At 60.4% G+C, this 57,671-nt stretch carries 39 protein-coding genes (2 of these 39 running past the window's edge); 21 read left to right on the forward strand and 18 right to left on the reverse strand.

What is annotated here, in order from left to right:
* A protein-coding gene (locus Q7C33_RS01365; RefSeq protein ID WP_258649238.1) for a DUF853 domain-containing protein crosses the window boundary here: on the reverse strand, positions 1–82 show its start. 1,406 nt of this gene lie to the left of the window's left edge; 82 of the gene's 1,488 nt are visible here — the first part of the coding sequence; its start codon is at positions 80–82; the stop codon falls past the left edge of the window.
* A gap of 310 nt (positions 83–392) precedes the next feature.
* On the opposite strand from Q7C33_RS01365, the gene Q7C33_RS01370 reads away from it, so the two are divergent.
* Genes Q7C33_RS01370 through Q7C33_RS01380 form a run of 3 tightly spaced genes read left to right on the forward strand, consistent with a single transcriptional unit; the run spans position 393 to position 3,290 of the window.
* Positions 393–1,514: a glycosyltransferase family 4 protein gene (locus Q7C33_RS01370; RefSeq protein ID WP_030140821.1), complete on the forward strand. Its 1,122-nt coding sequence runs from the start codon at positions 393–395 to the stop codon at positions 1,512–1,514.
* 10 nt (positions 1,515–1,524) lie between these two features.
* Positions 1,525–2,298, forward strand: coding sequence for a DUF2334 domain-containing protein (locus tag Q7C33_RS01375; RefSeq protein WP_407682699.1), 774 nt, complete (start codon positions 1,525–1,527; stop codon positions 2,296–2,298).
* Positions 2,295–3,290, forward strand: a complete 996-nt coding sequence (locus Q7C33_RS01380; RefSeq protein WP_407682700.1) for a lysylphosphatidylglycerol synthase transmembrane domain-containing protein — start codon at positions 2,295–2,297, stop codon at positions 3,288–3,290. Before Q7C33_RS01375 ends, Q7C33_RS01380 begins: the two co-directional genes overlap by 4 nt.
* Before the next feature lie 4 nt (positions 3,291–3,294).
* On the opposite strand, the gene Q7C33_RS01385 is transcribed toward Q7C33_RS01380, so the two are convergent.
* Together Q7C33_RS01385 and purU are read right to left on the reverse strand one after the other, a co-directional pair.
* Positions 3,295–3,474: a hypothetical protein gene (locus Q7C33_RS01385; RefSeq protein WP_407682701.1), complete on the reverse strand. Its 180-nt coding sequence runs from the start codon at positions 3,472–3,474 to the stop codon at positions 3,295–3,297.
* A gap of 71 nt (positions 3,475–3,545) precedes the next feature.
* Positions 3,546–4,394, reverse strand: a complete 849-nt coding sequence (gene purU, locus Q7C33_RS01390; protein ID WP_039591673.1) for a formyltetrahydrofolate deformylase — start codon at positions 4,392–4,394, stop codon at positions 3,546–3,548.
* A gap of 305 nt (positions 4,395–4,699) precedes the next feature.
* Here purU and mvaT point away from each other — a divergent pair, with 305 nt between their 5' ends.
* Positions 4,700–5,077 (forward strand): histone-like nucleoid-structuring protein MvaT, encoded by a 378-nt coding sequence (gene mvaT / locus Q7C33_RS01395; RefSeq protein ID WP_030140826.1) that lies wholly within the window; start codon positions 4,700–4,702, stop codon positions 5,075–5,077.
* Positions 5,078–5,197: 120 nt separating this feature from the next.
* Here mvaT and sbcB read toward each other — a convergent pair whose 3' ends face one another.
* Positions 5,198–6,625 (reverse strand): exodeoxyribonuclease I, encoded by a 1,428-nt coding sequence (gene sbcB / locus Q7C33_RS01400; protein WP_407682702.1) that lies wholly within the window; start codon positions 6,623–6,625, stop codon positions 5,198–5,200.
* A gap of 184 nt (positions 6,626–6,809) precedes the next feature.
* Between sbcB and Q7C33_RS01405 the strand changes: the two genes are divergently transcribed.
* From Q7C33_RS01405 to Q7C33_RS01430, 6 genes are all read left to right on the forward strand, one after another.
* Positions 6,810–7,535 (forward strand): RDD family protein, encoded by a 726-nt coding sequence (locus Q7C33_RS01405; protein WP_030140828.1) that lies wholly within the window; start codon positions 6,810–6,812, stop codon positions 7,533–7,535.
* Positions 7,532–8,506, forward strand: a complete 975-nt coding sequence (locus Q7C33_RS01410; RefSeq protein WP_217861367.1) for a stage II sporulation protein M — start codon at positions 7,532–7,534, stop codon at positions 8,504–8,506. Before Q7C33_RS01405 ends, Q7C33_RS01410 begins: the two co-directional genes overlap by 4 nt.
* Positions 8,493–10,028, forward strand: a complete 1,536-nt coding sequence (locus Q7C33_RS01415; RefSeq protein ID WP_407682703.1) for a DUF4129 domain-containing protein — start codon at positions 8,493–8,495, stop codon at positions 10,026–10,028. Before Q7C33_RS01410 ends, Q7C33_RS01415 begins: the two co-directional genes overlap by 14 nt.
* The gene (locus tag Q7C33_RS01420) at positions 10,025–11,188 is read left to right on the forward strand and encodes a DUF4350 domain-containing protein (RefSeq protein ID WP_407682704.1); all 1,164 of its coding nucleotides are present in this window, start codon (positions 10,025–10,027) and stop codon (positions 11,186–11,188) included. Before Q7C33_RS01415 ends, Q7C33_RS01420 begins: the two co-directional genes overlap by 4 nt.
* A complete protein-coding gene (locus Q7C33_RS01425) occupies positions 11,185–12,189 on the forward strand; it encodes an AAA family ATPase (protein WP_198797907.1) in 1,005 nt (334 codons plus the stop codon). The genes Q7C33_RS01420 and Q7C33_RS01425 overlap by 4 nt, the downstream gene beginning before the upstream one ends.
* A gap of 184 nt (positions 12,190–12,373) precedes the next feature.
* On the forward strand, positions 12,374–13,705 hold the full coding sequence (locus Q7C33_RS01430; protein ID WP_407682705.1) for a DUF58 domain-containing protein: 1,332 nt from the start codon (positions 12,374–12,376) through the stop codon (positions 13,703–13,705).
* Between the two features lie 9 nt (positions 13,706–13,714).
* Here Q7C33_RS01430 and Q7C33_RS01435 read toward each other — a convergent pair whose 3' ends face one another.
* The 4 genes from Q7C33_RS01435 to Q7C33_RS01450 all read right to left on the reverse strand — a co-directional run bounded on the left by Q7C33_RS01435 (position 13,715) and on the right by Q7C33_RS01450 (position 29,160).
* Positions 13,715–18,160, reverse strand: a complete 4,446-nt coding sequence (locus Q7C33_RS01435) for an Ig-like domain-containing protein (protein ID WP_407682706.1) — start codon at positions 18,158–18,160, stop codon at positions 13,715–13,717.
* Between the two features lie 5 nt (positions 18,161–18,165).
* A complete protein-coding gene (locus tag Q7C33_RS01440; protein WP_407682707.1) occupies positions 18,166–22,215 on the reverse strand; it encodes a neuraminidase-like domain-containing protein in 4,050 nt (1,349 codons plus the stop codon).
* A 5-nt stretch (positions 22,216–22,220) separates the two neighbouring features.
* Positions 22,221–25,868, reverse strand: a complete 3,648-nt coding sequence (locus Q7C33_RS01445) for a Tc toxin subunit A (RefSeq protein WP_407682708.1) — start codon at positions 25,866–25,868, stop codon at positions 22,221–22,223.
* A gap of 157 nt (positions 25,869–26,025) precedes the next feature.
* Positions 26,026–29,160, reverse strand: a complete 3,135-nt coding sequence (locus tag Q7C33_RS01450) for a hypothetical protein (RefSeq protein WP_407682709.1) — start codon at positions 29,158–29,160, stop codon at positions 26,026–26,028.
* 589 nt (positions 29,161–29,749) lie between these two features.
* Here Q7C33_RS01450 and Q7C33_RS01455 point away from each other — a divergent pair.
* Positions 29,750–30,115 carry a DUF6124 family protein gene (locus Q7C33_RS01455; RefSeq protein ID WP_217861358.1) on the forward strand — a complete coding sequence of 122 codons (366 nt, stop codon included), beginning with the start codon at positions 29,750–29,752 and terminating at the stop codon, positions 30,113–30,115.
* Positions 30,116–30,393: 278 nt separating this feature from the next.
* On the opposite strand, the gene Q7C33_RS01460 is transcribed toward Q7C33_RS01455, so the two are convergent.
* A complete protein-coding gene (locus tag Q7C33_RS01460; RefSeq protein WP_323155568.1) occupies positions 30,394–30,753 on the reverse strand; it encodes a PilZ domain-containing protein in 360 nt (119 codons plus the stop codon).
* 271 nt (positions 30,754–31,024) lie between these two features.
* Positions 31,025–31,399: a tetratricopeptide repeat protein gene (locus Q7C33_RS01465; RefSeq protein WP_030140841.1), complete on the reverse strand. Its 375-nt coding sequence runs from the start codon at positions 31,397–31,399 to the stop codon at positions 31,025–31,027.
* 357 nt (positions 31,400–31,756) lie between these two features.
* Here Q7C33_RS01465 and pyk point away from each other — a divergent pair, with 357 nt between their 5' ends.
* Complete coding sequence (gene pyk, locus Q7C33_RS01470; RefSeq protein WP_030140842.1) at positions 31,757–33,208, forward strand: pyruvate kinase; 1,452 nt, start codon at positions 31,757–31,759, stop codon at positions 33,206–33,208.
* Between the two features lie 174 nt (positions 33,209–33,382).
* Here pyk and Q7C33_RS01475 read toward each other — a convergent pair whose 3' ends face one another.
* Positions 33,383–34,330 (reverse strand): iron-sulfur-binding ferredoxin reductase, encoded by a 948-nt coding sequence (locus tag Q7C33_RS01475; protein ID WP_407682710.1) that lies wholly within the window; start codon positions 34,328–34,330, stop codon positions 33,383–33,385.
* Positions 34,323–35,429, reverse strand: coding sequence for a GGDEF domain-containing protein (locus tag Q7C33_RS01480; RefSeq protein ID WP_407682711.1), 1,107 nt, complete (start codon positions 35,427–35,429; stop codon positions 34,323–34,325). Before Q7C33_RS01480 ends, Q7C33_RS01475 begins: the two co-directional genes overlap by 8 nt.
* A 541-nt stretch (positions 35,430–35,970) precedes the next feature.
* On the opposite strand from Q7C33_RS01480, the gene Q7C33_RS01485 reads away from it, so the two are divergent.
* The 8 genes from Q7C33_RS01485 (at position 35,971) to Q7C33_RS01520 (ending at position 51,513) form a co-directional block, all read left to right on the forward strand.
* On the forward strand, positions 35,971–37,494 hold the full coding sequence (locus Q7C33_RS01485) for a fumarate hydratase (RefSeq protein WP_217861355.1): 1,524 nt from the start codon (positions 35,971–35,973) through the stop codon (positions 37,492–37,494).
* Between the two features lie 301 nt (positions 37,495–37,795).
* Positions 37,796–42,253: a SpvB/TcaC N-terminal domain-containing protein gene (locus Q7C33_RS01490; protein WP_407682712.1), complete on the forward strand. Its 4,458-nt coding sequence runs from the start codon at positions 37,796–37,798 to the stop codon at positions 42,251–42,253.
* A gap of 1 nt (position 42,254) precedes the next feature.
* Positions 42,255–45,065 (forward strand): RHS repeat-associated core domain-containing protein, encoded by a 2,811-nt coding sequence (locus Q7C33_RS01495; protein WP_407682713.1) that lies wholly within the window; start codon positions 42,255–42,257, stop codon positions 45,063–45,065.
* A gap of 76 nt (positions 45,066–45,141) precedes the next feature.
* Positions 45,142–46,908: a sensor histidine kinase gene (locus tag Q7C33_RS01500; protein WP_407682714.1), complete on the forward strand. Its 1,767-nt coding sequence runs from the start codon at positions 45,142–45,144 to the stop codon at positions 46,906–46,908.
* Positions 46,901–48,226 (forward strand): sigma-54-dependent transcriptional regulator, encoded by a 1,326-nt coding sequence (locus Q7C33_RS01505; protein WP_030140848.1) that lies wholly within the window; start codon positions 46,901–46,903, stop codon positions 48,224–48,226. Before Q7C33_RS01500 ends, Q7C33_RS01505 begins: the two co-directional genes overlap by 8 nt.
* A gap of 423 nt (positions 48,227–48,649) precedes the next feature.
* The gene (locus Q7C33_RS01510) at positions 48,650–49,969 is read left to right on the forward strand and encodes an MFS transporter (protein WP_030140849.1); all 1,320 of its coding nucleotides are present in this window, start codon (positions 48,650–48,652) and stop codon (positions 49,967–49,969) included.
* Between the two features lie 301 nt (positions 49,970–50,270).
* Positions 50,271–50,603, forward strand: a complete 333-nt coding sequence (locus Q7C33_RS01515; protein ID WP_217861351.1) for a hypothetical protein — start codon at positions 50,271–50,273, stop codon at positions 50,601–50,603.
* Between the two features lie 289 nt (positions 50,604–50,892).
* Positions 50,893–51,513 (forward strand): flavin reductase family protein, encoded by a 621-nt coding sequence (locus tag Q7C33_RS01520; RefSeq protein ID WP_258649175.1) that lies wholly within the window; start codon positions 50,893–50,895, stop codon positions 51,511–51,513.
* Between the two features lie 176 nt (positions 51,514–51,689).
* Here Q7C33_RS01520 and Q7C33_RS01525 read toward each other — a convergent pair whose 3' ends face one another.
* Positions 51,690–51,923 carry a hypothetical protein gene (locus Q7C33_RS01525; protein WP_407682715.1) on the reverse strand — a complete coding sequence of 78 codons (234 nt, stop codon included), beginning with the start codon at positions 51,921–51,923 and terminating at the stop codon, positions 51,690–51,692.
* A gap of 41 nt (positions 51,924–51,964) precedes the next feature.
* A complete protein-coding gene (locus Q7C33_RS01530; protein ID WP_030138441.1) occupies positions 51,965–52,318 on the reverse strand; it encodes a putative quinol monooxygenase in 354 nt (117 codons plus the stop codon).
* A gap of 329 nt (positions 52,319–52,647) precedes the next feature.
* Between Q7C33_RS01530 and Q7C33_RS01535 the strand changes: the two genes are divergently transcribed.
* On the forward strand, positions 52,648–53,577 hold the full coding sequence (locus tag Q7C33_RS01535) for an AraC family transcriptional regulator (protein ID WP_030138440.1): 930 nt from the start codon (positions 52,648–52,650) through the stop codon (positions 53,575–53,577).
* Positions 53,578–53,753: 176 nt separating this feature from the next.
* On the opposite strand, the gene Q7C33_RS01540 is transcribed toward Q7C33_RS01535, so the two are convergent.
* From Q7C33_RS01540 to Q7C33_RS01555, 4 genes are all read right to left on the reverse strand, one after another.
* Positions 53,754–54,809: an ABC transporter ATP-binding protein gene (locus Q7C33_RS01540; RefSeq protein WP_407682716.1), complete on the reverse strand. Its 1,056-nt coding sequence runs from the start codon at positions 54,807–54,809 to the stop codon at positions 53,754–53,756.
* Positions 54,810–54,824: 15 nt separating this feature from the next.
* Complete coding sequence (locus Q7C33_RS01545; RefSeq protein WP_030138438.1) at positions 54,825–55,673, reverse strand: ABC transporter permease; 849 nt, start codon at positions 55,671–55,673, stop codon at positions 54,825–54,827.
* Positions 55,670–56,578, reverse strand: a complete 909-nt coding sequence (locus Q7C33_RS01550) for an ABC transporter permease (protein WP_030138437.1) — start codon at positions 56,576–56,578, stop codon at positions 55,670–55,672. The genes Q7C33_RS01545 and Q7C33_RS01550 overlap by 4 nt, the downstream gene beginning before the upstream one ends.
* Before the next feature lie 563 nt (positions 56,579–57,141).
* A protein-coding gene (locus Q7C33_RS01555; protein ID WP_030138436.1) for an extracellular solute-binding protein crosses the window boundary here: on the reverse strand, positions 57,142–57,671 show its 3' end. It continues 574 nt past the right edge of the window; the window shows 530 of its 1,104 coding nt (coding positions 575–1,104); the start codon falls outside the window, past its right edge — the gene reads right to left on this strand; the stop codon is at positions 57,142–57,144.

The raw sequence follows: 57,671 nt of genomic DNA on the forward strand, positions 1-57,671 counted from the left end.
GACGGTTCGCCAGGCGCATGGCCTGGGCGACAGGTTGGCCGGCCAGGTCGGCCCCGATAATGAGTTGCGATGAATCAGGCATTTGGTCACCTGTGGGTTTGCGATATGACGCCATTTTGCGCGCTTATATAAAAGCATGCCCAGCGTATTAAGACCCTGGCGCTGGAAATAAAAACCGCATTTGACCGCTCTCATGTGGCGAGGGAGCTTGCTCCCGCTGGACCGGGCTGGCGCTCCAGAGCGAAGCGCTCCCAAGATTTTGGGGCCGCTGCGCAGCCCAGCGGGAGCAAGCTCCCTCGCCACAGGAATCTGCATCACGACTACGCCACCGCAACCCCAACCGAACATCTATTCTTACTAAAGGTCAACACAGGAGAACACAGACCGGAGGGATGTTCATCGTGCATATAGCGGACATAACCATGTTCTACGCCCCCGCCAGTGGAGGCGTGCGCACTTATCTGGATGCCAAGCACCGGCGCCTGGGCAATCGGCCCGGTATCCGCCACAGCCTCTTGATTCCCGGCGCTCACCTGAGTGAGCAGGACGGGATCTACAAGGTTCCGGCCCCTCCGCTCCCCTTTGGCAAGGGCTATCGCTTCCCGCTTCGCCTGGCGCCCTGGCGCAATGTCCTGCGCGATCTGCAGCCGGACCTGATTGAAGTCGGCGACCCTTATCTCACCGCCTGGGCGGCCCTCGATGCCCGTCGCCAGCTTGATGTGCCCGTCATCGGTTTTTATCACTCCGACCTGCCATTGCTGGTGAGCAACCGCATGGGCAACTGGTTCACGCCCAACATCGAAGCCTATGTCAGCAAGCTGTACGGCAACTTCGACCGGGTCTTGGCGCCGAGCCAGGTCATGGCCGACAAGCTGACCGGGCTGGGCGTCAAAAATGTCTACGTGCAGCCCTTGGGCGTGGACCTGCAGACCTTCAATCCCGCCGCTCGCGATCCCGAGCTGCGCGCCGAGCTGGGCATCGCCGAAGATGCCCGCCTGCTGATTTTCGCCGGGCGCGGCTCCAAGGAAAAAAACCTGCCGGTGCTGCTCAAGTGCATGAAGCGCCTGGGCGAGCGCTACCACCTGCTGCTGGTGGGTTCCTCCATGCCAGCCGTGGTGCCGGACAACGTCACCGTGATCGATGAGTTCTGCCCGGCGCCGCAAGTCGCCCGGCTGATGGCAAGCGCCGACGCCCTCTTGCATGCCGGCGACCAGGAGACGTTCGGCCTGGTGATCCTTGAAGCCATGGCCAGCGGCATCCCGGTGGTGGCGGTCGCCGCGGGCGCGTTCAGCGAGCTCGTCCACGAAGACTGTGGCCTGTTGTGCGCGCCGAACAATCCCCAGGCGATGGCGAACGCGGTGCGGCAACTGTTCGCCGAAGGCTGCCAGCAGCGCGGCACCCGGGCGCGCCGGCACGTGGAACGGCATTACGCTTGGGATTCGGTGGTCAACAGCCTGTTGGGCCATTATTACAGCGTGCTTGGCGCAGAGATGCCCATGCTGGCCAATGGGTGAGGCGCAACCGATGACGATGAATCCTTCCCCGAGCGTGTTGCTGGTGCTTCACGACGTCGCGCCGCAGACCTGGCCCGATTACCAGCCGTTCGTCGAGGCCGTCGACGCCCTTGGCCAGGTCCCGATGACCTGGCTGGTGGTGCCGGACTTTCACCACACCAATGCGCTGGACGATCACCCCGGTTTCCGGCGCCTGCTCGACGGCCGGGTCGAGCGCGGTGACGAACTGGTCCTGCACGGTTATTACCATTGCGATGATGGGCCGCCCGCCCTTCACCCCAAGGACTGGTTCATGCGCCGGGTCTACACCCACGAAGGCGAATTCTATGATCTGTCCGAGGAGGCCGCCCTCGCCCGCCTGCATGCGGGCATCGAGCTTTTCCAGCGTTACCAATGGCCACTGGAGGGTTTCGTCGCCCCAGCCTGGTTGATGAGCGAAGGCACTCGCCGGGCTTTGCGCCAGTTGCCCTTGCGTTACACCAGCGATACCCAGCACCTCTATCGCTTGCCGGACTTCACTCCTATCGATGCCCCGGGGCTGGTGTGGAGCGCTCGCAGCCCCTGGCGTCGGGGACTGTCGAAAATCATCTGCGACCAACGGGAACAGCGCTGGCGCCAGGCACCGATGATCCGCCTGGGCCTGCACCCGGTGGACATGCGCCACGACTTCTCCCGGGATTATTGGCTACGCACTTTGGCACGCCTGCTCGAGGACGGCCGCGTGCCCATGACCAAGGCCGGCTGGCTGGCAACCCAGGGCCTGCGGGTCAGTCACGCCGCATGAAGCGCCTGGCCTGGCTGGTCGCCGCCCTGCTCATCGCATTGCTGGTGCCGATGCTGGTGGGCGGCGGGGAGATGTGGGCGCGGGTGCAGCGTTTTCCCTTGTCCCTGCTGCTGGTCATGCTCGGCATGATCGTACTCTGCTGGGCTTTGAATTCAGTGCGCCTGCGCTTGCTGCTGGGGGAACATCGCGAACGCATCGGTGGCCTCAAAAGCATGGGCGTGGTGATGTCCACCGAGTTCGCCATGTGCGCCACGCCCGGCGGCAGCGGTGGACCGTTGACCCTGATGGCCTTGCTGGCGCGCAACGGTGTGCGCCCGGCCCATGGCAGCGCCGTGTTTGCCATGGATCAGTTGAGCGACTTGCTGTTTTTCCTTTGCGCCCTGTTGGGCATCTTGTTCTACGCGCTGTTCCAGAATCTCAGCCAACGCCTGGAATGGATGCTGGCGCTGAGCGCCGTGTCATTGTTCGGTGGCCTGCTCTGCTGCGGGCTCGTGGCGCGCTACCATCGTCGGCTGATTCTGTTGGGCGCGCGGTTGCTGCGCCACCTGCGCGTAGGCTCCAGCACGCGCCGGCGCTGGGGACGCAAGATCCTGCATTTCCTGGCGGCTTTCACCGACACGCTGAAGCTGCCTCGGCAGACGTTGTTCCAGGTGTTCGGCCTGACCTGCCTGCATTGGGCGCTGCGCTACAGCGTGCTCTATCTGGCGTTGAAAGGGCTGGGGGCGGATTTGCAATGGGCCTGGAGTTTCCTGATCCAGATGCTGTCCCTGAGCGCAGGACAGTTCAGCCTGCTACCGGGCGGCGCCGGTGCGGCGGAGTTGACCTCAGCGGCGTTGCTCGCGCCCATGGTGGGTAAATCCACTGCGGCGGCGGCGATTCTGATCTGGCGGGCGGTGACGTATTACTTCTATCTACTGGCCGGAGGGCCGGTGTTCTTCATGATGGTCGGGCGACCGTTGATCAAGAAGCTGATCAGGCTGCGGCAGGCGTGACCGTTCACCGCTTGGGTTCGGAGTCGTCCTGGGGTTGCGGGTGCAAGTCATCCCAGAGCTTTGCGGCATCCGGAAACTCGGTGCCATCTTCAGGGCTCAACGCTTCGGGATCGTACCGGCTCAGGCAGCCCTCGCCCACGGTGGGCGGAGCTTTGGCGGTGGCTTTATCCAAGGGATCGGTCATGATTTAACTTGCTCCTCAAGGCTAATCGTGGCGAGGGAGCTTGCTCCCTCGCCACGGGGTTTGGCGTTGAATCAGAACACGACGGTCTTGTTGCCGTGCACCAACACGCGGTCTTCAAGGTGATAACGCAAGCCGCGCGCCAACACCATCTTCTCCACGTCGCGACCGAATCGCACCATGTCTTCGATGCTGTCGCTGTGGCTGACGCGTACCACGTCCTGCTCGATGATCGGGCCGGCGTCCAGCTCCTCGGTCACGTAGTGGCATGTCGCGCCGATCAGCTTCACGCCGCGCATCGAAGCCTGGTGATACGGCTTCGCACCCACGAACGATGGCAGGAAACTGTGGTGGATGTTGATGACTTTGTGCGCGTATTCGCTGCACAGGGACGGCGGCAGGATTTGCATGTAGCGGGCCAGCACCACCACTTCTGCATCATGCTGCTTGACCAGGCGCGAGACTTCGGCGAACGCCGGTTGCTTGTCCTGCGGATTGACCGGCACGTGGTAGTACGGGATGCCATGCCACTCCACCATGCTGCGCAAGTCGTCATGGTTGGAAATCACGCAGGCGATGTCACAATCGAGCTCATCGCTGTGCCAGCGGTGCAGCAAGTCAGCCAGGCAGTGAGACTCACGACTGGCCATCAGCACCACGCGTTTCTTCTGTGCGGTATCGGTGATGCGCCAGTCCATCGAGAACTCTTCGGCAATGGGGGCGAACGCCTCGCGAAAGGCTTCGATGCCGAAGGGCAGCGAGTCGGCGCGGATCTCGTGGCGCATGAAGAACCAGCCACTCTGATTGTCCGAATGATGGCTTGCTTCAGTGATCCAACCGTTATGGGACGCCAGAAAGTTACTGACTTTAGCAACGATACCGACGCGGTCCGGGCAAGCGATCACCAGCCGAAAAGTGCGCATTAGGGAAACTCCAGAACTTTCGCAAAGGCGGCCATTCTAGCCACTGTGCGGCAAAACTGCAGTACTGATGACACCAGCGCCCTCTCCGCGGTCAGCCGAGGCTGGGAATGGCCTGGCCTGCGGTGGCACCGCTATATGTGTGAACAGATGTGAGCGCACATCACGTTACTTATTGCACCGACCATTTTGTGGCACTGCACTATTTAACTAAATAAACACGGGTTAAATGTTTACTTGATGAAACTGTCTGATTACTATTGCCTCACTGTGTCCTTGTCACCCGCGTCCTACATAAGGTAGTCCCCATGTCCCTGATCAACGAATACCGCGCTACAGAAGAAGCCATCAAAGAACTGCAAGCTCGCCTGAAAAACCTGTCCGAAGACGACAAACTGCAAAAAGAACTGGAATTCGAAGGCAAACTGCGCACTCTGATGGGCGAATACTCCAAGTCCCTGCGCGATATCATTGCCCTGCTGGACCCAGAAGCCAAATCGGCCAAAGCCCCTCGTGGCGCTGCAAAAACTACTGGCACCAAACGCGCTCGCAAAGTTAAGCAGTACAAAAACCCGCACAACGGCGAAGTCATCGAAACCAAAGGTGGCAACCACAAGACTCTGAAAGAGTGGAAAGCCAAGTGGGGCGGTGACGTGGTAGAAGGCTGGGCAACCCTGCTGGGCTAAGCCTCGCCAGCCGGCGCCGCGCTTTACGCGGAGCTGCAAAGCAAAAAACGCCAGCCATTTGCTGGCGTTTTTTTATGCCTTCGTTTAACCCCCCCAGGGCGTGAATCGCAGCGTGGCAATTCAAAGGCTGAAACGCTTACGTAATTGTTGGCTGTAGCCTTGCCACTGGATCAGCACCTCTTGCTGCAATGATGTAGAAAGCCCCATCCACTCTGCCATTGCCTCATCGAAACTGTTCAACGTATTGGGTGCGCCCCACTCCGGAGAAGACAGGCGTTGCTGGCAAAATAATTTCCAGCGCGCCTGTTCTTCTGGATCCAAGGTGTCCGGGAAGTTGCGCGCACGATATCGAAACAATAATTCCGGCAGTCGTTCATCGTCAAAAGGCCAGTGCCCCTGTGCCAATTGAGCCGGATCCGCCATGCGAACTTGCTCACATAAACGACGATCTCGATCCCCCAGAAATCCCGAATATAACTGCTGCTCGGGATCTTCGCTGGCGGTGAAATCTTCCGGCCCATAAATAGCCTGGAGTTTGCCCTGCCAGACGTGTTGTGCGTCAGTTAGCCGCAGCGCCCGCTCCTGAACGCCCTCCATGTCCAACTGCAGCCGTAGTTGGTCCTCGGCGCGCAAGACAGCCAGCGGTGCAACCACCGGGCACTTGTTGATGTGAATGAGTTTGAGGGGCACCGGCAGCTCACCGTCGAGCAGCTCTTCGCGGCGGGTGTACAACCGTTGACGCAGGATCTGCGCATCATGATCCAGCAAGCCCTGGGGATCCAGGTGCAAGTCGCAGACGATCAGGGCGTTGCGGTTCTTCGGATGCCAGGCCAGCGGCAGCACCACGCCGATGTAGTTTCGCGCCGCCGAGAAACGCCCGGAGATGTGCACCATCGGCTGCAACAGGCGTATCTGGTCCAGCACCTTCTGTTTGCTGCGCAACTGGAACAGCCAGTCATAGAGCCGCGGTTGCTTCTCGCGGATCAACCGGGCCAGGGCAATCGTCGCGCGTACATCCGACAACGCATCATGGGCCTGGCCATGGTCGATGCCGTTGGCCGCGGTCAGGCGTTCGAGCTTGAGGGTGACGCGGCCATCCTCTTGTGGCCAGACAATGCCCTCGGGGCGCAAGGCATAGGCGGCGCGCACCAGGTCGATCAAGTCCCAGCGGCTGTTGCCGCCTTGCCATTCCCGGGCATAGGGGTCGAAAAAATTCCGATACAGGCTGTAGCGGGTCATTTCATCGTCGAAGCGCAAGGTGTTGTAACCCGCGCCACAGGTCCCGGGCGCAGCCAACTGCGCGTGGACGCGGGTCATGAAATCGGCTTCGCTCAAGCCTTTTTCCGCCAGTTGCGCCGGCGTGATGCCGGTGATCGCACAGGCGGCCGGATGCGGCAGGATGTCATCGCTCGGCCGGCAGTAGAGGTTCACCGGCGCGTCGATTTCGTTGAGCTCGAAATCGGTACGGATCCCCGCTACTTGCAAGGGGCGGTCGCACCGCGGATTGATGCCGGTGGTCTCGTAGTCGTACCAGAAGATGGAAGTCACGGTAGGTTCCTGAGCTGAAGACTGGCGAAGTCTAGGCGTTCGAACCCGACAGCCGCCACCGTTTCCGCCAGCGATCCTGTTGCAGCGCATGAAATGACACAAACAGTTGTATCGTGCGCCCGCACGAAGACTGCTAGCATCTGGGCCGAGATCGAACGTTCGAACGGCCCATCACAGGTTGCCCATGCTCGAGACACCAGCACTGCAAAGGAACGCGCCGCTGCCGCCACCACTGGACACGCGCTACCAGGTCGAAACGCCCGAAGGCATCGACCTGCCACTGCGCCCGGCGGGGCTGATGCCCCGTGCGCTGGCCTTCGCCATCGACCTGGGCATACGCGGGCTGGTGCTGGGGTTGCTGTTTTTCGTCCTGGCGTTTTTCGGCGAACTGGGCATCGGCCTGGGATCGATCCTGCTGTTCGTTATCAGCTGGTGGTACATGGTGCTGTTCGAACTGTTCAACCAGGGCCGCTCGCCGGGCAAGCAAATGATGGGATTGCGCGTGGTGCAGGACGACGGCAGGCCGATCGGCTGGTCCGCCTCGTTGATCCGCAACCTGCTGCGTTTCGTCGACATGCTGCCCTTTGGCTACGCCTTCGGCGCGATCAGTTGCCTGCAACATCCAACCTTCAAACGCCTCGGCGACCTGGCGGCCGGCACGTTGGTGGTCTATCGCGAGCAACCGGTCAAGCGCCCCGAATTGCCATCGGCCCGAGCGTTGCGTTCGCCTTTTGCCCTGGGCCTGGCCGAACAGCGCGCCGTGCTGGGTTTTGCCGAACGCCAGGGCGAACTTTCCGAAGCACGGGTCACTGAACTGGCAACAATCCTGGCCGTCCCGCTGAAGGTGCACCCCACCGGCGCCGTGGCTGAACTGAATGGCATTGCCCGCGGCCTGCTGGGGCCGACATGAAGCAAAGCCTTTTCGAAAGTCGCCACCATGGGGAATGGGAACACCTGTCCCGCCTGCTCGACCAGTTGGAGCGCAACAGCAACGTTGCCCAGAGCAGCGATTTTCCCCACGTCTATCGACGGCTTTGCCATCATCTGGCGCTGGCCCAGGCGCGAGGCTACAGCAGCTTGCTGGTGGACACCTTGCAACAACTGGCGCTGCGCGGCCACCAACAGCTCTACCGCGACCGCAGTCGGCCAACGGCGAGCTTGTCGGCGTTCATCCTTGCAGGCTTCCCGCGCCTGGTCCGCGAACAATGGCGATTCGTACTCGCGGCCGGCCTGATGTTCCTGGGCAGCCTGGCCGCCATCGGACTGTTGGTCTACCTGTTTCCGGAGCTGGTCTACAGCCTGCTGGGCGTCGAGGAGATCAGCCAGATCCGTAGCATGTACGACCCGGCGGCCGGGCATCTGGGACGCTCGATCGAGCGGGCCGCCAGCGAAGACTGGGTCATGTTCGGCTATTACATCATGCACAACATCGGCATCGCTTTTCAGACCTTCGCCAGCGGCTTGCTGTTTGGCCTGGGCAGCGCGTTCTTCCTGTTCTTCAACGGCCTGACCATTGGCGCGGTGGCCGGGCACCTGACCCAGATCGGCTCGGGCGGGACGTTCTGGTCATTCGTGATCGGCCACGGCGCCTTCGAACTCACCGCCATTACCCTGGCCGGCGCCGCGGGCCTGCAACTGGGCTGGTCACTCATCGCGCCGGGACGCCTCACCCGAGGCGAAGCCTTGCGACTCGCCGCCGGTAAGAGCGTGCTGATGATCGGTGGCGTGATCCTCTTCCTGCTCATCGCCGCGTTCATCGAGGCCTATTGGTCTTCCAGCGCAGTGACCACCGCCACCAAATACACCGTCGGTACGTTGTTGTGGCTGTTGGTGCTGGGCTACCTGCTGTTTGCCGGGCGAGGCCAGCATGCGCCTGAGTGACGTCACCGTAACCATCCGACCGCGCACCACGTGGGAAGCCATGGACCTCGGTGTCCTGATGGCCCAGCAGCATCGACGGCTGCTGATGACCAGTTGGGCCATCGTCACACTGCCGGTGTATGCGTTGCTGAGCCTGCTGCTGTGGGATTCACCGTCCCTGGTAGTGTTTCTGTTCTGGTGGCTGAAACCAGCGTTTGACCGCCTGCCCCTGTACATCGTGTCCAAGGCGTTGTTTGGCGAGACCCCCACCTTGAAACAGGCCTTGCGCCAATGGCCGGCGCTGCTCAAGCCGCAGCTGCTGGCGAGCCTGACCTGGCGCCGGCTGAGCCTGAGCCGAAGCTTCCTGATGCCCGTCGTGCAACTCGAAGGGCTCGCCGGGGAAGCACGGGAACAACGCTTGGGCGTGTTGCTGCAACGCAACGGCGGCGCGGCGCAGTGGCTGACCATCATTGGCGTGCATCTGGAAACAGCCTTGTGGTTTGGCCTGATGGCCTTGTTCTACCTGTTCGTGCCGCAACAAGTCGAACTGGAATGGGACTGGCAGACCTTGGTCGCCGTTGCCGAGCATGACTGGCTGTGGCTCGAACACCTGCTCAATTTCCTCTATCCGTTGCTGCTGATTGTCTGGGAGCCGATCTACGTCGCCTGCGGCTTCAGCCTCTACTTGAATCGACGCACGATTCTCGAAGCCTGGGACATCGAACTGGTGTTCCGCCGCCTGCGCCAGCGCCTGAGTGCGGTCGCCCCGCTGCTGATGCTGGCGGCGTTGATGCTGCTGCCGCTGGCGCCACCCGCCTGGGCCGCCGAAGACGGCACCGCACCCGACAGCCCTCGCCTGCTCAACCAACCCGTCACCAGCCAAGCCTCTCGCGAAAGCATCAAGGCCATCCTCGACGCCCCGCCCTTCAAGAACCCGGAAACCGTGACGCGCTATCGCTTTGGCGAAGAAGCCCCGGAGCCGGCCGAGACCGACGAAGCCCCGGGTTGGCTCAAATCGATGTTCAACTGGGGTGCCAAACGCTTCGAAACCATCGCTGCGCTGATCCAGGTATTGCTCTGGGCCGCCCTGGTGGGTGCGGTCGCCTGGCTGGCCTGGCGTTATCGGGAAAGGCTCAACGCCCTGGTGAACCGCCGGCCGGCGAAGGGCCAGGTGATGGAGCGGCCGACGCCAGCACGGATGTTCGGCCTGGATATCCGCGAAGAAAGCCTGCCGGACGATGTCGCGTCCAGCGCCGAACAATTGTGGTCCAGCGCTCCCCGAGAGGCGTTGGGCCTGCTCTATCGGGCCCTGCTCAGCCGCTTGCACCATGGGTTCGGCATCCCATTGAAACCGTCCGACACCGAAGGCCAGGTGCTGCACCGTGTAGAGCAACTCCAGCAGGAACAGCTGTTGGCCTTCAGCAAAAACCTGACCCTGCACTGGCAGAACATTGCCTACGGACACCGTCCACCACCGGCCCATCTGCAACAGGAACTGTGCGACGGCTGGCGTGGCTTGTTCGGTCCGGGAGCTTCCCAATGAACCGGCGCGCGGGATGGCTGGTCGGCGCCGTGGTTGCCGCACTGGGTGGCGTGTTGGCGATCTTCCTGTACATGAAAGCCGTGCCGTATCAAGAGGTCATCGAGCACGGCCCGGCCCCTGAAGCACAGGCCAATCCTTACCTGGCCGCCGAACATTATTTGCGCCAGCAAGGCATCAAGGTCGAGCACGCCAACAGCCTGGACGTCCTGCCGACGCTGGAGCCTCGCCAACGTACCCTGTTGCTGTTGGGTGAGCGAAGCAACATGACGCCACGGAGCGTCGACCAAGTGATGAACTGGACCCGCGCCGGCGGCCGACTGCTGTTTGTCGCCGAAGCCTTGTGGGACGACAGCACAAACAGCAGCGGTGACCTGCTGCTGGACCGCGTGCGGCTGCGCCAACTGCTGAGCAAGGACCTCAAGGCACCGGAGCCAGAGCTGATCAAGGATCCTTATCCCGAGTTGACCAAACTGTACCTGGAAGACGAAGAGGCGCCGGCCTACCTCGGCTTCGACACGGATTTCCACCTCGAAGACCCGCTGAACCTCGCCCAGGCGTGGGCCAACAGCGAGGCCGCGACCCATCTGATGCAACTGAACTACGGCCAGGGCACGATCACCGTGCTCACAGATGCCGAGCTGTGGAAAAACGATCACATCGACCAGTATGACAATGCCTGGCTGCTCTGGTACCTGAGCGCCGACACGGACGTGACGCTGCTGTTCAACACCGACCATGACAACCTGCTGACCCTGCTGCTGCGCTACTTCCCCCAGGCATTGGTGGCCCTGCTGGCCTTGATCGGGCTGTGGCTGTGGCGCTCGGCGGTACGCCATGGTCCGCTGCAACAACCCGCGCCCAAGGCCCGACGCCAATTGCAGGAACACCTGCAAGCCAGCGCCGCTTTTCAACTGCGCCACAACGGCCAGCAACACCTGCTGCACAGCCTGCAGCAAGACGTACTGCGCCGGGCCCGTCAGCTTCATCCCGGTTTCGAACAACTGGTCGTCGCCGAACAATGGCAAGTGCTTGCCCGCCTGACCCGGCAGCCTACACGCGCCATCAGCCAGGCCCTCAGCCCTCGACCGAAACAACGCCTGTCCAGCGCCGAGTTCTGCCGCCAGGTCGCCCTTTTGCAAACCCTCAGGAATGCCTTATGACTGAACAGAACGAACCCTCAGACAGCCAGGCCCACGCCGCCCAGCAACGCCAGCGCGCCAGTCAACTGGCCCAGGCGATTCGCACCGAACTGCACAAGGCCGTGGTCGGCCAGGTCGCGGTGATCGACGATGTGCTCACGGCGCTGATCGCCGGCGGTCATGTCCTGCTCGAAGGCGTGCCGGGGCTGGGCAAGACGCTGCTGGTGCGCGCCCTGGCCCGCTGTTTTGGCGGGGAGTTTGCGCGCATCCAGTTCACGCCCGACCTGATGCCCAGCGACGTCACCGGCCACGCGGTGTACGACTTGCAGACCGAGCAGTTCAAGCTGCGCAAGGGCCCGGTGTTCACCAACCTGTTGCTGGCCGATGAGATCAACCGCGCGCCGGCCAAGACCCAGGCGGCGCTGCTCGAAGCCATGCAGGAGCGCCAGGTCACCCTCGAGGGTCGCGCGTTGCCGATCTCCCAGCCGTTCATGGTGCTCGCCACCCAGAACCCGATCGAACAGGAAGGCACCTACCCGCTGCCGGAGGCCGAGCTCGACCGTTTCATGCTCAAGGTGCGCATGGACTACCCCGATGCCGACCAGGAACTGAACATGGTGCGCCAGGTCAGCCGCTCGACCCGCGCCGACATGCTCGATGTGCAACCGTTGCGCACGGTGTTGCAGGCCAAGGACGTGCAAGCGCTGCAACGCATCGCCAGCGACCTGCCGATGGACGACCAGGTGCTCGATTATGCCGTGCGCCTGGCCCGCGCAACCCGCACCTGGCCAGGCCTGACGATCGGAGCCGGCCCCCGCGCCTCGATCGCGCTGGTCCGTTGCGCCCGCGCCCGGGCGTTGTTGCGCGGCGGCGAGTTCGTGGTGCCGGACGACATCAAGGGCTGCGCCCTGGCCGTGCTGCGCCATCGCGTGCGGCTGGCGCCGGAGCTGGATATCGAAGGGCTTTCGGTGGATCAGGTGCTGGGGCAGTTGCTCGATCAAGTGTCGGCGCCACGGTTGTGAGCAAAAAATTCCTGATGCTGGTGCTCATCATGGCGAGGGGATTTAGCGAAACGTCGCACCGCCCCGCTGGGCTGCGCAGCAGCCCCCTGGTTTTGCCTGACACACCGCAAGGGGCCGCTGCGCGGCCAGCGGGGATAAATCCCCTCGCCACACTGGGTTGTCACCCTACCATTGAGTTGCAGCCATGAAGCCTTCTCGCCTGCTGTTGATCTGGCTCGCGATCCTGCTGGCCGTCGGCATCACCCTGGGAGCCCTGCGAGCGCTGGGCATCGCCGTGCCCTCGACGCTGCTGTCGATCCACTGGGGTTTGCTGCTGGCGCTGCTGGCCCTGTCGATACTCGACGCCGTGCGCGTGCGCCGCCTGCCCTCGCCCCGCGTCCAACGGCAACTGCCCGGCAGCCTGGCACTCGGTCGCTGGAGCGAAGTACGCCTGGAAATCAGTCACGATCTGGCCCAGCCATTGAATATCCAGCTCTTCGATCATGTGCCCGATGGCCTGGACTTCGAACACCTCCCGCTTTCAGCGCAACTGCAACCCGGCCAGCTCACCCAACTCGGCTACCGCGTCCGCCCCCTGAAGCGCGGCCACTTCAGCTTCGAACACTGCGAAATCAACCTCCCGAGCCCAATGGGCCTGTGGGCCGCCAAGCGCCTGCTTCCCGCAGCCGATGACACCCGCGTCTACCCGGACTTCGCCCGGCTCTACGACGGTCAACTGCTGGCCGTGGACAACTGGCTCAGCCAGCTCGGCATTCGTCAGCGGCAACGGCGCGGCCAAGGCCAGGAATTTCATCAACTGCGCGAATTCCGCGAAGGCGACAGCCTGCGCCAGATCGACTGGAAAGCCACCGCCCGCCATCGCATGCCCATCGCCCGCGAGTACGAAGACGAACGCGACCAGCAGATCATCTTCATGCTCGACTGCGGTCGACGCATGCGCAGCCAGGATGACGAGCTGGCGCATTTCGACCACGCCCTCAACGCCTGCCTGCTGCTCAGCTACACCGCGCTGCGCCAGGGCGATGCCGTGGGCCTGAGCACCTTCGCCAGCGAACAGCCGCGCTACCTCGCCCCGGTCAAAGGCACCGGCCAACTCAACGTATTGCTCAACACCGTCTACGACCTCGACAGCAGCCAACACCCCGCCGACTACCCCGCCGCCGTCACGCAACTGCTGGCCCGGCAAAAACGCCGCGCCCTGGTGGTGCTGGTGACCAACCTGCGGGATGAGGACGATGAAGAACTGCTGGTCACCGTAAAACGCCTGGGCCAGCGGCATCGGGTGCTGGTGGCGAGCCTGCGCGAAGAAGCCCTCGACCGCTTGCGCCAGGCGCCAGTGCAAGCCCTGCCCGAGGCGCTGGCTTATTGCGGGACGGTGGAATATTTGAATGCGCGGGCCGCGTTGCATGAGCGACTGAGCGCCCATGGGATAACGCTGCTGCAAGCTCGGCCCGGGGAGTTGGGGGCCGAGCTGGTGACGTTGTATCTGGGGTGGAAGAAGGCGGGGGATTTGTAGGGGTGAGGCCTAGGGTTTCACCTCTGTAGAAATCTCCCGCACGGGCAGATCTGGGCAGCGTAACTCCACCATGAATGTTCCGTAATTCGATTCCTTGGTCGATATGGACCAAATCAAGGGGGTCGTCATCGTCACCGGTTGTGGTTGGAACAATGGCGGAGCGAATTCCACATTAGGATTTCCTGCCGACGCCCCCAAAGCAACAGTGGTCGTGCCGATCAGGCTGCTGCCCTCCTTGACTCTCAACTCCCAGGTATAATCGGTTCCATCCACCAGGTGCAGGTCCCTATAAGCCAGCTCAAACTCCTCGCCATTCAAGTAGAACGTGAATTCCTCCAGCCAGCTATTTTCATCCCGGATAATCCCAGGCAAAGGTGGCGACTTTGGCATTTCGCTGATCAAAGGCATGTCGAACTGCAACGCAAAAGCATGGTCTGGCGTGTAGTCGGGGTCGGTCGTCAGCGTCCAACTCAAGGAAGTAGTCCCTTCCTCCATCGCAACAAGCTGGCCCAGCGGCGGGTCGACGACCACCCCCTGCGCCTCTTCGCCCGGCTTATATTCAAGAAGAAGCTGGGCATCTGGGTCACCGATCAACCAGCTGTCGCTGTAATCCAGCTTCAACGTGTAAACCTTTCCTGCGAAGACCCTCAACCTAACGTCGGACCACCCTGCGGGACTACCTGTGAAGTTAGGTTTGAAGTCCTGTTGCCAAGTCAACTCATTAGGCAGCAGTTCAAACTCCAGAAGTTTGACCTCCCATCCAGCATACCCACCCCGCACGGTAGCCCCCAAAAGCCCTCGTCTCACCCCAGGCAACCTGAACTCCACATGTGCCTGCCCTTCACCATCCGTACTCGTCGGAGCAAGCGTGAGGGTGGGGTAATCCCACATCACCTCGACGCCCTGCAAAGGCTCGCCAGTCAAGGCCGACACAACGGTAACGACCGCTGAAACCTGCTCCCCCAGATGACCACTTGGCTTGGGGCTGGTGAGTGACGCGATTTCCCGCGGCTCGTTCAAGGCGTACGACAACTCCACTGTTTTTGAATATTCCTTTTCGCCCACCGTCGCTGTCAGTCGAGCCTCGCCCGGCGTGGCAGGAACAAAGCGCACGCTCGCCACCCCGTAATAGTTGGTCACCGAGGTCACTTCGCCAAGATCAGGGCTGCGCCAAGTCACGGTCCACCCTTGCATTGGCTTACCAGTGATTGCCGAAAGCAATTTGACCTCGGTGTAAAGCTCACTTCCCCAATCCAGGATCCGGTGGGTACTGCTGCTCAAGACAAGGTTCAGCACCTGTGCGCCCTCTCCAACGGACATCGCATTGGCCGGGGAGAGGTTCGCCAGTCTCGTTGCCGATAAACGCAAGGCAAAACTGCCGTCTTTGATGTCGTTCACCTTAAAGGTGTAACTCAAACCCTCCCGAGTCAGTTTTTTCGGCACGCCAAGCGCGGGCGGCGAAAAGCCCAGGCCCAACGCAACGGGCCCGGTACCGGTCAGCCCCAGTGTCACCTCATGATCGAGCAAGGGGCTTGTTTCCGGGGCTTGCAACTTCAAGTGGTGGGTGCCATTGCGACGGGGAAAATACGTCTTTTCGCCCCAACGCTGCGGCGGCTGCTCGTCAAATTGAACGGTCAGTCCCGACCAGGGATCATCAGCCAGTGGGGTGACCTGCAGGGCACGCTTATCCTCGAAGCCGTCATAAGGGCTGAGGACCGATGCCGTCACTTCAAGCGCATCACTGTTGGACGGTGCCAGCGCAAATCCACACCAGCCCGTGGCATCGGTGATTTCCTCTTCCGCACCTCCCCCTGCCGTCCAATTCACAGGCACCTGATCGACAGCGAGGTCGGTGAAATGAGAAAAAACCTGCACCCATAGCCACGCAGAATCCTGGCCAACCACAGGATCGATTGGTGTATCACGCCAGTCTTCAATCCGGACTTTGTTGTGCGCCAGTTTCATCGGTTTGGCGGTCGAGACGAAGTCCAACTGTGGCATCGTCCACGCCAAGGCAAACTGTCCCGATTGCTCGCTGGCGGTAAAGTCGAGCATCCAGATCACGCCGCCGTCAGTGACGGGTTGCGCAACGGCCAAGGCGGGTTCAATGGTTGCATCCAAGTCTGCGGCAGGCGTTCCGGACCAAACCAGTCTCGACTCCAGCCCCACCAACGGACTCAATGCGTTGGGCAACACACTGAAACGGTGCCGTGCGCCCAAGCAGGGAAACAGCGACTGCTCATCCAGCTCCGCGACGACCTGATCAAGCCTCAGATTGACTTCTTCCGCCAGGTCCTCCGACACCAATCGTCCAGACAATTCCCTGGCGATGGAGAGACTTTCAAGACGTAGCTCCAGCTCGAACAGGCTGCTGATACTGCTTGAAGCGGACGCCAAGCTCCACTCCGCACCACCTCCCAGCAGCGGCTTGGCAATGCCAAGATCACTCGGCACCAACCCGATATCCGGCGCGGCCCCGCGCCAATGCAAGCTGATATTTTTATCAATCCAACTGCTGCCGTCATTCGGCACGACTTTCAGCGGATGGGTTTGACCACGCCGGCAAAGCAAACCTAGGGTATTGCGTTGGACTTCCACCCCATTCAGGAAGATCTTGACTTCGTTCTTCCAGGGGCTGGTCGCAATGGCCTTCACGTTGAATACGTGTTCCACCGCGATGGCATCGGCATGGGCCTTGACGCTGACAGTAATGGTTTTGTCCCCGTCACTGCTCGGCTGATAAAGCACGCTCGCCCACCCATCATTCCCCGTGGGACCGGCAAAGATCAGTCCTTCCTCAGACCGCCATTCCACCAACGCATTGACGACCGGGTCCCCATCACCGGCGATGACGACGTGCACCACCTGCACCCTTAGCAACACGCTTTCGTTTTCGTCCACGATCGGAAACTTGTTGGCCCCTCGCACGTCGCCGATCCTGACCAGGTTGCGAGCCAGTGACATGGCTTTTTTCGGCGAAGGGCGCAACAGCTTCGAGCAGACCAGGTCCAGGTCGAACCGGCCGTCCAGATCGTCCGCACTTGTCAGGGTCCAGGTGAGCCCGGTGCCGGTCACCGGGACCCCGAAGTCAAGCGCCGGGGCAACCGTCACCCCCAGTTGTTCCGGAGAATCACCGCTCCAATGCAATGACAGTTCCGTCTCCAGCAGCGGACTGTCCAATGGCAGCCCCAGCTCCACGGCGTAATCCGAACCTCGATTGGGATATCCGGTTTTCTCCTCCCACCGTGCCTGCGCCCCCTCGACGACCGCCATCACGTCTTTCCAGGGGTCTGTTTCAAGAACCCGGACCTCCAGGATTTGCGTCACGACACCTGCCGCGTAATAGAGGCTTTCGACTGACGCCTCTATCTGGAACTGACCGGCCAGGGACGGCTCATAGTCGAGATAGGCCCAACCCTGGGCGTCGGTAGTGGCCACCTTTTTTACCCGCCCATCCGTAACCGTCCACGTAACCGTACGCCCGCTCATAGGCTGGTTGGTGTAATACGAGGCGACCTGAACCCCCACGCGCACGCTCTGTTCGTACTCCAGCACCGGGTAATAGGGCGCTTCATGCACCTGGAGAAACGCCAGCCGATGATGCCCGAGCGAAACCTGCAGGGGATAAGGTTCTGCGGTGTACTGGTTAACCAACTTCATCGAGAACACATAATCTTCATCGCCGATCAACGGGCATTCGAGTAACCAAGGTGATTCCACTGGTTGATCCACGCCCCAATCCGGCGTCGTGACAATCGCCTCCAATGGGTTATCGACAATGGTCAACGCCGCCTTTGTGCCCAGCCAGACACTGTCGGGCTCAGCCACGAACTCGAGTCGATGCGCCAAGGCACCCTCTGCCCCAAGGCATACATATAAAGGGTCCGTTGGCCCGATGGGTTGTTCGTCGAGCAGGAGCCCTTCCATGGCGGCAGGCTCCAAGTGCAACTGAAGACTGATGCGCGTGATACGAAGCTTGGAATACTCGTCTCCAGGGTCGTTTGGAGGGCTGAGTACGGTGACCTTCAGCGTGTCCCTATCAGTAAAGAGTAGCTCCAGCGGGACTTCGCACTCCGTCGGGTTGAACTCCAGCGGCCCCTCTTTCTTCAGCCTTACCTGTTCTTCCGGCGTACCGCGCAATTTGGTTGGCAACAACTCAATCGGCTGTTTTCCTTCTTGTCCTTCGACTTCCAGCAACACCTCGCCCGCTCGGGTATGCCACAACTCATACAGGAAAGAGATTACATAGCGGGCTTTATCACTCGGCGTCTTCGGAGCACTTATTGTCTGGTTGACAGAAGCGCCATGGCTGGCCGCCAGAAGCCGAATGTAAACGCTGTTGTACATGTCGGATTCGGTACCGAGCCCGCTCCCACGTTTGTTCCATCCCTTCAGGCCGTCCTCGAACTCACCGTTTACCACCAAGCTCTCATCCGCCTTGATCACGTTACCCATGGCCATCACCCCTGTGAGTTCTGCTTAAGTCCAGTGGCCTCAGCCTCGGCAACCCGATCTTCAACGGCACGTGCGAAGGTCGACTCGCCAGCTTTCGCCGTGTAGCGAATGCGCACGATGATGTCAGTCAAGGAGGCGAGCATTTGCTGCTGAAGCGGGTTTTTTATCGGCCAGGGGAACTTCAACACCCAGCGAGAGACCACGCCCGTGTTTTCAAACGGATTCAACAAGCCTTCATCAGGCTTCATCGCGGTTATTCCGTTGGCGGAAAGGCCAGTGGACAAGACGATCTGCTGCCCACTGCGTAGATTGATCTGGACATCGGAAGGCGCCACGGTCTCCTCCGGATGGTGCAGATAGATCACGGACTGAAGCGACGCTTTGGTAGCAATCTTGCTGCCGACTTGCATCAAGGTGGCTCGCACGTCCTCGAACGGTCCCATCACGACAGGCAGGTCGACCTCGACCGAGCTGATTTGCCGACAGTAATGCCCGGGATGATCGCGATCGAACAGCAGTTGGGTGAGTTCGAACTCCAGGACCCCGGTGGCTTTCAACCCCCTCCATGCCTCATCCCAGCTCTTCACGCCGGCTTGGGATTCGACCTTGTCCTCGAACAGGCGGCGCAGGGAGACGGTCTTGATCAACTCCAATCGTCGCTCATAGCGCTGCAGGTATTCACGCTCCATGCGCAGCAGATATCCATGTAAATGCTCGCCGGCGGTCAGCCCGTGGCGGTTGTCCAGCCATACTTGAGGCAACGCAACCTGCGTGTCGTAGTCGCCGGTCTCGGCGCTTAACGCGGCCTGAGCGCTGAGACACAAACTGATCACCGCATCATAGGCTTGGTAATGCAGCGCCTTGAGCTGGCCCAGCAACCAGCCGAACAATTCGGCATTGGTCGAGCGCTTCTTGATGAAGTTATAAACCGTCACCGCTTGGCTGTTGGCCCTCAGGGTTTGCTCCAGGGTGGTTTGCGCGGCTTGCAGGGAATGGGCCTGCGCCGTGATTTGCGCGTCGATCGCCCGAACCTCCGCTTGCGCCTGGTCCCGTTGCAATTGCCAATCTTCCCGGCGACGACGATAACCCTCAGTAGTGGCCAGTTTATCCGCGTCGATCTGAATGACCGCCCCAGCGGTTCCCAACACGAAACTCACCGCATCAATAGCCTTGTCCAGACGATGGCCACCGTTGGCAAGACCGATTATGGTCGGGATGGCAGCCACTGTCGCGGCAGCCGGTTTGAGAGACGCCCCGGCCAGTTGCAGATATTTGGAAACCTGCAGCATTTCCATGACGCTGTATTCCGCCGACGAAATATTCTCGTCATAACGTCGTGCATACTCCTCGGCTCGTTCTTGCGCCACGGCGCGACTTTGCTCCAGCGCGACCATGCTTGCTTGTAGCTGGGCAATGCTTTGCTCCTGAATGGTCCGAGCGTAAGCCCCCAATTCCACCAGATGACTTTGTTGCATCTCCTCCTGTTCGGCCCGATCACGCTGTTCAAGCAAGCGCAGCACCTGGCCACCGTGGTCTTGCAAGCTTTGCACGGCGCGCAACGCCACCTCGAAGGTCGTACGCCAACGAAAGGCCCCTACCACCAGCCGTCCGCCCATGGGCCTTGTTCCTCCCACGCCACCGGCCGCCAGATCACGCAACAACTGGTTGGGGTCGGTAGGGGGGCTGAACAGCGGAATGTCCAGCGGCTTGCCATCCAGGGTCAGGTTGTTGCGAAGGTTGTGCAGACGCTGACCGGGTAACCCATATAGCTCGAGTAATTGCTCATTCATCGGCAGCTTGAAGGGCTCGTTTGCCAGCAACCCCATCAGAGGCGCAGCCTCGGCGGCCGCCGGAAAGTCCGCCAGGCTGAACACCAGTTTTTTTTCAAACTGTTCCAGTGCCGGGCGCACGTTGGCTTTGTTCATCAGGCTTCCCACCGTCTCGGTTTCCCAACGGTTGACCGTCCGAACCACGGGAGCCTCTCCCATCAAGAACTGGGCCTGGACATAACAGAGCTTGGCCGCCACCAGACTGTCGCGGGTGAGCTGGCGGTAATACCAGTCGCCCCAAGCGATCAAGTTTTTGACGTATTCGGTGAACACCAGTATCTGGAAATGCCGAGGTGTCGAATAGCCAATGGCATCGGGATCGGTGGGTTCATCGATTTCACAGCCCGAATTGCCGGGACCATTCAACGGCCGGCAGCGCCAATACAAAGGCTTTGGATTCTCAGCCGTAGGCTCAGCGGGTGCTTGTGGATCGAACAGGTAATGCAACCATTTCTGCGCATCGAGAAAACGATCCTCGGCACGCAACCGCGCCGCCACCAGGTGGGGCACATGAAAAAACAGCTCCCAGAAGAACAAGCCGTTGGCGCCGTTAAAAGCACCGTTGGGTTCCAGAAACTCAGTCTCCCCCTGGGGAAGCGGCTCCTGTAGAAATTGCGTATCCCAATCCAATACCGCATCGACGGAAATGTTGGAACGCTGCACCAACTCGGGACCAAACAGCGAATTCAACCGAGTGTACTTAAGGTCCAGCCCAAGCTGGTTGAAAGAAAGAAATTGCGCCGCGTCCAAGGTGTTTTTATGAAGAGTCACGGGCTCGAAGCCAGTAACGTTTTCGATCGTCAGCGTAAACTTCTTGCGCCCATGGCCGCCTGAGTCAGCGCCGAACAGAAAGACTGGATCCTGCCAGGAGCCTTCCCCGCGACTGAATTCAAGCCATTCAGTACTCCAACCGCCAGCGATTGGGAACTCCTTTTCAATCGGTGTCGGATCTCCGCCAGTCCGGTTTTGCAATTCCAATTTCAGGGTAACATTCCCCCCAGTCTGCCCCGTCGGCCTGCAATAACCCTGTACAAACAATTTGTCGTCACTACCGACGCGAAACGCCACAGCCTGCAAGCCCAAGTAAGGCGTCAAGGTGCCCGCTGGATCATCGGAAACGACCACGGTCGGTTGGTTCGCCAGCGGATGCTGGACCGTCTCGGCAGTCTTGAAGCGATGTTTGGCTGCCTCCTCCAACCAGCGGCCATCATCCGTGTCCACCGGACGAAACAACACGTCACGCACCGCAAAAATCTTCTTGGCACCAAAGGTCAGCATCACCCCGAGCCGACCTTTGGGATGCTGGCGATCAGCCCACAGGGTTGCAATCAGCCGGGCATCTGCTGGTGGGTCTCCGTTCTGCGTGGAATGATGCAGGCTCAGGGGCGCCGACCAGTTACCGTTCTGGGACATGAAAGAGACGTTGACGTCCAACCTGGGCGGCAACCCCTCGCCGCCTGCCTGCGCCGGAAGTGCGTCTTGCCATTGCGCCCAGACCAGGCAAAGCCGACCGCTCCAGAACACCGGACGAATGTCCAGCACCGTCGTGGCAGGCGGAATATCCACAGGCTGCCATTCACTCCATGCTGTTGGATTGATCGCTTCACAGGAAGAAGAAAGTTCAACCTGCGCCTTGCGCCAAAAATATTGGAAAGGCGGTACCCGCTGCCGACCGACAAAGTAATAGTCGGTACGGTCAGGCGTAACGCCGTCCATATAGGCGCTGATCACATCCAGGTTGCAGATTTGCTCGAAGGACTGCAGGTAGTCTCTCAGAGCAAGCTGGACGGAATCGCTGCTGAGACGTGTCTGGTTGAGGTTGTTCTCCAGGGTCTTGAACAGGCTGGTCTTGCGCAGGCGAACAAAGGGGTTGATGAAGTTCTCCGGGTAAAGAGCGATCAGCTGCACCGCCGCCCAATCTGGATAGTTGCTATAAAGCTCCCAGGTGGCCAGATCGCCCTTGTCGAACTCGACCTCTGCGTAGCCGGGCTCCAATTTCCGGTAAGCGGCATGGATGAACTGCTGGGCGCAACTAGCGGCTTCGCCGACCCAAGAGCTTTGCACCGGGTAGTTGTCCAGTGGGTCCATGCGCAGCAATTCAAACAAGTCTGCCGGGGTTCGCACGAAACCATAGGTATTCCCTGCCGGTTTGATTTGACCAATGCAGTATTCGACCAGGGCGTTGCGACGTTTTTCGAGCAGCTCACCCATATTTTTCGTTGCCATGGTCGTCATTCCTCAGAAGCAAACGTAATGGGCTCGAAATGTGCCTGGGCTGAACTGGCTTCACTCAAGACACTGACGTTGAACGTTCCACCGGTCGGGCTGGAGACGAATACCCGCGTCTGCCCGTCCTCGTTGGTCAACCCCTGCCGGGGTCGAATAACCAGCGCCGTTTTTTGCACAGGATCAACCGGTTCGGAAAACCATTGCACAAGGGCGTTTTTACCGAGGTTTCCGTAGCGGTCGATCAGCGTGGCGTAAAGCTCGACTTCCTGGCCGTACGGCACTTCTGCCAGCGGCACCGGTGACTTGAGCCGTAGCGCAAAGGTGAGGGTTGAAACGTCGGCGACGAGATTGACGGTGGGTCCGTATTGCGGCTCAAACAGATCCACCCAAAATTGCGGGGTGTCCGTGCCCATCACTTTGCCCGGCGTAAACTCCATCTTGACCTTGCCGTCGGGCTCCGTCGCGGCGCTGCCTTGAAAGGTGCCCAGCGTGGCGCTCCAATTAATATGGACGCCGCTTAATGGTTCCCCGGAGCGGTCCTTCAACATGAGGGTGAAGATAATCTTCTCGCCAGGTTTGTTAGGCACTACCTCGGTGTTATCCGCGGTAATGGACAAGGTCGCGAGTTGCTTCAGATCCTCGCTGAACGTAACCGCGGGTGCATTGGACTCGGACATGCTGAGCAAGGCATGGTCGGCGGCGTCCTTGTAGGCCGACTCATTTAATTCCTCTGGCAACGTTCCTATCAGGAAAATCGTCAAGGCATCCATGCCCGTACGCGCAGCCAACTCCCGAACGCGCAGCAGCCAATCCAGTTGGACCAGGTCTTTCAGGACTTTCTTGCTCGGTTCGATGCGGCTCACGCATTCACGCACCTCCTGGACGCTCCAGTTAAAGAACTCGGCCAGCCTGATCGACGATGCCTCTTGGGCCAATTTCAGTGCGTCTTTCCCTATTGGCTCGAGACGCAATGCGTTGACCTCGCGCAGGTAATCGAGGAGTTTCTGGGGAGGCTGCTCGCTGAGCTCAAAGGCATGGGTGAGCGACGCCAGGTAGTAAACTGTCCGAATCGTGAGCGCATACTTGTCGACTGGCCCCGCCAGCCAGGCCTTGTAGCCATACTCCAGATAATCCTGCAAAAGCTCTTCGCCAAGCGCCAGTTTCTGCACCACCGCGCCGCGACGGCGAATATCAGCCAGCAGAAAAAGCAAAGGGTCCGGTTGCACATTGCGCCAGGTATGAAAATCTTCGGTCTGCAAATCGACGTGCCCGAGCACCAGGCGCAGCAATTGATGCACTGTCGTATTGGCCCACGTCAGCAAATGTATCATTCGTCCCGAATCGACGCCTGCGTATGCCGCCAGGCTCTCCTTGACCACCGATACCTGGTTCTCTCTGATCTGCAGCAGCACGCTGAGCATTGTCTCGACAATGGCAGGACGCTCGGGCTCAAATGCTTCGCCAAGGCCATCTCTCACCGCATCGTCGAGTTTTTCCCGTGCAAAGGCCAAGTAATCGGCCTCGGGTAGGGCAGAAGCGATCACCAACCCATCGGCATCGACCAGGACCGTCAGTAAATCCACCCAACTGCCACCCACCAGCGCGGGTACACCCGCCATCAAAAACGCCGAATCGGTGAATAGCGCGCCAGGCAATAAACTGAGTATTTGTTTGAAAAGCTCGCCTTCAGCGTTGGTGGCGGTCAAGACGCGTGGCGGCAAAAGCTGTTGCAGTAACCAACTCACTGGAATGTCGCGATCAGTACACCATTGCGTGCACTCCTGCATCGCATACAGCAGATTAAGCACATCGGGTATGCCGTCTGCCGAACCGATTCGAGGTACACCCGCCACGCCGTTGAGCCAGTCGTCCTCGCCCAACAACGACAGCAGCAGCACGCCCTCGACCGGCGTGATACCCAACAGCCTGGGAAACTTCACCAAACGGTAGAAGCTGGACAGGACCTGGGGGCTACGGGGCAGCTTGCCATCGTCGATGCCATAGGCCCCCGCAACGGCCTGAGCCAGATAGGCGTAGGTTTTCAGATCAATATTCAACGCGCTGCACAGCTGGGCGACTGTCAGGTCCAGCTCTTCGGGTTCGGGCAAGACCGCAAAGAATCCTCCGTCAAGTTTCAAAGGCTCGCGGTAGTCATCCTGAAGGTTGAAGATCTGATCGAATTGCGAAAGCGTTTCACCGCGTCCATAAATCGACAACGCGTCGATAAACACCGCAAAGTCGGGTGCGGTACACCCGTAACGTTCCCGTAGCGATTGAAACAGCCCCAGCGCGTGCTCGACTTGCGGGGTAATCCACCAGTCTTCTTTCGACTTTTCTTGCGACTCATCCCCACGCGCCTCGGCGTTGATCGCCGCCACCAGCAGTGCGTCGACTTGCTCGCTCGGCAACGCCAGCCATTGGTCCAGACGCACCTTTCGGTTCATCCGGTCAAATCGCTTAAAGCCATCGACGTCGCCAGGGTCCAGCGTCAGGCGATGAAGAAACGATTCGCTATCGGCGCTGCCGGTGATTTCCACAGCCGGGCGCTCGTTGGCGTGGAGGTAAACCGAACCGGAGCGGTAACTTTCCGGCTCTTCTGCATTCGCTGTCGGATACACCGAGACGTTGGCGGAGCGAACGGGTGCGAAGCGGCGCACCGACAACAAGGCTTCGAGCCCAAGGGTGTCGAGTTTGGTTCGTTCGCCGAAGAATTGGACTTGGTTGAGGTTTTCATATTTATAGGTGTTATCAGTTCCGAAGTTCTCGGCATAAAAACTTTCCTTAACATCTAGGGCGGCTGGATCCTCCGTCAGCAACTTCCGTTGATAAGGGCCCAGCCGCGACGCATGGGCCAGGGCACGCCCCGCATCGTTATCCCAAGCTTGAGGTTGCAAAAAAAAGGGAAACGAGCCATCCACCTTGTGGGCGAAATCCCCCACCGAAAGACCATGATGGCGTGCAACAGTGTCCACGGAGACCCAGTGCTGGTAATAAGGCAAACCATTGGGATAGCGCGCCTGAACCATGGCTTCTTCAAGATCCACGGAAGCTTTATCCTCGGAAGCTGGGTGTTCCTTAATGAAGGTCTCCAGCACCAAGAGGATGACGTCCACCGCAGATACGGGGCGATGCACCGCATTGAAATCTACAGGCAGCAGTTTCAAGTCCTTGCGTCGTTCATGCAGAGGCATGGACTCACCGACGACTGCAACCGACTCGATCCGCTTTTCTATCCACTTCATCAGCTCGATCAGATAAGCCACTGGTGAAGCCAGCGACTCCAGCGCCTGTGGCGGGCACATGGCGTCGAATTTGGGTGTAAACAGTTCGTCAAAGCTGGGGCCCTTGACCATTGACAACAATCCGTCCCGCGCACCCGCCGCCCTCGTATCGGTCCCGATACCGTACAAGCTGTGTTCTATGAACTGGCGGCGTACATACAGAGCCATGCCGTTGCACCGTCGTAAAAATCGGCGGGCATCATCAGGGGACAGGTCAAATTCCCTCACCAGTCCTTGCGCGCCTTTTTCAACCAGCGGAAAGATCGAGCCCCCGTCCTCGATGTATTTGCCAAGTGCAGGGTATCGGACGAGTTGCTCCGAACTGAAAATCTGCTTCATCAGTTGCACGGCAGGTCGGGATTGCGCCATGGCCAGTTTCCTTGAGTCGAAAACGGTTTGTAGGGCCCGACGAGTCGGTCAGGCCTTGCGTGGGTGGAATTACGCGCCAATAAACCCTGATCGGCTACTGTCAGATCTGACAGTTCACAAGACCGCCCATCGGGCCAGGACTGCGGCGAGGACCGCATTACTTCACGTCGAAACGCCCACTCTCAACCCAATCGGAAACCGTCGCGCCATCCGCATCGCTCGTGAGGGTCTGCTTGAATCGGCACCACTGGCCGCCGCTGACCAGCGTCTGCGTCGCCTCGCCCTGCCATTGGCCGGCGGTCACGCCAAGGGCCGCGGCCCAGTCCAGTTCGGGGTTGTACCAACTCACGACACGCCCGCTGCCCGCCCGGCCCCGGCCTTCGAACGTGACCGGGTTATCGACCCAACGTCCCGCCGCCGGCCTATCGATTGAAGGCACGTAGGTCCCCAGTACCACCGCTCGCCCCGAGTCGGCGGACTCGAAACCCTCGCATTGCGCCACAGCCAGCAACTCGTGGGCGCCGCCGGGTGTTTCGAGCGTTACTCTCACCGACCAGGTGCGGTCCTCCAGCACCGGGCCGCTCGCCAGCACTGTGCGGCTGGCATCGTTCAACCTGACCGTCACGGTGTCCCCCGGCATGCCGAAGCCCGATACCACGACGTTGGAGCCAATGTGCTCGCCCGTGGCAGGGGTTTCGATGAAGGGTGCGGCAGGGACAACGTTATAAGTGAGCCACGAACTGAAATCGGAGGTTTGCTCGTTTCCTTTCTCGTCTATAAAAAATTGCCTGGCCCGGACAGTGGTGCTGCCAATCGGCAAAGTCACTTCGGCCTTCCAATGGCCGCTCGAGTTCACAAAGATGTTTTCACGTAACGGGTCGGCTTGGCCTTGTAGCCAGACGGTGACTCGCCCATTGGGTATACCGCGGCCTGACAACTCCGAGGTACGTGGCAAGTTCCCGCCGGGCTGTGGCACATCGAATTCCGGGGGCAGCAGCACCACGTTAAACACCCGCTGATCACTGCGCTCCGATGATTGTCCATTTAATTCTTGTTCCGCACGGAGGAAGTACTTACGGAACTCAAGTCCAAAGAGCTCGATGGACCACTCGCCGTCGGCGGTGAGCAACTTGGGCTCACCCAACGGTCTTCCGAACTGAACATCGTGCAGTTGCATCGTGGCCCCGGCCATGCCGTTGTCCCCTCGGACGATCACATCGCGGCCCACCATATCGTCGGGACCGGGATAGGTGATCACCGGTTTGAGCATGGGCAGGGAAACCGAAAACACTTTGAAGGTTTCTGGTGAGTCTTGTTCGGCGGCGGTCTGGATAAGTGTTGCGGTGTGGGAAACGTCTGGCTCGAACGGAGTATCGCGTCGAAAAGCCCAGCGACCATCGTTATCGTCATCGATGACTGTGCGCATAACACCGTCGTCATTGAACGTAAGCTTGAGCGTAGCGCCCGGCCAGCAAGTGCCGCTGAAGTTGGGCGAGAGGCCATTATCCACCGGATCACCCATGCCGGGTGCCAGTGGAGGGATGGTGACCTCGACCTCGACCCAGGTGGGTGACCACTCTTCCGACTCTTCCGACAAAAACTGCTTGATATAGACCTTGCGCTTGAGTGTTGGTCCCCAGACTTCAGAGGCCGGGCTCGACCACCGTTCGCCGGACACTCGAGCATCTGGGGCAACCTTGTTGGTGCCGTCAGGAACATCAACCAGCCTCACCATCGCGCCATTGAAACCTTTGCCTGAAAATTCCGGTCGATACTCCGGCGTGTAGGACACCTCGCTTACATCAGGCAAGCCCACATCAATGTAAAAGTAATAGGGTTCAGACTCGATCCAACCACTTGCTCTGTCGGGTACCTTTTGAATCGCCTGCAAGCGGTAGTTGCCAAACGGCCAATCGGTCGCTGTCGTTTCCCATTCCCCCTCCTTCACGTCCGCCAGTGGTGGGGGCCTGACAGTTGGGCCACTGTCTACCGTGATTTCGATGGTGGCACCGAAATAGCCGAGGCCTGAGAATTTAATGGTGGTGTTGGATGGATAGGTACTGATGCCGGACAACTTGGGAGGACGGATTTTGAACGCTCGGGCAGGGCTACGATCCGTTTCCTCCTGGCTATTTGCGAGGATCGCCACCACTGAAACAGGACCTGCCGGAATTATGACAGCACAAGTCCAGTCATCCAGTATCGTCAGGTTTGTCCCAAACAAATCCTCCCCGCCGTCCCTGAAAACTTTAACACTAAAACCTAAACGGCCCTTTATGCCCTTCAACCAAAAGTTCCTGTCTTGAACCGAACCGGCTGGCGGATCGGTAATTTCTGGCGGCGTGGATGAAACAACCTTTACAGCAATGCTGTCTGCCCGGTCCGACTCCTGACCGTTCAGGGTCTGTTTGGCAGTGAATTGGTGGTCACCTATAGCCAATATATTGGTCAGGCGCGAAATAGAGAACTCGCCAAACTTATTAACCGTTCTAGCCGGAGGGACTATTTCATCCGTATCGCTCACGTAGAGTTGTAACGTTGCTCCGGGCACACCGGTACCAGAAAACGCCGGCCAGCGTCCAACTGTCGTACTTGTTTTAGGCTTTAGAATGACTGGCTTGGTCAGCAGTGTCACGGTGACATTCCCTGACCAATCCGAAGGCATACCATCAAGGACCTGCTTCGCGGTAATGCTGTTTGCCCCCGACAGCAGCGGTTTGATTAAAGGCGCTGCCCAAATACCACCCTTGACGTCGACAGGGTCGGATAATGCCTCCCCCGAGTCGGCGTGGTAAACAGTGACTTTCGCCGTATTCGTGCCTGTACCCTCAAAACTTAGAGCTTGACCGGGTAGCACCACAAGTCCACTCGCGGGCTTTGTAATTCGTGGAGGGGCGACATAACGCACCTCCACCGCTCCATACAGATGCGGATCCGGGCCATCATTTATATCGTATATCCAATGAAAATTGACGACTGCTGAAATACCATTACCCGTAGCTGCATGTGTCGAACCACTCATATCGTGCCATGCACCGTCTTGTATCCCTTTATCACCGATTAAGCTACTCCACCCCCCTTCGTTCAGTGACTTAAGCTTAAGCTCGGCATTGCCGCTCTTGCGATTGTTACTTCCCGCTCTATACCGCAGAGGCCGCGCATAAAATTTCGATTCACCCGACCACCAACACCTCACCTCAAGGTCCGCCCATAAAGGTCCCTCCTCCGCCCTTATGGTGTATTTTTTTCCATCTTCAGAATCGACATCTTCCATATCGCTGACAGACTTCATATTTGAACTCCACTGTTCATTATGTCGAGACGCCTTCAAAACTGCGCCACGAAAATAAATAACCAACGTAACCGTAAGGCAACCGAGCTGGAACGATGTTAACTTGCAGTTTTGCGCATCACTTTTAATTAAAAGATCTCATTTTTTTCAAAAATCTCGAGCTAGCAAATAGCTATAGCGTTCTACTAATAAACGCCAAACGCCCTAACTCAACACCTGTCAACTCCGACAGTCCCGACCAACGGCCCCACCACCGCTGTAGGAATGCCCCGAACCTGACTACACCTCCTTGCGCAACGGACTACAGATCCGCCAGAATCCGCCGACTTGTGCACCTTGGCCTTGCCCCGTAACGTGATTCGCGTCGCTGACACCTCAGCGATCGGGTTTAGTCGCTCGGGGTATGTCATCAGGTGCATTGCGCTTCCATCAGTCAGGTTTCCTACCCTGCACTCGATGGTGGCTGTGCGCAGGGCGCTTCGGCGCGCCGGTTTTTGGTGACACTTCCCCGGTCGACTAACCTGCGTACAGCCGCCACCCCTCGTTTAGTCGCGAGGAGGTCAAGGCATCACTGGAAGGAAGTTCACCAATGATCAAACCAACCCCAAATCCGCCAAAACCCGCCCCACGCTCCCCTCGCAAAACCCTCGACGAGCAAAAGCTCGACAAAGCCGCGCAAAAAGCCCTGGACCATTACCTAAAGCCCAACGCCGGCAAGCCGGACAAAACCCCACGCCAATTGGACTATTTCATCGTCGCCCCCGATGCCGACCCCGAAGGCCTGCTGGCGCACACGTACGAAACCTTCTGCTCGGTGAGCACGTTGATCCTGGATTTATCGGAAGACCTGGAAGGCGCCCCGCGCAACCTGGCCCTGGCGATTCACCAGATGGGCGAGATGGGGGTGTTGTTGCTGGAGAAGTTGATGGATGGCGAAGCGAAGGTGCAGCGTTGAGAGCGGCGTGAGCAACGCGTTGAGTTAGACGTCCTTGTGGCGAGGGGATTTATCCCCGCTGGGCTGCGCAGCAGCCCCAAAAGCAACAACTTCGACCTTACTGGCACACCGAGTTGTTTGGTTTGGGGGCTGCTGCGCAGCCCAGCGGGGATAAATCCCCTCGCCACAGAACCAAGTACACGTTGCCACAGCGCTGCGTCGACGACGCGGCGGGGACTCCCTCGTCACGGGTTATGGGGCGGTTTTGAGCTGGGGGCATCCAGTAAAAAATCGGGGCTTCAGGCCGAGGCCGACACCGGGTGGAAGCTGAAATACTGCCGTAGCGCGCTCACCAAAACGCCATATTCCGGTGACGCCCGGAGCAGGCTGAAGCCGGCATCGAAGTGTTGGGGCGTCACGTCTTCGTGGCACCACAGGCAGTTGGCTCTCAGCAGGATATGTTGCTGCGGCCCTTCATCGGCAGGTATTTTCAGGCAGAGGTCAAAATTTGCGCCCACCATCAACGGCAAATGGCTGATGAGCATCAGGCCGTTTTCAGACACATTACCCAGGAACCCGATGGGGTTTTGGTTGGTGCCATTGAAGACCTGGAGGAAATACGGCAATTGATGCCGTTCAATTCGACGTCCTTTGTACATGGCTTGCATCGCTTTTTTGGACAGCCGTGTGCACGGCCATCGGTCGATTCGGAACGAGCCTGAGTCAGCTCGCTCTCCCCGATCCCGGTGCCAGACGCATCCAAGCATGCTGGCCAACTTCTGCCGGTCACAGGTGACGCTTCAAATTGAAACCCAGGAACCTATTCATACCTTGTACAAATATAGCCCAAGCATGGACAAGGGCCAGCCGAATGCGAGACCTGTTATCGGTCGACAAGCGGCTCGGTCCAAAGGTTTCAATTCAACGCAATCAGAATGACGTAGGGCGAATCGCCGCAGCGCTGCGGGTCGGGTAATGGCCCAGGCTCTGCAGGGTTTCGAGCCGTGCGCGGGCGCGGTAAGCGTATTCGCTGTTGGGGTACTGTGCGAGGATGAACTGGTAGGTTTGCGCCGCGTCGACGAACAGCTTTTGCCGTTCCAGGCATTGGCCGCGCATCATCGAGACTTCCGGCTGCATGTAGCGGCGAGCGCGGCTGGCGCGGTCGACCTTGGACAGCTCGAGCATGACCTGGTCGCAGTCGCCCCGCTCGTAGGCCGTGTAGGCGAGGTTCATGTGGTGGTTCATCGACCAACGGGTGCAGCCCGTGATACTCAGGGCCAGGGCAATAAAAAGCACGAATCGCATGGGGAGGTTCTCCTGTCTTGAGCTCTTTATCGACCTGGGTGGAAAAATCTTCAACCTGAAAGCTCAGCTAGGCAGTGCTCTTGTGGCGAGGGGATTTATCCCCGCTGGGCTGGGGAGCAGCCCCCAAGCCAACCCCTGGGTGTGTCAGGCTAATGTGCATTTGCCATTTTAGGGCTGCTTCGCAGCCCCGCGGGGATAAATCCCCTCGCCACAGAAGGAATGTGAAAGTCGTAGAGGCGCAAAAATTTTCAAGAATGTTCATTTCGAAAAAGAAACGAATAAGTAGTGCACTTGAACAATGACTACACCCAAAGACCATAGTAGCCTTCGCTGGCGCTTGAACTTGAGGAGTCCTGCATGTCCGTCCGTCGCACCAAAATCGTCGCTACCCTTGGCCCGGCCAGTAATTCGCCGGAAGTTCTCGAACAGCTGATTCTGGCTGGCCTGGACGTTGCCCGCCTGAACTTCTCCCACGGCACCCCCGACGAGCACAAGGCTCGTGCCAAGCTGGTGCGCGACCTCGCCGCCAAGCACGGCCGCTTCGTTGCCCTGCTGGGCGACTTGCAAGGCCCGAAGATCCGCATCGCGAAATTCGCCAACAAGCGCATCGAATTGAAAATTGGTGACAAGTTCACCTTCTCCACCAGTCACCCGCTGACCGAAGGCAACCAGCAAGTGGTCGGCATCGACTACCCGGACCTGGTCAAGGATTGCGGCGTGGGCGACGAGCTGCTGCTCGACGACGGCCGCGTGGTGATGCGCGTCGAAACCGCCACCGCTACCGAACTGCACTGCGTCGTGACCATCGGCGGCCCGCTGTCGGACCATAAAGGCATCAACCGTCGCGGTGGCGGCCTGACCGCCCCGGCCCTGACCGAGAAAGACAAGGCCGACATCAAGCTGGCCGCGGAAATGGAAGTCGATTACCTGGCCGTGTCCTTCCCCCGTGACGCCGCCGACATGGAATACGCCCGTCAATTGCGCGACGAAGCCGGCGGCACTGCCTGGCTGGTGGCCAAGATCGAACGCGCCGAAGCCGTGGCCGACGATGAAACCCTCGACGGCCTGATCAAGGCGTCCGACGCCGTGATGGTGGCCCGTGGCGACCTGGGCGTTGAAATCGGCGACGCCGAGCTGGTGGGCATCCAGAAGAAGATCATCCTGCACGCACGCCGCCACAACAAAGCCGTGATCGTCGCGACCCAGATGATGGAGTCGATGATCCAGAACCCGATGCCGACCCGCGCCGAAGTGTCCGACGTAGCCAACGCCGTATTGGACTACACCGACGCGGTGATGCTCTCGGCGGAAAGCGCCGCCGGCCTCTACCCGCTCGAAGCGGTGCAGGCCATGGCGCGCATTTGCATCGGCGCCGAGAAGCACCCGACCGGCAAGACCTCCAGCCACCGCATCGGCAAGGAATTCAGCCGCTGCGACGAAAGCATCGCCCTGGCGACCATGTACACCGCCAACCACTTCCCGGGCGTGAAGGCGATCATCGCTTTGACCGAAAGTGGCTACACCCCGCTGATCATGTCGCGCATCCGCTCCTCGGTGCCGATCTACGCCTTCACCCCGCACCGCGAAGCCCAGGCGCGCGCAGCGATGTTCCGTGGCGTGTACACGATTCCGTTCGACCCGGCTTCGCTGGAGCCGCACGAAGTCAGCCAGAAAGCCATCGATGAACTGACCAAGCGCGGCGTCGTGGAAAAAGGCGACTGGGTCATCCTGACCAAGGGCGACAGCTACCACACCACCGGCGGCACCAACGGGATGAAGATCCTGCACGTTGGCGACCCGATGGTTTGATGATCGGTTGCTGAAAACAAAAGCCCCACCATGTGAATGGCGGGGCTTTTTGGTTTGTGCTTTTGGGAATGCAGTGTTTGGGCTGGCGCTATCGCGAGCAAGCTCGCTCCCACAGGGGTTCTGTGTACGCCGCAAATCCAATGTGGGAGCGAGCTTGCTCGCGATGACGATCTGTCAGACGCCGCCATTCCCACGCGTAAGAAACATATCCGCCAGCAACTGATTACGCGGCAACCCCGCCAGGTACAAGCGCTTGGCAAACGCCTCGACCCAATCCGGATGGCCACAGACCAACGCCTGGGTCTGACGCGAAGCCAGGCGCCACTGCGCGAGTGCGCCTGGGACCTCGGCAGCCGTCAGCAGCTCGACGCTCAGGTTTGGATGCTTGGCTGCCAGCGCCGCCAGGGGTTTGTCCAAATAGTGCCCAGCGGCATCGCGCGCCACATGAATCAGCCGAATCGTCCCTTGATGCTGCTGGCGCAACGCTTCGCGCAAGATACCGAACAACGGACCCAGCCCCGTGCCGGACGCCAGCAGCCACAGCGGCTTTTCATGCCAATCGGGATCGTAATGCAGCGCACCGCCGCGCAGCTCACCGAGGCGGATCGGGTCGCCGGCCTTGAGTTGTCGCACCGCATCGACGAATTGCCCTGGCGCGCGACAATCGAGGTGAAACTCCAGGAAGCGGTCGTCCTCGGGCAGGCTCGCCAGAGAATACGGCCGGGCGACGTCGCCGACCCACAGCACCAAGTGTTGCCCGGCTCGATAACGCAATGGTCGCTGCGGGGTGATGCGCAAGCGAAGGACTTCGGCGCCGAGCCAATCCAGCGCCGCCACCTCGGCGGCCTGGCCGTCGCGCCGTGGGTCGAAGGTGTGGATCTGCACGTCTTCGATGACCTGGCATTGGCATGCCAGCCGCCAACCTTGATCACGCTGCGCCGGGGTCAGCGCATCGGGACGGTTGTCACGCACGTCGCCGCTCACGCATTGCACCAGGCACGCATGACAACTGCCGGCACGGCAACTGTAGGGCACCGGCACGCCAGACCGGTTGAGCGCGTCCAGCAGGTTATCGCCCGCCGCCACCGTCCATTGTCGGTCGGCAACTTTCAACTCAGGCATCGACATTCTCCCAAGCGGCGGCACACCGATTGCGGCCATCGCGCTTGGCACGGTACAAGGCCTGGTCGGCGCGCTGCAAGGCGCTGTCCAGGTCATCGCCGATTTCCAGCATCGTCATGCCCACCGACAGGCTGAGGCTGCCCACGCGCAATTCGGTCAACTGAACCTCGGTGAACGCCAGCCGCAAGCGCTCGCAACAGGCCGTCAGGCGCGCGGGGTCGCAGGCGGGCAGCAGCATGACGAATTCTTCGCCGCCGTATCGGGCCAGTACGTCACCTTCGCGCAGGCAGGCCGTGGCGACGCCGGCGAAGGCCTGGAGCACCTGATCGCCTGCCGCGTGGCCATGCAGATCGTTGATGCGCTTGAAATGGTCCAGGTCGATCAAGGCCAGGCCATGGGCGATGCCGGGCCTGAGGGTATTGAGTTCGCGGCTCGCCAGGCGCAGAAAGTGGCGGCGGTTGAACAGGCCGGTGAGTTCGTCGGTGGCGACCAGGTCTTCAAGCTGGCGCATCATGCCGCGCAACGTGTCCTGGTGCGCCTGCAAGGCGAACCGGCGCTGGCGCATGCGTTGGCGCGAAGTCTGGACGTAGCGGGCATACAGGACCAGCCAGACCAGCACGATGAACAGCACGCACACTTGCAAGCCGGCCAGCGTCGGGTCGGGAAGCCGGAAGAAATAACCGTCCCACAGCGTGATGCCGGTGAAGCTGATGAACACCAGCGTCGCGCAGCGCACAAAGGCCCGCCGCGTGAGATGAAAAAGCCCGAACAGCAGGATCAGCACATAAAACACCAGGAACACGCCACGGGCCTGGTCCAGGTGCGCCATCATCCAGGTCTGCCAGCCGAGGCCGATCCAGACCTGTATTTCCGTGAGGCTGGGGTCGGCGAACCGCAGGTTGCGGTCGGTGATGAACAACGCGAACAACCCGCCCTGGCACAGCACCACCAACAAGGTGCCGATGATGACGCCACGCAATGAGTCGAGGTAATGGCCACTGAAAAACGCCAGCCACAGCAACACCAGCGCCAGCGCATAGGTCGTGGCTGCGAGGGCGAAACGTTTAAGCAGAAGACGTTGAATGGCGTTATGGGTCAATCGGTGACTCACCATGGGAAAGGAGACTGACAGAGGTGTCCTACGCTATAGGCCAGACGCCACTTTAGTGGCGTGCTCGACAAATGACCATTCAATTCTGGAGCAGAAAAATGGCGTCAAAGCAATGGCCCAGATTGACGCATCTGCCGGCTCCGCCGATCCCCCTGTGGCGAGGGGATTTATCCCCGCTGGGCTGCGGAGCAGCCCTGAAAACCAGTCACCTCGGAGTGTCAGGGTGTTCGCCTTCAGTCATTTTAGGGCTGCTTCGCAGCCCAGCGGGGATAAATCCCCTCGCCACAGATAAATCCCCTCGCCACAAAGGCAGCTCGCTCCCACAGGCCCCCAGCCTGCGATATACTGCCGCGCCTTTTTAGCGTCGCGCCAGCATGCCCGGCGTGCCTTGACCTGGGGTCAGCTCCAAGCTCCAAGCTTCAAGCGGCAAGTTCAGAGCAGTACGCGTACTGCTTCAGCTTGCCACTTGAAGCTTGCCGCTTGAAGCTGCCTCATAAAATGTTCCCGTCTTTAGAGAGGAGCGCGACTCATGACCGTGATCAAGCAAGACGACCTGATTCAGAGCGTTGCCGACGCCCTGCAGTTCATTTCCTATTACCACCCCGTGGATTTCATCCAGGCGATGCACGAGGCCTACCTGCGCGAAGAATCGCCGGCGGCTCGTGATTCCATGGCGCAGATCCTGATCAACTCGCGCATGTGCGCCACCGGCCATCGGCCGATCTGCCAGGACACCGGCATCGTGACCGTGTTCGTGCGCGTGGGCATGGACGTGCGTTGGGATGGCGCGACCATGAGCCTGGACGACATGATCAACGAGGGCGTGCGTCGCGCCTACAACCTGCCGGAAAACGTCCTGCGTGCATCGATCCTCGCCGACCCGGCAGGCGCGCGCAAAAACACCAAGGACAATACCCCGGCGGTCATCCACTACTCCATCGTCCCAGGCAACACCGTGGAAGTGGACGTGGCGGCCAAGGGCGGCGGCTCCGAGAACAAGTCGAAGATGGCCATGCTCAACCCGTCCGACTCCATCGTCGACTGGGTCCTGAAGACCGTTCCAACCATGGGCGCCGGCTGGTGCCCACCGGGCATGCTCGGCATCGGCATCGGCGGCACCGCCGAGAAAGCCGCGGTGATGGCCAAGGAAGTCTTGATGGAATCCATCGACATCCACGAGCTCAAGGCCCGCGGTCCACAGAACCGTATCGAAGAGATGCGCCTGGAGCTGTTCGAGAAGGTCAACCAACTGGGCATCGGCGCCCAGGGCCTCGGTGGCCTGACCACCGTGCTCGACGTGAAGATCATGGACTACCCGACCCACGCCGCCTCCCTGCCGGTGTGCATGATCCCCAACTGCGCCGCCACCCGTCACGCCCACTTCGTGCTCGACGGTTCCGGCCCGGCATCGCTGGAAGCGCCACCGCTGGACGCCTACCCGGAAATCGTCTGGGAAGCCGGCCCGTCGGCCCGTCGCGTGGACCTCGACACCCTGACCCCGGAAGACGTGCAGAGCTGGAAGCCGGGCGAAACCGTGCTGCTCAACGGCAAGATGCTCACCGGTCGCGACGCGGCGCACAAGCGCATGGTCGAGATGCTGAACAAGGGCGAAACCTTGCCGGTGGACCTCAAGGGTCGCTTCATCTACTACGTCGGCCCGGTCGATCCGGTCGGTGACGAAGTGGTGGGCCCAGCCGGCCCGACCACCGCCACGCGGATGGACAAGTTCACCCGCCAGATCCTCGAGCAGACCGGCTTGTTGGGCATGATCGGCAAATCCGAGCGCGGCCCGACCGCCATCGAAGCGATCAAGGACAACAAGGCCGTCTACCTGATGGCCGTCGGCGGCGCCGCTTACCTGGTGGCCCAGGCAATCAAGAAATCCAAGGTCCTGGCGTTCGCCGAACTGGGGATGGAAGCGATCTACGAGTTCGAGGTCAAGGACATGCCCGTGACCGTCGCCGTGGACAGCAAAGGCGAGTCGGTGCACATCACAGGCCCGGCGATCTGGCAGCAGAAGATCAGCGAGAGCCTGGCGGTGGAAGTGCAATAACAGGCACTCCAGCGCTGTGAAAAAGGCCGGTGGGCGGCAAACCCACCGGCCTTTTTTCATGCCCGCAGCAAAAACCTGTGGGAGCGAGCTTGCTCGCGATAGCGTTGGATCATTCAGCATGGACGTTGACTGACACACCGCTATCGCGAGCAAGCTCGCTCCCACAAAAGGCATGCGCACAGCCATTCATCGGCCAAACCCGCCCACCTGTAAGATCTGACAGGTTACATCCCCGCTCCCCCTTGGCATCCTCATCCTGACCAGGAATCAGCCCTGGCGCTGATCAAAGGGATAAACGTCCATGGCAGAGCAAGCGCCCCTACAGATCATCACACCCTCCATTGCCGGCAGCGCGTCGATCGCGACTATTGGCAACAGCCTCGGCCCGGTGGGCACGCGGGGCGCCGCCTCGTTTGAATTGCCGCTGCCGGTGTCGAGCGCTCGTTACCTGACGCCGGCCATGACCCTTCAGTACAACAGCCAGAGCGGCAATGGCCCGTTTGGCATCGGCATGCAGCTGCCGATCCCCAGCATTGCGCGCAAGACCAGTAAAGGCGTGCCGCATTACCTCGAAGACGATGTCATGGTCGGTCCCGACGGGGTGGATCGCTGGCCCGACCACGAGGCACACGTAACGCGCACGCTCCCAGGGCGAAGCAGGATGACCTATAGCGTAGTGCGCTATTACCCCAGGCTGGAAAGCGCATTCGATATCTATGAGCTGTGGATGCCCGACGGCGGCCAGCCGCCGTTCTGGCGCGTACAAGGTAGCGACGGGAATTTGTATTGCTATGGGCACAGCGGCGAGTCGCGCATTGCTGATCCGGAGAATCCGCTACGCATTGCCGAATGGCTGCTCTTGGAAGAAGTCAGCCCGCTGGGCGAGCACATCTACTACGAATACACCGCCGATCCCGCCGAGTCCGAAGATGACCACGACTACAGCGCCCAGCGCTACCTGCGCCGGGTGTGCTATGGCAATGCCACGGCCAGCGAAACCTTTTATTGTTTCGAGGAAGAGAACCCCGCCAACCTGCCCTGGCACTTCCATCTGTTATTCGACTACGGACAGCGCACCGTCCAGCTCGATGGAAAACCGGCCTGGACAGCCGACGACGAAGACGACTGGCTACCGCGCGACGACCCGCTCCACGCGTACCGATACGGTTTCGAAGTCGGCACACGGCGCTTGTGTCATCAAGTATTGATGTTCCACCACTTCCCCGCCGACACCGACACCGAACCCGCGCTGGTGCGACGGTTGCTATTGGAATACACCACTACCGAGCTGCGCTATAGCACATTGACCGCTGCCCATTATCAAGATTGGGACGCCGACGGCCGGGTCGAAAACAGCCCGCCCGTCGAACTGCATTACAGCGACTTCGAGCCGAACCTGGAACCCAAGACGTTCTTTGCCCTCGAGACAATGCCCGCCCTGGAAGATGGCGTTCGCTATCAATGCGTCGACCTGTATGGCGAAGGCGTCCCAGGCTTCTTGTGCCGCTATACCAATGGCTGGTATTACCGCGAACCCGAGCGCGCCACGACCGGCGACAGTGAAGAAATCGGTTACGGTGCCTGGTCGCTTCTTCCCAGCATTCCGATCGCCGCCGAAAACCCGGGAGTCATGCAACTGCTCACCGACCTGACCGGCAGCGGCCGCCTCAATTGGGTCATCGCCCAGCCCGGCATGAACGGCTTCTACACGCTGAACCCTGACCGCAGCTGGTCGACCTTCACCGACTTCAAGCGTTTCCCCACGGAGTTCCTGCACCCCGCCGCGCAATTGAGCGACCTGACCGGCGACGGCTTGCGCTCGCTGGCCATGATCGGCCCGAAAAGCGTGCGACTCTACGCCAACCTTCGTGAACAAGGCTTCGCCGCCGGCGTTGACGTTCCCCATGAACCGGACAGTGACCTGCCATTGTTCAGCGATGTGAGCAGTGAGCTGGTGTTGTTCACCAACATGCTGGGCAGCGACAGCACCGAGCTGTGCCGTATCCGCTTCAATGAAATCAAATGCTGGCCAAACCTCGGTCATGGGCGTTTCGGCAAAGGTTTCGTCATGAGCGCCCTGCCCTTCACCTATGACGAGTTCAATGTAGAGCGGGTGCGGATCGCCGATCTGGATGGCTCCGGTGCGCCGGCATTGATTTACCTGCAAAGCGATTGTTTTGAGATTTATTTCAACCACGGCGGCAATCAGGTGGATCAGGAACCTACTAAGGTGCCTTGGCCCGACGGCCTGCGTTATGACCATCTTTGCCAGGTCACACTGGCCGACCTGCAAGGCCTGGGTTGTGCGAGCCTGATCCTGAGCGTGCCCCATGCCATGCCGGATATGAAACCCCGGCATTGGCGCTACGATTTCGTCGCCTCAAGGCCCTACGTGCTCAGCGCCACGAACAACAACATGGGTTGCAGCAGTACGCTGGCCTACCGCAGCAGCGCTCAGTTCTGGCTGGATGAAAAAGCACAGCGCGTGGCGCAGGGAAAACCATTGGATTGCTACCTGCCCATGGCCCTTCCACTGGTGGCGCACCAGCAACAACTGGACGAGATCACCGGTAACTACCTGACCCAACACCTCAGCTATTTTGAAGGCGACTACGACAGCTATCACCGCGAGTTCCGTGGCTTCGGCCGGCTGTATCAGCTCGACAGCGAAATCCCCGCCGGTGACACAGACGACAGCTTCACCGCGCCAGTGCTGCTCAAGACCTGGTTCCACACCGGCCGCACCGTCGATCAGCCGCTCAAGGATTGTTTTGACATCGACAGCGATGCCCCGTCGCTGGGGCCCACGCTGCTGGCCCGGCTCCACGAACGGGACAACGTCGACGAAATCATCACGCCCGACCCGGACACGGCCCGGGAAATGGCCTATGCCTTGAGTGGCCAGGTACTGCGCAGCGAAACCCATCACGCCGAATCGATTGCCATGCTCGAGCCCTACACCGTGACGCAACAGCGTTACCTGCTGCGCCAACCCCATGACGGCCAAAAAAGCTTGCTGGTTTTGGCGTTGGAAACGGTCAGTTATCAATACGACGGTTTCATCAACGACCCGCAAGCCCAACACACCATCAACCTGGCCTGGAACCGCTACGGCCAGTTGACTCACGGTTTCCTGGTCAATTACGCGCGACGCCTGACAGCGGACGACGAGCCACCCTTTGAGGATGAGGATGAAAACACCTGGTGGCGCGACGCTCACGACGATCAACAACAGGTGTACCACCTGACCGAAAGCCTGGCCGACTATCAACACCTGATCGACGAGGAAGGACTGCGCCAGCGACTGGGCTTGCCCTGGCGCGCCCGGACCAACGGGTTGCAACGCCCCAAAGCCCCACTGCCGGGCGGACTCACACCGCAACAGGTGAGCTACGAAAGCGTCCTTGAGCTTCAGGGTTCGCCGGCCTGGACGGCCGCCCGAGAGCTGATCGCCCTTGAGGAACAAACCTACATGCGCGACGGATCAGGCAAGATCCTGTTCCAGGCTTTGCGCGGTCCCTTGGAAATCGCCGAATTCGACGAGCAGGCGCTGAGCGCCTACGACGCGGTGCCTGAACCGTTCGACATTCGCGAGCAACTGGAAACGATCGGCTTCGAGCCCATGGCGCTGTTCCTACTTGAAGATTCGAAAAAGGACGAGGCCCGAAACCTCTGGTCCAAGAAAATCGGCTTTCCCCAATACTTGCCGCTGGACGGCTTCTTCCACATCAGCCAATTACAGGAGACCCAGAGCCATGGCGTCACCTCGGTCAGTTACGACGATTTTCATTTGATGGCCATCGCCGTACAGCTTCCGGACGGTTGCACCACCCGCGTCGAATACAACTACCACTCGCTGTTGCCAAGCAAGATCACCGACGCCAACGAGAACGTCCAGCAAGCGCTTTACGGACCGGCGGGCGTACCGTTGGGCGTTACGTTCCATGGCACTGAAAATGGCGTTCCGGCAGGCTTCCATGGCATTGAGGATTATGAGCCCCCTGCCGACCTGTCGCCGGCCTATGCGATTGCGAACTCCAAGGCAACCCTGGGCAACATCGCCAGCGCCGTGCGTGTCGAAGATATGAGTTGGATGAGTTTGCCCGACCTGGCGCAGGTGTCGGCGGCACAACGTGACGAGTGGGTCCGGGCTCGATACTTATTGCCCAGCGGTCATGTCCGGGCCTCGGCACGGGTTCGCCTGGCCCGACTGGCCGTGCGCACCGCCGATGAGGAGCGACTCTGGAGGCTGGTCCGGGCCACGCCTCGGGAACCGGTGCACAGCGTCGTGTTGAGCGCCGATCGTTACCCGGACGACCCGCTGCAACAGATCCGCATCACCCTCAGCGCCGTCGACGGCTTTGGCCGCGCCCTGCAAACCAAGCAGTTGGTCGAGGCAGGCAAAGCCTACGCCGTGACTGAAGAAGGCTCGCTGGAGTTAGGCGGGGATGGCAAGCCGGTACAGCGCGAAGCCGACCCGCGCTGGCGCGTCAGCGAACGGGTCGAGTACAACAATAAAGGCTTGGTCACGCGGATGTATCGCCCCTATTTCGCCGATACCTGGCGCTACATCAATGACGCCTCGCTGCGAGAACACGGTTACCACGACCAGCAGTTCTACGACCCGCCAGGGCGCTTGATCAAGGTCATCAATGCCAAGCTTGATCAAGCCTGGCATGTCTATCATCCGTGGTATCAGTGCGATCATGATTACAACGATACCGTCCCGCCATCGACTGGCCCATTGTCGAAGGACTGATATGACGAATGTCCACGCTCGCACTCCGAACGTCGTCGCCGTCGATGGACGAGGCTTGCCCGTGCGGCAAGTCGCTTACCTGCGTAGCGAGGCTTCGGTCGCCGCTGTCGCCCTCATCGCCCGTCAACGGTTCGACGGAGCCGGGCGCCTCGCCGAACAATGGGATGCCCGTCTGTTCGGCCATGCCCCGAAAGCCAACCAATCCACGATCTACAATCTCATGGGGGAGCCGCTGCGTATCGACAGCGTCGATGCCGGCTGGCGCTTGATATTGCCGGGGTTGGCAAGTGAAACCCTGGAACGCTGGGACGCACGTGGCAATCGATGGCGCATGCACCATGACAGCCAGTTGCGCCCGGTGGCACTGGACGAGAACAGCGACTTGAATGTCGAAACCTTCACCTATGGCGACGCCACTCAAGACGCCGGTCGCAACGTGCGTGGGCAATTGTTGGAACAAGTCGATCCGTCCGGCACTTTGCGTTGCGACAGTTATGGCCTGTCCGGCTTGCCCCTGCGTCAGGCCCGCGCGTTCGCCGACGCCGACATTCATACGACCGAGCAAACCTTCGATGCCCTCGGCGCGCTCATCGGCCAGACCGATGCAGGCGGTCATCGCCAGCACCTGCGCCTGGACGTCGCCGGGCAGCTCAAGGCAGTCGACTTGCAGCTCAAGTTCGATACCGCGTCGCAACCGATCATGCTGGCGGCCCAGTACAACGCTGCCGGCCAGATCGAGCGTCAGGAGGCGGCAAACGGCATTATCAGCCGCTGGACCTATGACCCGGCCGATGGCCGGCTGAGCACACTCCAGGCAGGAAAACCCGGTGCAGACCTGCGCCAGGACCTGGCCTACTTCTACGATCGTGTAGGCAACATAACGCGCATCGAAGACCACACAGTCGCCACCGTCCATTTTGCCAACCAACGCGTGGACGGCCATCGCGAGTTTACCTACGACTCGCTCTATCGGCTCATCACCGCCAGCGGCTTCGAGGGCGACACACCACACCTGCAACCCGGCTTGCCGGCCCCCATCATCCCCATCGACCCGAACCGCCGCTTCAACTATGCCCAACAATACGAATACGACAGCGGCAACAACTTGACCCGTCTGCGCCATATTCGCGAGGGCAACAATCACACGCACATCACGCGCATCGACCCCAACAGCAACCGCGGCGTGCGATGGACAGAAGGCGAACCCGAGCCGGATTTCGACACGCAGTTCGACGCCCATGGTAACCAGCTGTTCCTGCAGAGCGGTACGCCGGCGCTGACCTGGAACTCTCGCGACCAGCTCAGCACTGTCACGGTGATCAAGCGGGAAGATGATCTGAGCGACGATAACGAAACCTATCTGTACAGCCAGGGCGAGCGGGTCGGCAAAACCCACACTGCCGTAGGCACAGTCCAGCAGACACGTTATTTGCCGGGCATTGAAATACGCACTTCCAGCGATGGCGAACGTCTCCACGTACTCACCCTCGGGTTGGCTCACGGCAGTGTCCGCTGCCTGCATTGGGAAGCCGGCCAACCTGTGGGGATCGAAGCCGATCAGTTGCGCTACAACCTCGATGATCACCTGGGTTCCAGCACACTGGAGCTGGACCGCGCCGGCGGCCTGATCAGCCTTGAGCATTATTATCCTTTCGGCGGAACCGCCTGGTACGCGGGCCGTTCCGCCCTGGAAGCAAGCTACAGGACCGTTCGCTACTCTGGTAAGGAGATGGACGCCAGCGGGCTCTATTACTACGGTGCACGTTATTACGCGCCGTGGCTGGCACGCTGGGTGAGTGCCGACCCGGCGGGAGATATCGACGGGTTGAACCTATATGGGTTCGTCACCAACAATCCGATGACCTATGTCGATGTAGGCGGGTTCATAAGAGAGAAGCGAACGGAGAGAGATGACCGGAAGGCTGCAGCGAGGAAACGCCAGCAGCAGTACCGGGCTCGCTCCGAATTACGCGAAGGCATCTACAGGTTCAGTGATCTCCTGGGGACAATCTCAGCGAGGGCTATCCAGGCTCAAGCACAACTGGATAATCATCGATCAGCATCGACCCGTGCCCAATCGGCAGCGTCAAGGGTCGGCGTCCAGGTAGCCAAGAACGCGATCAACTTGACAGTGGGCGCTGGGTTAGGCGTGGGAGGAGCGGCGTTAGGCGCCGTGGCAGGCCCGCCCGGTATGATCATAGGCGTCGCAGTGGGTTTTGCAGTAGCCAAGGGAGTGTCCTTGGGACTGGACAAGGGCATAGAGAAAGCGGGGGTGGACGCGTCAGTCAAATTCAAAAGTTCTGCCTTGGAACCGAGCGAAATCATCAAGGGGGTCGACGCCAAGAAAAGTCCAGCCACCTATCTGCTGAAGAAAGCCGAGGGCTTCGCTGAGAGTCTGCAATCTCCGTCTCGAAAGGATGCATTGAGCCTGGCAAGGGAAGCGGTGAACACGGGCACATCGACTGCGTTGAAAGCAGCGGATGTGGCAGGTGGCAGCGCGATTTCTGCCGTGGTGAAAACTGCAACAGGCACCGTTGAAATCGCCCATGAGATCATCGGCGCGGGGCAGGAAATTTCCGAAGAAAAAATAGACCGTGCCGATCAATACATCAACGAGCTGATCACTTTATTAACCCAGGAAATTACTGTCGTCGACAGGCTGTACGACAAAGCGGGCGTTGAGACCTTCGATGTTTACGTGCCTTTGAGCAAAATATTTGGACAATCGACTGGAATCACCCGTCGAAGCATGCACAGAGAAATGGAGGCCACCGTCGGGCGTTTGAAACAGACGCAGAGGATGCTTAGATAACCACGCATCGAGGCGCATCACGAAGGGGTGGCGGCGTGCTATCGTGCCCATCCCTGCCCGGTCCTTGAACATTTATATGTCCGCAATGCCGCGCCCCCTGCGCCTGCTTCTTGTCATCGCCTCGATCCTCGCCGGCGCCGCCCTTGCCGCCACCCTGGCCGTGCGCCATGCCGAACGCGAGGCCCTGGAAGAAGACGCCAGCCGTGCCAGCCAGCAACTGGCGCTGTACGCCAACTCGTTGCACACCCTGATCGAACGCTATCGCGCCCTGCCCGTCGTGCTCGCCCTGGACCCGCAGCTGCGGGACGCCCTCAAGGGGCCGATCAGCCCGGCACAACAGGATGAACTCAATCGCAAGCTGGAAAAGATCAACGGCGCCGCGCAGTCTTCCACGCTGGAATTGATGGACCGTACCGGCCTGGCCGTGGCGGCCAGCAATTGGCGCCTGCCCAGTAGCTATGTCGGTCACAACTACAGGTTTCGCCCCTATTTCATCCAGACACGCACCCATGGCACCGGGCGGTTTTATGCGGTGGGCGTGACCAGTGGCATCCCCGGCTATTTCCTGTCCAGCGCGGTGACCGGCGACGACGGCGAATTCCTCGGGGCCATGGTGGTGAAGCTCGAATTCCCGGAGCTGGAGCGAGAGTGGCGCCAGGGCAGCGACACGTTGCTGGTCAGCGATGCGCGGGGCATCATTTTCATCGCCAATCGTCCGGGCTGGCGCTATCGCCACTTGCACGCCCTGTCCGACAGCGACCTTGCCGAGCTCAAGGCCACGCGCCAATACGACAAGCAACCGTTGCAACCGCTGGCCTATGAACCGCTGCGACGCTTTGACGATAACAGCCACCTGGCCCGGGTCGAGGCGCCTGATGGCGCCGCGGACTACTTATGGGAGTCCCTGCCGTTGACCGCCGAAGGCTGGACCCTGCATTTGTTGCGGCGCCCTCAGATCGCCTTCGAAGACTTGCGCAACGCCGGCCTCGCCGCCGCCGGGTTGTGGCTGGCGCTGGTGTTCCTCCTGCTGTTTCTCAACCAGCGCTGGCGCCTGGCAAGGTTGCGCCAACGCAGCCGCGAGGAACTTGAACGCCTGGTGGACGAGCGCACGCGCGAGTTGCGCACGGCCCAGGACGGCCTGGTGCAATCGGCCAAGCTCGCCGCCCTCGGGCAGATGTCCGCCGCGCTGGCCCACGAAATCAATCAGCCGTTGACCGCCCAGCGCATGCAACTGGCCACCCTGCGCTTGCTGCTGGACCATGGCCGCGTCGATGACGCCTACAAGGCCCTCAAGCCGGTGGACGACATGCTGACGCGCATGGCCGCCCTCACCGGCCACTTGAAAACCTTCGCCCGCAAAAGCCCCAGCGGCCTGCGCGAACGCCTGGACCTGGCGGCGGTAGTAGATCAAGCCCTGCAATTGCTGGAAACGCGCCTGCGGGACGAAAACGTCAGTACCGTGTTGCACCTGACCCGTCCGGCGTGGGTTCGTGGCGACGCGATCCGCCTCGAACAGGTACTGATCAACCTGTTGCGCAACGCCCTCGACGCCATGGCCGACCAACCCCTCAAGCGCCTGGAAGTGCGCCTGGAGGCCGATGACCAATTGTGGCGCCTGAGCGTCAGCGACAGCGGCACCGGGATCGCCGAAGAACATCTGGCGCAAGTGTTCGACCCCTTCTTCACCACCAAGGCCGTAGGCGATGGCCTCGGCCTGGGGCTGGCGGTTTCGTTTGCGATCATCCATGAATCCGGCGGGCGGTTGACGGCGGACAATCATGAACATGGCGCGGTATTCTGCGTGACCTTGCCCATCGATCAGGAGGCGCAATTGCATGCTTGATTCGGTCATGGTCGTCGATGACGAGAGCAGCATCCGCACGGCTGTCGAGCAGTGGCTGAGCCTGTCGGGATTCCAGGTGCAATTGTTCAGTCGCGCCGAAGAATGCCTGGCGCATCTGCCGGACAATTTTCCCGGGGTAATCCTCAGCGACGTGCGCATGCCCGGGCTGGGCGGCCTGGAGTTGCTGGCCGAAGTGCGCAGGCGTGACCCGGACCTGCCGGTGATTCTGCTGACCGGCCATGGTGACGTGCCGATGGCCGTGGAGGCCATGCGCGACGGGGCCTACGACTTCCTCGAAAAGCCCTTCAGCCCCGAAGCGCTGCTGGGCAGCTTGCGCCGGGCGCTGGACAAGCGCTTCCTGATTCTGGAAAACCGCCGGCTGCACGAACAGGCCGATGCCCGCGCCAAGCTCGACGCCACCCTGCTTGGCGTCTCGCGGGCATTGCAAAACCTGCGTCGCCAGGTGCTGGACCTGGCGACGTTGCCGGTCAACGTGTTGATCCGCGGCGAAACCGGCAGCGGCAAGGAACTGGTTGCCCGTTGCCTGCACGACTTCGGGCCAAGGGCGAGCAAACCGTTCGTGGCCCTGAACTGCGCGGCCATCCCCGAACCGTTGTTCGAGGCCGAACTGTTCGGCCATGAAAGCGGCGCCTTTACCGGCGCCCAGGGCAAGCGCATCGGCAAGCTCGAATACGCCGACGGCGGCACGCTGTTCCTCGATGAAATCGAAAGCATGCCGCTGGCCCAGCAAGCCAAGTTGCTGCGCGTGTTGCAGGAAAAGAAACTCGAACGCCTGGGTTCCAACCAGAGCATCAACGTCGACCTGCGCATCATCGCCGCCACCAAGCCCGACTTGCTGGACGAAGCGCGGGCCGGGCGTTTTCGTGAAGACCTGGCCTATCGCCTGAACATCGCCGAGCTGCGCCTGCCGCCGTTGCGGGAACGACGCGAAGATGTTCCGCTGCTGTTCGAGCATTTCACCCACAGCGCCGCCGAACGCCTCGGCCGCCCCGCCGTCCCCTTGAGCGGCCCACAACTGAGCCATCTGCTCAGCCACGATTGGCCGGGCAATGTGCGCGAACTGGCCAACGTCGCCGAGCGCCAGGTACTGGGCCTGGACCAACTGCCCGCCCTGGACACCGAACCGGGCCAGTCCCTCGCGGCCCAACAGGAAGCCTTCGAGGCCCAATGCCTGCGCGCCGCCCTGACCCGGCACAAGGGTGACGTGAAAGCCGTGCTCGAAGAGCTGCAACTGCCGCGCCGCACCTTCAATGAAAAAATGCAGCGGCATGGGTTGAGCCGGGAGATGTTTTTGTAAGGTCGCTATTTTTTGGCGGCTGTATTGGCCTCATCGCGAGCAAGCTCGCTCCCACAGGGGCATGTGTACACGCTGGACAAAAATGTGGGAGCGGGCTTGCTCGCGAAGGCGTCAGGTCAGTCGATATTGAATTGGCTGACACACCGCTTTCGCGAGCAAGCCCGCTCCCACAGGGGGATGTGTACACCGGACAAAAGTGTGGGAGCGAGCTTGCTCGCGATGAGGCCGGTACTGACGATACACACCTTCCTGCATAAGCGGATTCCCGCCCACACCCCCAATCACAATGAGCGGATTTCCGCCGACGCAATACCCCCACCCCCTCTAGACCGGCCTTTCGCCACCTGGCACAGCTCCTGCTATAGCCCTGTCAGGCTGCGTTCCCACGCGCTCCACAAAAACAATTAAACGAAGGATCCTTCAATGGATAACTCCAACGCCCTGCCCATCGGGTCGGCTGCCGTGCCCGCCCGTGAAAGAACCACCGCCAGCCGGATCAAGTCGATCTTCAGTGGCTCGGTCGGCAACATGGTCGAGTGGTACGACTGGTACGTCTACGCCGCTTTCTCGTTGTACTTCGCCAAAGTCTTCTTCCCCAAGGGCGACACCACCGCCCAATTGCTCAACACCGCCGCGATCTTCGCCGTGGGCTTCCTGATGCGCCCGATCGGCGGGTGGCTGATGGGGTTGTACGCCGACCGCGCCGGTCGCAAACGTGCACTGATGGCCTCGGTTTACCTGATGTGCTTCGGCTCGCTGATCATCGCCCTGAGCCCGAGCTACGAAACCATCGGCGTCGGCGCGCCGATCCTGCTGGTGTTTGCCCGTTTGCTCCAAGGCCTGTCGGTGGGTGGCGAGTACGGCACTTCAGCGACCTACCTGAGCGAGATGGCGACCAAGGAACGCCGTGGTTTCTTCTCCAGCTTCCAATACGTGACGCTGATCTCCGGCCAGCTCATCGCCCTCGGCGTGCTGATCGTGCTGCAACAATTCCTCACCACCGAGCAACTGTACGCCTGGGGCTGGCGTATCCCGTTCGCCATCGGCGCGCTGTGTGCGATCGTCGCGCTGTACCTGCGACGTGGCATGGAAGAAACCGAGTCGTTCACCAAGAAGGAAAAGGCCAAGGAAAGCGCGATGCGCACCTTGATGCGCCATCCCAAGGAACTGATGACCGTGGTCGGCCTGACCATGGGCGGCACGCTGGCGTTCTACACCTACACCACCTACATGCAGAAATACCTGGTGAACACCGTCGGCATGAGCATCTCCGACTCCACCACCATTTCCGCCGCCACGCTGTTCCTGTTCATGTGCCTGCAACCAGTCATCGGTGGGCTGTCGGACAAGATCGGTCGTCGGCCGATCCTGATTGCCTTCGGCATCCTGGGTACGTTGTTCACCGTGCCGATCCTCACCACCCTGCACACCATCCAGACCTGGTGGGGCGCGTTCTTCCTGATCATGGCGGCGCTGATCATCGTCAGCGGCTACACCTCGATCAACGCGGTGGTAAAAGCCGAGCTGTTCCCTACCGAAATCCGCGCCCTGGGCGTCGGCCTGCCCTACGCACTCACCGTGTCGATCTTCGGCGGCACCGCTGAATACATCGCGCTGTGGTTCAAGAGCATCGGCATGGAAACCGGCTACTACTGGTACGTGACGGCTTGCATCGCCGTGTCGCTGTTGGTCTACATCACCATGAAGGACACCCGCAAGCATTCGCGGATCGTGACCGACTGACCTCTCGACACGTATAGAAAAAAGGGGCGGACCTGACAGGTTCGCCCCTTTTTTCGTTCTGCATGTCCGAAGATTTATCTGACATTAATTTCTAGTTAATGCCCGCCCCCCATCCTCATCCTCAACAGAACGCCATTGGATACGCCGGTAATGGGCCTCATTGACCGTATTGTGGCAGTCGCAAACAAATCGATTTAATCGATAGGTTTTAGCATTTTTTTGCGCTTTTTAATCAATTTAACAAGCGTAATATGAACTCCACACCCAAGGCACTTAACGTTAAACATTCTGGAGCACGACCATGAAAACCAAACTGATCATCGCCCTGACCCTGTCCGTACTGGCCGCCAACACTTTTGCTGCCGATGGCTTCGACCGCACCAGCTCGGCCATCGCCGCTGATGGTTATGAGCGCACTGGCGCCGCCACTCTCGCTGCTGACGGTTCCGATCGCACCAACGGCGCTACCGTCGCTGAAGATGGCTTCGATCGCACCAACGGCAACACCGTCGCTGAAGATGGCTTCGATCGCACCAACGGCAACACCGTCGCTGAAGATGGCTTCGATCGCACCAACGGCAACACCGTCGCTGAAGATGGCTTCGATCGCACCAACGGTGCCGCCATCAGCTAATAACCACAACGACACTCTTACAGCCCGGCTTCGGCCGGGCTTAGTTGTTTGTGGGGCAAACGAAACCAGCACAGCGATAACAGCGGAGCACGATTTTCCTGACTGCAAAAATCCAATGTGGGAGCGGGCTTGCTCGCGAAGGCAGTGTGTCAGTCAACATCCATCTGTCTGAACCACCGCATTCGCGAGCAAGCCCGCTCCCACGAGGTTCCAGGGTGCTGACAAAAACGGCGGGGCCCTGCACTATCCTCGAATCCCTTGAACTTCCATCGCAGGACCTTCTCCAGCCATGCCCGACGACATCCATTTCTACGAACCCGCCCACGGCCACGGCTTGCCCCACGACCCGTTCAACGCCATCGTCGGCCCACGGCCCATCGGCTGGATTTCTTCGCAGGATGGCGAAGGCCGCCTGAACCTGGCGCCCTACAGTTTCTTCAACGCCTTCAACTACGTTCCGCCGATCATTGGGTTCTCCAGCGTTGGGCGCAAAGACAGCCTGAACAACATCGAACAGACCGGCGAATTCGCCTGGAACCTGGCCACGCGCCCGCTGGCCGAGCAGATGAACCAGAGCTGCGCGATGGTCGCGCCAGAGGTCAACGAATTCGAATTGGCGGGCCTGACGCCGGTGGCGTCGCGAGTGATCCAGGTGCCGCGTGTCGCTGAAAGCCCGGTGTCCTTCGAGTGCAAGGTCACGCAGATCATTCAATTGCAGCGGGCGGACAAAGGGCTGGTGCCGAGCTGGCTGATCCTCGGCGAAGTGGTCGCCGTGCATATCGCCAAATGGCTGTTGAAGGATGGGGTGTACGACACCGCAGCCGCCGAGCCGATCTTGCGCGGTGGCGGGCCGGCGGATTATTTCCAACTGGGGCCGGAGGCGTTGTTCAAGATGCATCGCCCTCGATAAAGATAGGCGGTCAGATTATTTGTGGCGAGGGGATTTATCCCCGTTGGGGCGCGAAGCGGCCCCAAAAAAGATCAGCTCGATTATCCCGCCATACCGAGTCGCTAGGTTTTAGGGCCGCTTCGCGCCCCAGCGGGGATAAATCCCCTCGCCACAAAAGCATTCCTATCGGCGCTGGTTTACCAGACCAACCCACCCTCGTCGTCGACACCCTGCAGGTGAGTCAACTGCACGGCAGCCGCTTGATCGGCCTTGGTAGCGGTTTCGAACACTTGCTCTTCAAGTACCTTGTTGAAGCGCGGCGCACCTGAGCCACCGATGGCCTTGGTGGCGATGGCTGCGTAATAGCCGCCACCTTCCTTGGGAACAACTGCGGAAACTGCTTCAAACGTTTCAAAGGCTTTGCGTGCCATAGTGCGCATCCTGGCGATGGAAAATGACCGTCATTAAACCTTCAACCGGCCAGTTTGTGTACCTTCGCCATGCACCCTTCGGTCGCCTGGACGGCGGATACTTCCCGGAAGGTGTGAAAATCCAGGCTGCTCACCACCAGGTCCTGTACCAGCTCGGCGAAGATCGCCATGGCCGGTGAGTTGAAGTAAGCGTCCATTGCCTGCTGGTTGACCCACAGCCCGGACACCAGCCACAAATCGGCGTCGCATTGCGATTGCTGCAAGGCAAAGTGCAGGCAACCGGGCGCCTGGCGCGAGGGCGCGATCAGTGTGCTGAGGCGTGCACCCAACGGCTTGGAACAGCCAGTGCGGGCCCGGACGAAAGCCATGTGACTGACGGGGATGTGTGTAGTCATGTTCAACCCTCCCAGGTAATCCGTTGTGCAGCCGGGGACAGGCTGCGACAGGATCAAAGGTTAAGCGTCCCGACGCCAGCTTCGTTAGTCGATTCCTGCCGACCCATTGCACAATCCTGCCCCTCGCCAACCCCGAATCCGGCCTCGACATGAGTTGAACAGCGGAAGTTGAAACAAAAGGTTTCAAGCAAGTTTCAACCGCGTTGTACAGTTCTGCAGGCGCCAGTCGTGCAGGATCAGGCAAGCTTTCAACAGGATGTGACTACCGCCGCGCCTTGCACAAACATAAGCTTTGTTACATCGCCCCTGTATTCGTTGAGGATTCCGGCATGTCGCCACTCGATCACGCCCACGTCCCGCTGGACACGTATCTGGAACAACAGCGCGCCGAACTGGCGTCGATCATCGACCGCAACACCAGCGAAGACGGCAGCTACGCCACGGCCATCGGCTCGTTGCATCTGTCGCGCCACAGCCAGCCGCACAAATTCGCCCCCGTGCTGGCGCAACCGGCCCTGTGCATCATGGCCCAAGGCAGCAAGCAGGTGCGGCTGGCGGATGAATTGTTCAACTACGACCCGCTGCATTACCTGGTGGTCTCGGTGTCGATGCCGTTGAGCGGTTGCATCGCCAACGTCTCGCCCGAGCAGCCGATCCTGGCGCTGCGCCTGGACATCGACCCGGCGGAAATCACCGCGCTGATCGCCGATGCCGGCCCCCTCGGCGTGCCGACTCGCCCGGCCGGTCGCGGCCTGTATGTCGAACGCCTGGACACGCCGATGCTCGACGCGGTGCTGCGCCTGGCGCGCCTGCTCGATGCGCCGAAGGACATCGCCATGCTCGCGCCCCTGGTGCGCCGGGAAATCCTTTATCGCCTGTTGCGCAGCCCGCAAGGCTATCGGCTGTATGAAATCGCCATCGCCAATAGCCAGAGCCATCGCATCAGCCAGGCGATCAAATGGCTCAACGGCCATTTCGAACAGCCGTTGCGCATCGATGACCTCGCTCGGGAAGTGAACCTCAGCGTCTCGACCTTGCATCATCGGTTCAAGGCCATGACCGCCATGAGCCCGCTGCAATACCAGAAGCAACTGCGCTTGCAGGAAGCCCGCCGGCTGATGCTGGCCGAAGGGCTGGAAGCGTCGGCGGCGGGTTATCGGGTGGGGTATGAAAGCCCGTCGCAGTTCAGCCGTGAGTACAGCCGGTTGTTTGGCGCGCCGCCGTTGCGGGATCTGGCGCGGTTGCGGATGACTGTTTGATCCAGACTTTGTGCTGACTGGGCCGGCCTCATCGTCGGATCGCCGCCCGGAGCAAGCTCGCTCCCACAGTTGATCGGTTGTGAATAGAGAATTTGTGTTCGCTGAAGATCTCCTGTGGGAGCGGGCTTGCCCGCGAAAGCGCCAGTCAAGACAACTCATCTCTCAGGACGATGAGCTCAGGTCCCCAGCAACCGACACGCCTGCGCCGGCACGGTCACCGACACCGGCTGCCCAATGCCCAGGTCCATGCCCTGGCACGGCGTGTTCAGCGCCGTGAACGAGACGCCGGAACATTCCACCGTGGTCTCGATCGTCGCGCCGATGTCCCGCACGAACAGCACTTTTCCGAGCAAGCGGTTACCCGCCGAGGCCTGGGGCGATGACAGCTGCACGTCTTCGGGACGCACCAGCAACTTGATCCTTTCCCCTGGATTGACGCCAAGGCTGGCCGGTACTTCCAGCGTGTCCCCGCCCGGCAGCCCGACCAGCCCGTTGCCCAGGGAAGTCGCGGGAAAGATATTGCCGGAACCGATGAAATCAGCGACGAATTCATTGGCCGGGTGCCGGTAGATCTCGATCGGCGTGCCGACCTGCTGCACGCGATGTTCGCCCAACACCACGACGATGTCGGCCATGGTCATGGCTTCGCGCTGGTCATGGGTCACCAGGATGGTGGTGATGTTCAGGCGCTGTTGCAGTTGACGGATTTCCACTTGCATCGACTCGCGCAACTTGGCGTCCAGGGCCGACAGCGGTTCGTCCAGCAACAGGATTTTCGGGCGGGCGGCGATGGCCCGGGCAATCGCCACGCGTTGGCGCTGGCCGCCGGAGAGTTTCGCCACCGGCCGGTCGATCATTGCCTGGAGCTGGATCAGCTCCAGCAACTCCACCACCCGCGCCTGTTGCTCGGCCTTGCCCACGCCTCGCAGTTTCAGCGGATAGGCAATGTTCTCGCCGACGGTCATGTGCGGGAACAGCGCCAGCGACTGGAACACCATGCCGAAGTTGCGCAGGTGCGCCGGGGTGTGGCCGATGTCTTCGCCGTCCAGGCGGATTTCGCCGCCGCTGAGGCTTTCCAGGCCGGCGATCATGCGCAGCAATGTGGTCTTGCCGCAGCCCGAAGGCCCGAGGAAACACACCAGCTTGCCCTCGGGCAGATGCAGGTTCACGTCCCTGACCGCGCAGGCCGAGCCGTAGTGCTTCTCGACATTTTCCAGTATCAGTCCAGTCATGTCTTCACCTCGAAATCAAAAGGAAACGCCGCCCTCGCCCACCAGTTTCTCCAACGCCCAGATCAGCACGAAGTCGATCAGCACGATGAGCACGGCAAACGAAAAAACGGTGGGGTCCAGCGACGACACGGTGCGGCTGTACATCCAGATCGGCACGGTCATGACATCGATGGTGTAGAGGAAATAGGTCACGGTGAATTCGTTGAACGAGACGATGAACGCCAGCAGCATCCCGGCGAGAATCCCCGACTTCATCAACGGCACCACCACGTCGACGATCGCTCGTCGCGGTGTTGCCCCGAGCATACGGGCGGCCTCTTCGACTTCGCTGCCGATGCCGAGCATGGCGGCGGTGCAGTTCTTCACCACGAACGGCAGGGCGAGGATCACGTGGGCAATCACCAGCCGCGAGGTGGTCATCTGGAACGGCAGGCTGTCGAACACCAGCAGCAACGCCAACCCGAGCACCACCATGGGAAACACCAGCGGCAGCGACATCAGCTGCAGCGCCACGGCCTTGCCACGGAACTCGCAACGGGTCAGGGCGTAGGCCGCCGGCACGGCGATCAGCGTGGCGAAGATCATCGTCAGGCAGGCCACCAACAGGCTGGTGCCCATGGCCTGGCCCAGGCTCAGCACATCGCTGGCGTCCGGCGAGACGAAGGTGTGCCAGGCCGCCCGATACCATTGCAGGCTGTAGCTGCTCGGTGGAAAGTCCAGGTTCGCCGCCCCGCTGAAGGACATGACGATCATGGTCAGGATCGGCAGCACCGCCAGCAGCAGGATGAAACCTGACAGCAGCCCCGCCACGCGTCCGGTTTCACCGGGCAACAACGCCTGGCGTTTTTTACTCGTTACGCTCATTGCGAAGCCTCCAGCATCCGCCGACGACGGCCAGTGAAATACTCGGAAAGGGTCATGATCAGCAGCGTGGTGACGATCAACACCACACCGGCGGCAGAAGCGGCGGGCCAGTTCATCAGCGGAGCAATCTGATCGTGGACCATCACCGCCAGCATCGGCACCCGTCGACCACCCAGCAACAGCGGCACGACAAAGCTGCTGGCGTTGTAGGCAAACACCAATGTCGCGCCGGTAATGATTCCCGGCAGGCTCATCGGCAGCACCACTTGGCGGAATACCTGGAAACGGCTGGCGCCGAGGGTGGCGGCGGCCTCTTCGTAACTGCGGGCCACACCGCGCATGGCACTGGCGATGGGCAAAACGGCCAGCGGAAATGCGGTCTGGACCAGGCCCATCAGCACACCGTTCTGGTTGTAAAGCAACATGATCGGCCGCTTGATCAAGCCCAGGCCCATCAGCGCCTGGTTGAGCATGCCGGCAGGTCCGAGGATGACCAGCCAGCCATAGCTTTGCAGCAACAGGTTGACCAGCAACGGCAACAGCACCGCCGCCAGGAACACCCGTCGCAACAACGGCGAGGCCAGGCGCGACATGGTGTAGGCCACGGGAATCGCCAGCAGCACGGCGATCACCGCGCTGATAAGCGCCAGTCGCAAGGTCAGCAGCAGGGACTTGAGGTAATAAGGCTCCAGCAACTGCCCGTAGCTGGCGAGGCTGAAGCCGCTCCATTCCGCGCCCTTGGTGCCGACGCTCATGCGCAGCACCAACAGGCTGGCAGCGATCAGCACACCGAGAAACAGCATCGACGGCGAAAGAAAGAACCACGCGCGCGCAGTCGGCGAAAGACCGCGCCGAGAACGCGCCGGCGCGGCGCTTAGCGGATGGATCAACGGTTGGTGTTCCATGGCAAGGTCTCGTCAGTGGAAAACGACAGAACAAAAAATCTTCAAATACCCAGTTCCTTGTGGGAGCGAGCTTGCTCGCGAAGATAGCGGCACAGCCAACATCCCCATCAACTGACCCTCCGCTTTCGCGAGCAAGCCCGCTCCCACACTGGATTTCGGTTGCTCACAAATCCGGCATACCCCCCCGATTCCCTGTGGGAGCGAGCTTGCTCGCGATGACGGCGGCACAGCCAACATCCTCGTCAACTGACCCTCCGCTTTCGCGAGCAAGCCCGCTCCCACACTGGATTTCGGTTGCTCACAAATCCGGCATACACCCCCGACTCCCTGTGGGAGCGAGCTTGCTCGCGATGACGGCGGCACAGCCAACATCCTCGTCAACTGACCCTCCGCTTTCGCGAGCAAGCTCGCTCCCACACTGGATTTCGGTTGCTCACAAATCCGGCATACACCCCCTATTCCCTGTGGGAGCGAGCCTGCTCGCGAAGACGTCAGCACCGTCAACGTCTCCAGCAACTGAACCACCGCTATCGCGAGCAAGCTCGCTCCCACACCAGGGAAATTCAGGAAGAGAAGATTTCCGTGTACCGGCGGATCCACTGGTCATGCACCGTCGCCAGGAAGGCGTTGTCGTGCATGATTGCCTTGTCGGCGATTTGCTCGGGCGTGAGGATGTACGGGCTCTTGCGCGCTTCGGCAGAGATGATGGCCTTGGCGTTGACCGGGCCGTTGAAGATGTCCTCGGCCATCTTGCCCTGCACCAGCGGGTCGAGGGAGTGGTCGATGAAGGCGTAGGCCAGGTCGGTATCGCCTGGGCGATTTTTCGGCATGACCGAGAGCATCAGGTCGGTGTAGAAACCTTCCTTCATGCCGAACGTCGCGCCAAGGCCATAGGCCGGATCGCGGATCTGCTTGGGGAAGAACGCCGGCGCGTACAACCCGCCCATGTCCAGGGAACCGGTGCGGAACAGTTCGGCGATCTGGTTGGGGTTTTCCCCCAGGGTCATCACCCGATCCTTGAGCTCGGCGAGCTTCTTGAACCCAGGTTCGATGTTGTGTTCGTCACCGCCGGCCAGTTTCGCGGCGATGATGA

Source organism: Pseudomonas sp. BP11-1-1, from assembly GCF_052112105.1.
Lineage (GTDB): Bacteria > Pseudomonadota > Gammaproteobacteria > Pseudomonadales > Pseudomonadaceae > Aquipseudomonas > Aquipseudomonas alvandae.

Coding starts and splice junctions, on each gene's coding strand:
- Q7C33_RS01370 (WP_030140821.1), top strand. CDS start 393: ATGTTCATCGTGCATATAGCGGACATAACCATGTTCTACGCCCCCGCC.
- Q7C33_RS01375 (WP_407682699.1), top strand. CDS start 1,525: ATGACGATGAATCCTTCCCCGAGCGTGTTGCTGGTGCTTCACGACGTC.
- Q7C33_RS01380 (WP_407682700.1), top strand. CDS start 2,295: ATGAAGCGCCTGGCCTGGCTGGTCGCCGCCCTGCTCATCGCATTGCTG.
- Q7C33_RS01385 (WP_407682701.1), bottom strand. CDS start 3,474: ATGACCGATCCCTTGGATAAAGCCACCGCCAAAGCTCCGCCCACCGTG.
- purU (WP_039591673.1), bottom strand. CDS start 4,394: ATGCGCACTTTTCGGCTGGTGATCGCTTGCCCGGACCGCGTCGGTATC.
- mvaT (WP_030140826.1), top strand. CDS start 4,700: ATGTCCCTGATCAACGAATACCGCGCTACAGAAGAAGCCATCAAAGAA.
- Q7C33_RS01405 (WP_030140828.1), top strand. CDS start 6,810: ATGCTCGAGACACCAGCACTGCAAAGGAACGCGCCGCTGCCGCCACCA.
- Q7C33_RS01410 (WP_217861367.1), top strand. CDS start 7,532: ATGAAGCAAAGCCTTTTCGAAAGTCGCCACCATGGGGAATGGGAACAC.
- Q7C33_RS01415 (WP_407682703.1), top strand. CDS start 8,493: ATGCGCCTGAGTGACGTCACCGTAACCATCCGACCGCGCACCACGTGG.
- Q7C33_RS01420 (WP_407682704.1), top strand. CDS start 10,025: ATGAACCGGCGCGCGGGATGGCTGGTCGGCGCCGTGGTTGCCGCACTG.
- Q7C33_RS01425 (WP_198797907.1), top strand. CDS start 11,185: ATGACTGAACAGAACGAACCCTCAGACAGCCAGGCCCACGCCGCCCAG.
- Q7C33_RS01430 (WP_407682705.1), top strand. CDS start 12,374: ATGAAGCCTTCTCGCCTGCTGTTGATCTGGCTCGCGATCCTGCTGGCC.
- Q7C33_RS01435 (WP_407682706.1), bottom strand. CDS start 18,160: ATGGGTAACGTGATCAAGGCGGATGAGAGCTTGGTGGTAAACGGTGAG.
- Q7C33_RS01440 (WP_407682707.1), bottom strand. CDS start 22,215: ATGGCAACGAAAAATATGGGTGAGCTGCTCGAAAAACGTCGCAACGCC.
- Q7C33_RS01445 (WP_407682708.1), bottom strand. CDS start 25,868: ATGGCGCAATCCCGACCTGCCGTGCAACTGATGAAGCAGATTTTCAGT.
- Q7C33_RS01450 (WP_407682709.1), bottom strand. CDS start 29,160: ATGAAGTCTGTCAGCGATATGGAAGATGTCGATTCTGAAGATGGAAAA.
- Q7C33_RS01455 (WP_217861358.1), top strand. CDS start 29,750: ATGATCAAACCAACCCCAAATCCGCCAAAACCCGCCCCACGCTCCCCT.
- Q7C33_RS01460 (WP_323155568.1), bottom strand. CDS start 30,753: ATGTACAAAGGACGTCGAATTGAACGGCATCAATTGCCGTATTTCCTC.
- Q7C33_RS01465 (WP_030140841.1), bottom strand. CDS start 31,399: ATGCGATTCGTGCTTTTTATTGCCCTGGCCCTGAGTATCACGGGCTGC.
- pyk (WP_030140842.1), top strand. CDS start 31,757: ATGTCCGTCCGTCGCACCAAAATCGTCGCTACCCTTGGCCCGGCCAGT.
- Q7C33_RS01475 (WP_407682710.1), bottom strand. CDS start 34,330: ATGCCTGAGTTGAAAGTTGCCGACCGACAATGGACGGTGGCGGCGGGC.
- Q7C33_RS01485 (WP_217861355.1), top strand. CDS start 35,971: ATGACCGTGATCAAGCAAGACGACCTGATTCAGAGCGTTGCCGACGCC.
- Q7C33_RS01490 (WP_407682712.1), top strand. CDS start 37,796: ATGGCAGAGCAAGCGCCCCTACAGATCATCACACCCTCCATTGCCGGC.
- Q7C33_RS01495 (WP_407682713.1), top strand. CDS start 42,255: ATGACGAATGTCCACGCTCGCACTCCGAACGTCGTCGCCGTCGATGGA.
- Q7C33_RS01500 (WP_407682714.1), top strand. CDS start 45,142: ATGTCCGCAATGCCGCGCCCCCTGCGCCTGCTTCTTGTCATCGCCTCG.
- Q7C33_RS01505 (WP_030140848.1), top strand. CDS start 46,901: ATGCTTGATTCGGTCATGGTCGTCGATGACGAGAGCAGCATCCGCACG.
- Q7C33_RS01510 (WP_030140849.1), top strand. CDS start 48,650: ATGGATAACTCCAACGCCCTGCCCATCGGGTCGGCTGCCGTGCCCGCC.
- Q7C33_RS01515 (WP_217861351.1), top strand. CDS start 50,271: ATGAAAACCAAACTGATCATCGCCCTGACCCTGTCCGTACTGGCCGCC.
- Q7C33_RS01520 (WP_258649175.1), top strand. CDS start 50,893: ATGCCCGACGACATCCATTTCTACGAACCCGCCCACGGCCACGGCTTG.
- Q7C33_RS01525 (WP_407682715.1), bottom strand. CDS start 51,923: ATGGCACGCAAAGCCTTTGAAACGTTTGAAGCAGTTTCCGCAGTTGTT.
- Q7C33_RS01530 (WP_030138441.1), bottom strand. CDS start 52,318: ATGACTACACACATCCCCGTCAGTCACATGGCTTTCGTCCGGGCCCGC.
- Q7C33_RS01535 (WP_030138440.1), top strand. CDS start 52,648: ATGTCGCCACTCGATCACGCCCACGTCCCGCTGGACACGTATCTGGAA.
- Q7C33_RS01540 (WP_407682716.1), bottom strand. CDS start 54,809: ATGACTGGACTGATACTGGAAAATGTCGAGAAGCACTACGGCTCGGCC.
- Q7C33_RS01545 (WP_030138438.1), bottom strand. CDS start 55,673: ATGAGCGTAACGAGTAAAAAACGCCAGGCGTTGTTGCCCGGTGAAACC.
- Q7C33_RS01550 (WP_030138437.1), bottom strand. CDS start 56,578: ATGGAACACCAACCGTTGATCCATCCGCTAAGCGCCGCGCCGGCGCGT.